Genomic DNA, 56,960 nt, shown 5'->3' with positions numbered 1-56,960 from the left:
GTCCAGGGCCTGAAGCCCCGCGGCCAGCCCGTAGAGGACGAAGGTGTCCATCTTTTTCTGATCTTTCGTCGGGACGTAATCATTGGCCTCGAAATCCCGAACGGCGCCGGAGATCTTCACCGGCATGTCCGAGGCATCGAAGACATCGATGGGGGAAATGCCGCTCTTGCCGGCCTTGATGTTGCTCCAGGCCTTGTCGATAGTGGATCCGACCGGGGAAACAATCCCCAGCCCGGTAATCACGACACGTCGCTTAGCCAATGATGTTCTCCTCGAAAGACTGAAATACGCGTTCAGCGAAACGACGAAGGGCCGCCCTGCGCGCAGGAAGGCCCGTTCGCGTCGTCCTGACCGGCGCCCGGAGGCGTCGGATCAGTCCTTCATGTGCTCGTTGATATAGTCGATCGCCTGCTGCACGGTGGTGATCTTTTCCGCCTGCTCGTCGGGGATCTCGGTCTCGAATTCTTCTTCGAGCGCCATCACCAGTTCCACCGTGTCCAGCGAGTCCGCACCCAGGTCGTCAACGAAAGCGGCGGCGTTGGTCACGTCCTCTTCCTTGACTCCCAGTTGCTCGACAACGATCTTCTTGACGCGTTCTTCAATGCTACTCATGGTTCAGAAATCCCCTTCGGTGTGAGGCGGCTTCGTTGAAAGGTCCGCCATTCTAGAGAAAAGCCCCGCCGCGATCTAGCGATCCGTGCAGCGAGCCATGCGGGCGGCACGCGGCCTGCCCGCCGTGATCAATGCATGAACATCCCGCCGTTCACGTGCAGGGTCTCGCCGGTGATGTAACCGGCCTCCTCGGACGCGAGGAAACCCACCGCCGCGGCGATCTCCTCCGGCGCGCCGAGGCGCCCCAGCGGGATCTGGCCCAGCAGGGCCGCTTTCGTGTCATCGCCCAGCTCGCGGGTCATGTCGGTATCGATGAACCCGGGGGCGACCGTGTTCACCGTGATACTGCGGCTGCCGACCTCGCGCGCCAGCGACCGGGCAAACCCGGCCAGGCCCGCCTTGGCCGCCGCATAGTTGGTCTGTCCCGCGTTGCCGGTGGAGCCGACCACCGACCCGATCAGGATGATACGGCCGCGGCGCAGCTTCATCATGCCCTTCAGCAGGCGCTGGGTCAGGCGCACGGCGGCGGAAAGGTTGGTGTCGATGATCGCATCCCACTCCTCGTCCTTCATGCGCATGAAAAGGTTGTCGCGGGTAATGCCGGCGTTGTTCACCAGCACCTCGATCGGGCCTTCCTGCGCCTGGATCGCCTGCAGGCCGGCGGCGACGGAATCGGCGTCGGTGACGTCCATGGCGATGCCGCGGCCGCCCCATTCCTTCAGGGCCTCGGTGATCCGCTCGGCGCCGGCGTCACTGGTGGCGGTGCCTACCACCTGCAGGCCCTGCTCGGCCAGACGCCGGGCGATGGCGGCGCCAATGCCGCGGCTGGCGCCGGTTACCAGGGCTACACGTTTGCTGTCAGACATGGTTGTGCCTTTGCTTCATGTGAGAGGGAGTCGCGAACCGCGGCGGCGCGAGCGCGCTCAGGATGCGTCCGACCCCAGGCGTTCCAGGGTGGCGTTCAGCGTGTCGCGATCGGCGACATCGAACAATTCCAGATCGCGGTCGATGCGCTTGGCCAGTCCGGTCAGCACGCGCCCGGGCCCGCACTCGACCTGCACCGCCACGCCCTGCTCGCGCAGACCGCGAATGGTCTCGACCCAGCGCACGGGCCGGTACAGCTGCGCGGCCAGGTTGTCCTTGATGGTCTCCGCCGAATCCGCCGGCGCGGCCGTCACATTCTGCCAGACCGGGATGCTCGGCGAGCTGAAGCGGGTGCTGTCCAGCGCGGCCTGCAGGCGCTCGGCCGCCGGCTGCATCAGGGCGCAGTGCGAGGGAACCGAGACCGGAAGCTTCAGGGCGCGCTTGGCGCCGGCGTCCTTCGCCGCCCCCACCGCACGGTCCACCGCCGCGGCATTACCCGCGATGACCACCTGGCCCGGGGCGTTCAGATTGACCGCCTCCAGCACCTCGCCACCCGCATGCTCGCTGCAAAGGGCCTGCACCGCGGCATCGTCGAGCCCGAGGATCGCGGCCATCGCGCCCTCGCCTTCCGGGACCGCCGCCTGCATCGCCCGGGCGCGTTCCGCGACCAGCCGTACCGCATCGGGGAAGCGCAGCACGCCCGCGGCCACCAGGGCGCTGTACTCGCCGAGACTGTGACCGGCAACCGCCTGCGGGCGCGCGGTGGTCTGCTCGCTCAGCAGTCGCCAGGCGGCAACCCCCGCGGCCAGCATCACCGGCTGGGTCCATTCGGTCTGGTTCAGCTGCTCGACCGGGCCGTGCTGGCACAGGCTCCAGAGATCGGCGTCGAGGCAGTCCGACGCCTCCTGAAAGGTGTCACGGACAATGGCATGGTCGTCGCCCAGATCGGCCAGCATGCCGGTGGACTGGGACCCCTGGCCGGGAAAAACGGCTGCCCAAGAAGTTGTCATTCGCAATGGTCTCGCGCGTGAAAGCGCGCGTAGTGTAGGCGGTCAGGGAAATCGCGGCAAACGCGGCGGCCGGCTCGTTCCACACGCGCGCCGCGGCCCTCGCCCCGTCGATCCACGCCGTGGACCGGCCCTGCGAGGCGCGCCATGACTTGTGTTCCGCTGGTGCATCCGGATAATGTCGCCACCTTGATTCAATACGAGAGGAACTGTATGGCGAAGGAAGACGAAATCGAGCTGGAGGGTACCGTCGTCGAGACGCTCCCGAACACCACCTTCCGGGTGGAGCTCGAAAATGGGCACACGATCACGGCGCACATCTCCGGCAAGATGCGCAAGCATTACATCCGGATCCTGCGCGGCGACAAGGTGATCGTGCAGATGACGCCCTATGACCTGACCAAGGGTCGCATCGTCTACCGCAACAAGTAAGTTCGCCTCTCCAACGAAGAAGCCCCGGCAGGACCGGGGCTTCTTCATTTGCGGGCCCTTGCGCGGGCCCGGTTCTGCCAGCACGCCGCATCAGGACGACACGGCCGTCTCCTGGATATCCAGCTCCAGCCCGGACTCGCCCAGTCGGACCACCACCTCGCCGCCGTGCGCCAGACGGCCGAACAGCAGCTCGTCGGCCAGCGGCTTCTTGATGTGTTCCTGCAGGGTGCGGGCCATCGGTCGCGCACCCATCTTGACGTCGTAGCCATGCTCGGCCAGCCAGGCCCGGGCGTCCGGCTCCACCGTCAGGTGGACCTTCTTCTCGTCGAGCTGGGCCTGCAGCTGAGTCAGGAACTTGTCGACCACATTGAGGATGGTCGCCTCGTCCAGCGGCCCGAACTGGATGGTCGCATCCAGCCGATTGCGGAACTCCGGCGTAAAGGTGCGCTTGATCGCCTCCATCGCATCGCTGGAGTGGTCCTGCTGGGTAAAGCCCACCGACGGGCGGCTGGCCTGCTCGGCACCGGCGTTGGTGGTCATCACCAGGATCACATTGCGGAAGTCCACCTCGCGTCCGTTGGCATCCGTCAGCGTGCCGTGGTCCATGACCTGCAGCAGCACATTGAAGACGTCCGGGTGCGCCTTCTCGATCTCGTCCAGCAGCAGCACGGAATGCGGATGCTTCAGGATGGCGTCAGTGAGCAGCCCGCCCTCGTCATACCCCACATAGCCGGGCGGTGCCCCGATCAGGCGGGAGACCGTGTGGCGCTCCATATACTCGGACATGTCGAACCGCGCCAGGTGGATGCCCATCTGCTGCGCCAGCTGACGGGTGACCTCGGTCTTGCCGACCCCCGTCGGCCCGGCAAACAGGAACGAGCCGATCGGCTTGTCCATGTCGCCCAGACCGGAGCGTGCCATCTTGATGGCTGTCGCCAGGGTGCCGATCGCCTCGTCCTGGCCAAACACGGTCATCTTCAGGTTGCGATCGAGGTTGCGCAGGGTCTCCTTGTCGGAGCTGGAGACCGACTTCGGCGGGATGCGCGCGATCTTCGCCACGATACTCTCGATATCCTGCACCCCGATGGTCTTCTTGCGCTGGCTGGCCGGCTGCAGCTGGCGGCTGGCCCCGGCCTCGTCGATCAGGTCGATCGCCTTGTCCGGCAGGAAGCGGTCGGTGATGTAACGGTCGGCCAGCTCCGCCGCCGCCCGCAGCGCCGGCTTGGTGAACCGTACGTTGTGGTGCAGCTCGAAACGGGACTTCAGGCCGCGCAGGATCTGCTCGGTCTCGTCGACCGTCGGCTCGGGCACCTCGATCTTCTGGAAACGCCGCGCCAGGGCGCGATCCTTCTCGAAGATGCCACGGTATTCCTGGTAGGTCGTGGAACCGATGCACTTCAGCTCGCCCGAGGCGAGCATCGGCTTGATCAGGTTGGAGGCGTCCATCACCCCGCCGGAGGCCGCACCGGCCCCAATGATGGTGTGGATCTCGTCGATGAACAGCACCGCACCCGGCTCCTTCTTGAGCTGGGCCAGAACGCCCTTCAGGCGCTTCTCGAAGTCGCCGCGGTATTTGGTCCCGGCGACCAACGCCCCCAGGTCCAGGGCATAGACGGTCGCGGATTCGATCGCCTCGGGCACCTGCTCGTCGACGATGCGCCGCGCCAGACCCTCGGCAATGGCGGTCTTGCCGACCCCGGCCTCACCGACCAGCAGCGGGTTGTTCTTCCGCCGGCGGCAGAGGATCTGGATGGTGCGTTCGATCTCGTGATCGCGCCCGATCAGCGGGTCGATCTCGTCCTTGCGCGCCTTGTCGTTGAGGTTGGTGGCGTAGAGCTGCAGCGCGTTGGTCTTTTCCTCGCGCTCGCCCTCCACCGGTTCGGCCTGGGACTCGTTCGGGTTCGGCTGCGCCCCGAGTTCGTCCTCACCTACCTTGGAGATCCCGTGCGAGATGAAGTTGACGACATCCAGGCGCGAGATGTTCTGCTGCCCCAGCACGTACAGCGCCTGGCTGTCCTGTTCGCCGAACAGGGCCACCAGAACGTTGGCCCCGGAGACCTCCTTGCGTCCGCTGGACTGCACATGGAACACGGCCCGCTGCAGCACCCGCTGGAAGCCCAGCGTCGGCTGCGTCTCGCGCGAATCGTTCGGCGGGATGCGCGGCGTGTTCTCGTCGATATAGGCCTCCAGCTCGTCGCGGATGCGATCGAGATCGCCCCCGCAGGCCCGCAGCACCGTGGCCGCGCTGGGATTCTGCGCCAGCGCCATCAGCAGATGCTCAACGGTCACGAACTCGTGACGTTTTTCGCGGGCCTCCTTGAAGACCATGTTCAGGCTGAATTCGAGTTCCTTGTCGAGCATGGGAGTCAGGCCTCCTCCATCGAGCAAAGCAGTGGGTGCTGATGGCTGCGGGCGTAGTCGTTCACCTGCGCCACCTTGGTCTCGGCCACATCCCGGGTAAAGATGCCGCATACTCCCTTGCCGCGCGTGTGCACGTGCAGCATCACCCGGGTGGCCTTTTCGCGATCCATGCTGAAGAAGGTCTCCAGTACCTCGATCACGAACTCCATGGGCGTGAAATCGTCGTTGAGCAGGACCACCTTGTACTGTCGCGGTGGCTTGAGCTCCGGCCTCGATTCTTCGACCGTTACCGAGTCGTCTCGATCGGGGTTTTGGGGCTTGTCATCACTCATCGGTCGAACTCGCGCCTTCAGCGGTTACTCGTTTGGGTCGTCTCCATCCTCGAATGGTTCCGGGCCGAGGCCAAGTGCCCTTACGGACACTCCGACCACCGACCCGTCCCGTCACATGTGCTTGATCATCGCCTCGCCAAAGGCCGAGCAGGCAATCGGCTCGACGTTATCCATCAGCCGCGCGAAGTCGTAGGTCACCTCGCCGGCGCTGATCGCGCCGCCCATGCCCTTGACCACCAGGTCCGCCGCCTCGGGCCAGCCCAGATGCCGCAGCATCATCTCGGCAGACAGGATCAGCGAGCCGGGGTTCACCTTGTCCTGGCCGGCATACTTCGGCGCCGTGCCGTGGGTGGCCTCGAACATCGCGGTGGTGTCGGACAGGTTCGCACCCGGAGCGATGCCGATGCCACCCACCTGGGCGGCCAGCGCATCCGAGATGTAGTCGCCGTTCAGGTTCAGCGTGGCGATCACCGAGTAGTCCTCCGGGCGCAGCAGGATCTGCTGCAGGAAGGCATCCGCGATCACGTCCTTGATCACGATGTCGCGGCCGGTCTTCGGGTTCTTGAAGGTCTGCCACGGGCCGCCGTCCAGGTCCTTCGCACCGAACTCCTCGCGGGCCAGCTCGTAGCCCCAGGCCTTGAAGGAGCCCTCGGTGAATTTCATGATGTTGCCCTTGTGCACCAGCGTCACCGACGGGCGGTCGTTGTCGATCGCGTACTCGATCGCCTTGCGCACCAGGCGCTTGGTGCCCTCGCTGGAGACCGGCTTCACGCCGATGCCGGCGGTATCCGGGAAGCGGATCTGGGTCACGCCCATCTCGTTTTGCAGGAAGTCGATGACCTTCTTCGCCTCCGGCGTGCCGGACTCGAATTCGATGCCGGCGTAGATGTCCTCCGAGTTCTCCCGGAAGATCACCATATCGGTCTTCTCCGGCGCCTTCAGCGGGCTCGGGGTGCCGTCGTAGTAGCGCACCGGGCGCAGGCAGACAAACAGATCCAGCTTCTGGCGCAGCGCCACGTTCAGGGAGCGGAAGCCGCCACCGACCGGCGTGGTCAGCGGGCCCTTGATGGACACGCGGTAATCCTTCACCGCCTCCAGGGTCTCGTCGGGAAGGCCCGAGTCATCGTCGTAGACCCTGGTCGCCTTCTCGCCGGCATAGACCTCCATCCACTCGATCGCCTTCTTCCCGCCGTAGGCCTTCTCCACGGCCGCATCGGTCACCCGGCGCATCACCGGGGTGATATCGACCCCGATGCCGTCACCCTCGATATAGGGGATCACCGGATGATCCGGCACCTGCAGCTTCCCCTGCTCGTCGACGGTGATGCGTTCGCCCTTCTCCGGGACCTGAATGTGCTGATAGGCCATGCCAACTCCTTGTACGGAAATCGAGATCAATGGATCGGTCAATCGGGTATGCCTCGATTATACATGCCCAACCGCCATCTCCGGGGGCCCGGAGCGAGTGAAATCGACGTTCCGTCATGGTCGTGTGCGCCTGTGCCTGCGTTATCATCCGCCGCATGACCGAACGCCTCCCCTGTCACATCACCGTGGCCGCCGTGATCGAGCGCGAAGGCCGGTTCCTGTTCGTCGAGGAGACCGACGGCGGGCGCCGGGTCCTGAACCAGCCGGCCGGGCACCTGGATGCCCGCGAAGACCTCATCGAGGCGGTCGTGCGCGAGGTCCGCGAGGAGACCTCCCTCGCGTTCACCCCCGAGGCCACCCTCGGCTGCGACCTCCTGGAACTGGCCAGCGGCGCCGTCATCCTGCGCACCAGCTTCTGTGGCTCGACCACGCCCCTGCCTTCGCCCGGCCCGCGAGACCCGGCGATCCATGCCCTGCACTGGCTGACACCCGAGGCGGCCGAACGCGACTGGCCCCTGCGCAGCCCCCTGGTGATGCGCAGCATCCATCGCTACCAGGCTGGCCCGCGCCTCCCGCTCGCGGCGGTCGGCGGGCTGGTTCGGGCGGTCGCGCCATGAGCGGCGGCGAGCGCGTCATCATCGGCCTCTCCGGGGGCGTCGACTCCGCCGTCGCCGCCAGCCGCCTGCTGGAGGCCGGCTATCGCGTCGAAGGCCTGTTCATGAAGAACTGGGAGGATGACGACGACGCCGAATACTGCGCCGCCGAGGCCGACTACGCGATGGCCCGCGAGGTCGCGGATTGTCTCGAGATCCCCCTGCACAAGGCGAACTTCGCCGAGGACTACCGCCAGCGGGTGTTCGCCCAGTTCCTCCACGAATACGAGGCCGGGCGCACCCCCAACCCGGACATCCTCTGCAACCGCGAGATCAAGTTCCGTTCCTTCCTCGACCACGCGCGCGAGCTGGGCGCCCGCTGGATCGCCACCGGTCACTACGCGCGGGTCCGCCATCATGCGGACTTCAGCGAGCTGTGCATGGCGGCCGACTCGAACAAGGACCAGACCTACTTCCTGCATACCCTGACTCAGGAGCAGTTGCGCCCGGCCCTGTTCCCGCTGGGGGATATCCCGAAGGACCAGGTCCGGGTGCGGGCCCGCGAACTGGGTCTGCCGAACCACGCCCGCAAGGACTCCACGGGGATCTGCTTTATTGGCGAGCGGCGCTTCCGCGACTTCCTCGCGCAGTACCTGAACGCCGCCGAGGGCGAGATGCGCACCCCGGAGGGTCAGGTCGTCGGCCGCCACCAGGGCCTGATGTTCTACACCCTCGGCCAGCGCCAGGGTCTCGGCATTGGCGGGGTCGACGGTTTCGCCGAGGCCCCGTGGTATGTGGTCGACAAGGATCTCGAGCACAACGCCCTGGTCGTCGCCCAGGACCCGCAGCATCCGCGACTGATGAGCCCGACGCTTGTCACCGAGCCGGTCCACTGGATCCACGACGTGCCCGCCCCGGGCGAGCCGCTCCGGGCCCGACTGCGCCATCGCCAGCCCCTGCAGGACTGCCGCATCGAGACGCTTGCGCAGGCGGGTGCCACGGTGGCGTTCGACAGCCCGCAACGCGCCGCCACCCCCGGGCAGTCCATCGCCTTCTACCGCGGCGATGTCTGCCTGGGCGGCGCGGTGATCGCGACCCGGACCACGCTGGACCACCACGCAGGCGCCATTCAATCCGCGTCTCCCTGAGTGAGTCCGCCGGGTCACTTCCGGTATAGTGAGCCCTGCCTGGCGCCCCGCCCCCGACCCACCAAGGAATGAACTGGCTTGGACCGCTCCGATCACAACCGCACGCTGGCGCTTGCCGCCCTCTTCCAGTGCGCCAGCCTGGTCAAGGATCTGGCCTGGCGCGGCAGCTGCGACGAATACGAGTTCGAGGTCCTGATCGGCAGCCTGTTTGCCTTCGATGCCGAGACACCGGAGGCGGTCTACCGCGAGGCCGTCAGCCTGAAGAGCGGCCTGGAACGCATCGAGAGCCAGCTGCAAAACGGCAGCAAGCCGCCGGACATGGAGATCACCCGCTACGCGATCGGCTTGATCTTCCTCGAGCGCAAGCTGCAAAAACGCGACGATATGCTGCAGACGCTGACCGACGGTCTGCAGGGCGCGCAACGCCAGATCGACTACTTTCACATCACCCACGAGAGCGTGATCGCGCGGCTCGCCGAGATCTACAAGGAGACCATCTCCGAACTCGGCCCGCGCATCATCGTGCAGGGGGAACAGAACAACCTCTCCAACCCGGAGACCGCCGCGCGCATTCGTGCGTTGCTGCTGGCCGGAATCCGGGCCGCGGTCCTCTGGCGCCAGGCCGGCGGATCGCGCTGGAAACTGCTTTTTGGCCGCAAGCGGCTGATTCGCGAAGCGAACCACATCCTCAATCGACTCAATACCTGAACGCGGAAGACGCATCATGAGCCACGCCGACCCGAAGAACACCCAGACCCTGTCCGCTGGCGGCCTCGACTGCCGTTACGTGCCGATCACCGACGACGCCCGCGCGAAGGATCTGCCCTTTGCCCTCAAGGTGCTGCTGGAAAACCTGCTGCGCTTCGAGGACGAGCGCACCGTCCGGCGTGCCGACATCGAGGCCCTGCTGGATTGGGACCCGAAGGCCGAGCCGGCCCAGGAGATCGCCTTCCGACCGGCCCGCGTGCTGCTGCAGGACTTCACCGGCGTGCCGGCGGTGGTCGACCTCGCCGCGATGCGCGACGCGATGGAGGCCCTTGGCGGCGATCCGAAAAAGATCACACCGCTGCAGCCGGCGGAGCTGGTGATCGACCACTCGGTCCAGGTGGATGCCCACGGCAACGCCAACGCGATGAACCTGAACGCGGAGCTGGAATACTCTCGCAACCGCGAGCGCTACAGCTTCCTCAAGTGGGGCCAGCAGGCCTTTGATACCTTCAAGGTCGTGCCGCCGGACACCGGCATCGTCCACCAGGTGAACCTCGAATATCTGGCCCGTACGGTGTTCGTGGACGACCAGGCCGAGGGGGGCTGCATGGCCTACCCGGATACCCTGGTCGGCACCGACTCCCACACCACCATGATCAACGGCCTCGGCGTACTCGGCTGGGGCGTGGGCGGCATCGAGGCCGAGGCCGCGATGCTCGGCCAGCCGATCTCCATGCTGATCCCGCAGGTGGTGGGCTTCCGCCTGACCGGCAAGCTGGCCGAGGGCGCCACCGCAACCGACCTGGTGCTGGTGATCGTCGAGATGCTGCGCAAGAAGGGCGTGGTCGGGAAGTTCGTCGAGTTCTTTGGCGACGGCCTCGCCGATCTGCCCCTCGCCGACCGCGCGACCATTGCCAACATGGCACCGGAATACGGCGCCACCTGCGGCATCTTCCCGATCGACGACGAGACCCTGAACTACCTGCGCCTGACCGGGCGTGACGCCGGCCATATCGAATTCATCGAGGCCTATGCCAAGGCCCAGGGGCTGTGGCGTGACGACAGCGCCCCGATCGCCCGCTACAGCGACATGCTGGAGCTGGACCTGTCCACGGTCGAACCCAGCCTCGCCGGGCCCAAGCGCCCGCAGGACCGCATCCCGCTGAGCCAGGCCGGCGCCACCATCAGCCGCCATCTGGACACCATGCTGAAGGAGCGCGAGAGCGGCGCCGACGAACCGGCCGAGGCCGAGCGCTTCGCGGCCGAGGGCGGGCATACCGCCGTGGGCGTGGAACACCAGGCGGAGGAACCCCATCACACCGCCATCGAGATGGACGGGGAGACCTTCACGCTGGATCACGGCGACATCGTGATCGCGGCGATCACCTCCTGCACCAACACCTCCAACCCGTCGGTGATGCTGGGTGCCGGCCTGGTCGCGCGCAAGGCGCGCGAGGCGGGGCTGCAGGTCAAGCCCTGGGTGAAGACCTCGCTGGCCCCCGGCTCGCGCGTGGTCACCGACTACCTGGAGAAGTCCGGCCTGCTGACCGATCTGGAGGCCCTTGGCTTTCACGTGGTCGGCTATGGCTGCACCACCTGCATCGGCAACTCGGGCCCGCTGCCGGAGCCGATCTCCGAGGCCATCATCAAGGACGACCTGATCGTCAGCTCGGTGCTCTCCGGCAACCGCAACTTCGAGGGGCGCATCCATTCCGAGGTGCAGATGAACTTCCTCGCCTCGCCGCCCCTGGTGGTCGCCTACGCCCTGGCCGGGCGCAGCAATATCGACCTGTACAACGATCCCATCGGCGAGAACGCCGAGGGCGCGCCGGTCTACCTGAAGGACATCTGGCCGACCACCGACGAGGTGCGCGAGGCCGTCGCCAGCCACGTCGGCGCCGGCAGCTTTACCAGTGCCTACGGGGATCTCTACTCCGGCGAGGAGCGCTGGCGCAACCTGGAGGCCCCCAAGGGCGAGCGTTTCGAGTGGCAGGAGGACTCCACCTACGTCCGCAATCCGCCCTACTTCAAAGGCATGGGCATGACCCCGATGCCCTGGCACGACATCCAGGGTGCGCGCGTGCTGGCCCTGCTGGGCGACTCGGTCACCACCGACCACATCTCCCCGGCCGGATCGATCGCCAAGGACAGCCCCGCCGGGAAGTACCTGGAATCCAAGGGCGTAAAGCCCGCGGACTTCAATTCCTATGGCTCGCGGCGCGGCAACCACGAGGTGATGATGCGCGGCACCTTCGCCAACGTGCGCTTGCGCAACCTGCTGGCCCCGGGCACCCAGGGCGGCGTCACACAGCACCTGCCGGACGGCGAGCAGATGTCCATCTACGACGCGGCCATGCGCTACCAGGAAGAGGACACCCCGCTGATCGTGATCGCCGGTCAGGAATACGGGACCGGCTCCTCGCGCGACTGGGCCGCCAAGGGGACCCTGCTGCTGGGGGTCAAGGCGGTGATCGTCGAGAGCTTCGAGCGCATCCACCGCTCCAACCTGGTGGGCATGGGTGTCCTCCCGCTGCAGTTCCTGCCCGGCGAGAACGCGGCCAGCCACGGACTGACGGGGCGCGAGACCTACAGCATCACCGGCGTGGAGAACGGCGAGGCCCGCGAGGCGACGGTGACCGCGGTGGACGACGACGGTCAGCGCACCACCTTCACCGTGCGTGTACGCCTGGATACCCCGCAGGAGGTGGACTACTTCCGCCACGGCGGCATCCTGCCCTACGTGTTGCGCCAGCTCGCGGGTTCCGCATAAGGTTTCGGCATGGGAAGGCGGATCTCCACGGAGGCAATCCAATCCGGTCAGACACTGGCGACCGCCGTGCATGACCGCTCCGGCCGTCTCCTGATCCCCGCCGGCATGGTGCTGCAGGACAAGCAGATCCGCGTGCTGCTGTCCTGGGGCATCAGCACGGTCGAGGTGGTCGAGGACGAGCAGGCAGCGGCCAATGACGGTCAGGACGAGCCTGTGGAGCTCCCACCCGAAACCCGGCCCACGCCGGAGATGGAGGAACAGGCCGATACCATCCTGTCCGAGCGCTTCCGCCACTGTGACGTGAACGCCCACCCCATGGACGGGTTCCACCAGCTCGCCCGCGAGCAGTTGCTGGATGAGCTGATGCGCCGCGGGCACCGGTCCCGAGGTGCATGATGACCGTCGCCGAGTTCCTCGAGCAGGACGACTCGCTGTGCAGCTTTTCCGGCAGTTACAACACGATCTTCACCCGCCTTAGCGATCCCACGGCCAACGTCGCCGGGATCACCGAGGCAGTGGAGCTGGACCCCACCATTGCCGCGAAGACGCTGCGCATGGCGAACTCCTCGCTGTACGGCTTTCCCGAGCCCATCGACACCCTGCACCGCGCGGTCTCCATCATCGGCCTGCAGCAGATGCGCCAGATCGTGCTGTCGACAATCGTCATCGAGCATTTCCGTGGATTGCCGGTCATCGGTGTCGACATGGAGTCGTTCTGGCGACACAGCATTGCGGTCGGCGTGCTCAGCCGCTCCATCGCACGGTTCCGCCGCGAGGCCAACATCGAACGGCTGTACCTCTACGGCATCATGCACGACCTGGGGCGGCTGCTGCTGTTCCTGCGCCTGGGCAGCCGCACCGAGGAACTGATCAATATCCGCGAACGCGAGCAGTGCCTGCTGTTCGAGGCCGAACGCGAGCTGCTCGGCTTCGATCATGCCGCCATCGGCTCCGCCCTGCTGGAGGAATGGGGCATGGCCCCGGCCCAGGTGGAGGCCACGCGCTACCACCATGCCCCGGAGGAGGCACGCGCCTTCCCGGTGGAAACCGCGATCGTGCACGTCGCCGACAGCATCGCGAATTCGCTGCGCCTGGGATCGTCCGGCGAGCGCTTCGTGCCCCCGGTAAGCCCCGAGACCTTCGACCGGATCGGCCTGGAGATGCCGGTCTACGAAGACATCATCGGCCACGCCCGCAAGCATCTGGACCAGATGCAGGCGATCCTCCTCGACTGAGCCCGTATGCAGGCAAAGGACGCTGTTGCATGAGCCCATCGTATCGCACGCCCGAGGAGGTCAATGCCCTCCATGAGCGCATCCGTTTCCTCGAGGAGGCCCTGGAGGCCAACGCCTACGCGATGGACGTGCTCGCCTCGACCACGGCGATCTTTGGCGACACCGACCGCAACCGCAGCCCCGAGCTGATCATCCAGAACAGCATCGAGTCCATCCGCCGGCTCCTCCCGGCACAGGACATGGCGGTCTACGTGCTGGACAACGACTGCTCCTTCAATCTCGCCTACCAGGAGCGCCCGGAGGAGCTGGAGCCGGACCTCGCGGACACCGTGGAACAGCTGATCCGCGACGGGCAGTTCTCCTGGGCGCTGCATCAGAATCACCCGGTCTGCCTCCCCTCGCCGGTCGACGGCGAGAGCGTCATGCTCCACGTGATCTCCACGCGCACCCGGATTCGGGGGATGTTCGTCGCCCGCTTCCGCCAGTCGGAGCTGCAGCGGTACGAGATGATCCTGTCGACCCTGACCATGGTGCTCTTCAATACCGCCTATGCCCTCGAGAGCGCCGACCTGTTCCAGATGATGGATCGGCGCCAGAAGGCCCTGCAGCGGATCACCGAACGCCAGTCGCGCGAACTGCTGCACCACATGTCGCACGACTCGCTGACCAACCTGCCCAATCGCATGCTGTTCAGCGACCGCCTGTCACAGGCCATGGAGCGCCATGCCGGCGCCGCCGGTCACGTGGCCCTGATCCTGCTGGACCTCGACAATTTCAAGCGCACCAATGACTCCCTCGGCCATCGCGCCGGCGACGAACTGATCCGCAAGGTCGCGCAGGACCTCTCCGAACTGCTGGACCATGCGCGCGAGCGTTCCGGCCGCCACCTGCGCACCACCCTGTCGCGCCTGGGCGGCGACGAGTTCGGCATCCTCGTGGAGGACAGCCAGGGGCTGGAGGGTATCGTCCGCCTGGTCACCGACGTCGTCCGCAAGACGGCAACCGAGCGCCAGATCTTCGATCAGCCGGTGGTCAGCAGCGTGTCCTGCGGTATCGCGGTGTACCCCTACGACGGCGAGGACGCGGACACCCTTCTGGGCAACGCGGATGCCGCGATGTACGAGGCCAAGCAGCGCGGGCGCAACGGGTTCCGGTTCTATACCCAGGACCTCAACGCCCGCACCTTCCGTCACTTCGAGCTGGAGAACGAGCTGGGCCAGGCCATTGCCAACGAGCAACTGGTGCTGCACTACCAGCCCAAGGTGGAGCTCGCGACCGGCCGCGTCATCGGCGCCGAGGCCCTGATCCGCTGGCAGCACCCGAAGTTGGGCCTGCTGCCGCCCGGCCACTTCATCGAACTGGCCGAGGACATGACCCTGATCGAGGAGATCGGGGAATGGGTGCTGCGTCAGGTCTGCCGCGACCTGCAATCCCTGCGCATGGGGGAGGACGAGCTCCCGCGGGTCGCGATCAATGTCTCCGCCCGCCAGCTGCGCCAGCCGGATCTGGCCGGCGGCTTCCATCGCATCATCCGCGAGGCCGGCATCCCCACCCGCTGCATCGAGCTGGAGCTCACCGAGACCAGCATCATGGATGACCCCAAGGGTGCCGCGCGCGTCTTCCAGCGCCTGCGCCAGGTCGGCATGTCCCTGGCCGTCGACGACTTTGGCACCGGCCACGCCTCTCTGATGCAGCTCAAGCAGTTGCCGGCCGACACCCTGAAGATCGACCGTTCCTTCGTGAAGGATCTCGACCACGGCGAGGAGCATGCACAGATCGTGCGCGCGATCGTGTTGATGGCCCGCACCCTGGGGCTCGACGTGATCGCCGAAGGCGTGGAGACCGAGCGCCAGGCGCAGATCCTGCAGGACCTCGACTGCCATACGGCCCAGGGCTACTTCTACTCGCACCCCGTCCCGTTTGCCGACTTCCGCGGGCTGCTCCAGCCAGGCGTGGCGCTCCCGCTCGCGACCGCCTGACGCCTCGTCCTCCTGCGCCCCGCGACGCTTCTATTCTGACGGGCCGGTCAGGTTCGCGGGGTCCAGCAGGGCCTGCAGGCGCTCGCGCGGGATGTCGGTCTGTTCCGCCGCCACCTCGACGATGGGTCGCCCGGTCGCATAGGCCTCCTTGGCGATACGCGCACCGGCCTCGTAGCCAATCTCCGCGTTCAGCGCCGTCACCAGGATGGGGTTGCGGTCCAGGGCGGCGCGCACGACCGCCTCGTTCACGGTGAACCCCGCGATGGCGCGATCCGCCAGATGCCTCGCCGCACGCGCCAGCAGGCCCGTCTGATTCAGCAGATTGTCGGCGATCAGCGGCAATCCCACGTTCAACTGGAAATTGCCGCCCTGCCCGGCGGCCGCGATCGCCGCATCCAGACCGATCACCTGCTGCGCGGCCATGATGACGGCCTCCGGGATCACCGGATTCACCTTGCCCGGCATGATCGAGCTCCCCGGTTGCAGGGCCGGCAGCGCGATCTCGCCCAGCCCCGCCAGCGGACCGGAGTTCATCCAGCGCAGGTCGTTGGCAATCTTGATCAGGCTGGTGGCCGTGGTGCGCAGCTGCCCCGACAGTTCCACCGCCGTGTCCTGGCTGGCGAGCCCCGCGAACCCGTTGGATTCGCGCTCGAAGGCAATGCCGGTGCGTTCCGCCAGGCGCTGTGCCACACGCTCGCCGAACGCAGCCGGGGCATTGATCCCCGTACCCACCGCGGTGCCACCGATCGCCAGCCGGTTTACCCGGTCGCGGGTCGCGCGCAGGCGTTCGACGTCCAGCTCCAGCTGCGTGCGCCAGCCGGACAGCTCCTGGCTCATGCGCACCGGCATCGCGTCCATCAGGTGGGTGCGCCCGGTCTTCACGATCGCGGTCAGTTCGCCCTCGCGCCGCGCGATGGTGGCGATCAGGTGACGCAGCGCCGGGATCAGTTCCTGTTCCAGCTGGGTCGATGCCGCCACGTGCAACGCGGTCGGGATCACGTCGTTCGAGCTCTGGGAACGGTTCACGTGGTCATTGGGGTGGATCGGCAGGGCCTCGCTGGAGGCCAGGCGCGCGATCACCTCGTTCATGTTCATGTTGGTACTGGTGCCCGATCCGGTCTGGTAGACATCCACCGGGAAGGCATCCGCATGTTCGCCACTGGCGATGGTCTCGGCGGCCGCGACAATGACCCCGGCCACCTCCGCCGGCAGCTGCTCCAGGGCCTGATTGGCTTCGGCACAGGCCGCCTTGGTTTGCGCCAGGGCACGAATGAAGGCCGCCGGGAGGGGGCGTCCGGCGATCTGGAAGTTGTCCACCGCACGCTGGGTCTGGGCGCCCCACAGGGCCTGCTCCGGGACCGCCACCGGTCCGAGACTGTCCTGTTCCTGACGCATTGCGGGCTTCGACATGCCGTTCTCCTGGTTGGGTCCGCGCCGGTAACCGGGGTCTCCCCGGCGCGATGCTGTATTGCAACTGAACGCCTTAGTATACTGCGCCGCCTGACTCGAACCCGACCCCGGAATGCCCATGTCCCCGAGCCCCCTGACTGCGATCAGCCCTGTCGACGGCCGCTACGCGCGCCATACCCGCGACCTGGCGCCCTACTTCTCCGAACAGGGCCTGATGCAGGCCCGCGTGCGCGTGGAGATCGCCTGGCTCAAGGCCCTGGCCGCCGAGCCGGCTATCCCCGAGGTGCCGGCCTTGACCGACGCGGCGGGTGCCTTCCTCGATGAGATCGCCTTCGGCTTCGACGAGGTCGCGGGCGCCCGGGTGAAGGAGATCGAGGCGACCACCAACCACGACGTGAAGGCGATCGAGTACTACATCAAGGAACAGATGGCGGACCGCGCCGACCTGCAGAGCCAGATCGAGTTCGTGCACTTCGCCTGCACCTCCGAGGACATCAACAACCTCGCCTACGGCGTGATGGTCCGCGAGGCCCGCGACCAGGTGATGCTGCCGGCCCTGGACAGCGTGCTCGCCCCCCTGCGCACGCTTGCCGAACGCTTCGCCGAACAACCGATGCTCGCGCGCACCCACGGCCAGCCGGCCTCCCCCACCACCATGGGCAAGGAACTGGCCAACGTGGTCGCGCGTCTGGAGCGCCAGCGCGACGAGATCGCCGCCGTCGCCTGCCGCGGCAAGATCAACGGCGCGGTCGGCAACTTCAATGCCCACAGCGTGGCCTACCCGGAGGTCGACTGGCCGGCCCTGTCGCGGCGAATGATCGAGGGCCTGGGGCTGGAACCGAATACCCACACCACCCAGATCGAGCCGCATGACTTCCTCGCCGAGCTGTTCCACGGCTTCATGCGCGCGAACACCATCCTGCTGGATGCGTCGCGTGACATCTGGGGCTATATCTCGCTGGGCTACTTCAAGCAGAAGGTCGTGGCCGGCGAAGTCGGCTCCTCGACCATGCCGCACAAGGTCAACCCGATCGACTTCGAGAACGCCGAGGGTAACCTCGGCCTGGCCAATGCCCTGTTCGATCACCTCGCGGGCAAGCTGCCGGTGTCGCGCTTCCAGCGCGATCTGACCGACTCCACCGTGCTGCGCAATATCGGCCTGGCGTTCGCCTGGTCGCTGATCGCCTACAAGGCCTTCGATCGCGGCCTCGGGAAGCTGGAGATCGAGCCCGGCCGCCTGGCGGAAGACCTGGACCAGAACTGGGAGGTCCTGGGCGAGGCGGTCCAGACGGTGATGCGCCGCTACGGCATCGAGTCGCCCTACGAGAAGCTCAAGGAACTGACCCGCGGGCAGCGCATTACGCCCGAGGCCCTGGCGGCCTTCATCGACGGCCTCGAGATCCCGGAAGAGGCCCGCGCGCGCCTGCGCGAGCTGACGCCGGGGACCTACACCGGCATCGCCGAGAAGCTCGCGCGCGACCTCTGAGATCCCGCGCGGCATGGCGGCCCCGGATCCGAACCAACCGCTGGTCCTGCTCGGCGGGCTCACGCCCGCCGAGTTCCTGCGCGACTACTGGCAGCAACGCCCGCTGCTCGTGCGCAATGCGGTCCCGGGCTTCGAGAACCCCATCGACCCCGACGATCTGGCCGGCCTGGCGACCGATCCGGATGCCGCCAGCCGCATCGTCCGCGGGCATGTCGACCGCCAGGACTGGGACGTGGAGTACGGCCCCTTCGACGCCGAGCACCTGGGGCAGCTGCCCGCGCAAGACTGGACCCTGCTGGTCACCGACGTGGAACGCTTCTGGCCCGGCGGGTCGGACTTCCTCGCCCGTTTCGACTTTATCCCGCGCTGGCGCCGGGACGACCTGATGATCTCCTATGCCCCGCCCGGGGGCTCCGTCGGGCCGCATGTGGATCAATACGACGTGTTCCTGTTCCAGGCGGCAGGACGCCGCCGCTGGCAGATCCAGGACCCACCGGGATCACTGGATTGCCACGACGACCTACCGCTCGCCATCCTGCGCGAGTTCCACCCGAGCGAGACCTGGGAGCTGGGCCCCGGCGACCTGCTCTATCTGCCGCCCGGTCTGCCGCATTACGGCCTGTCGCTGGAAGCGCAGTGCATGACTTGGTCGGTCGGTTTTCGCGCCCCGACCATCCTCGACGTCCTGACCGGCTTTCTCGAGGAGCGCGCCAACGTGATCGGCGACCAGGCGCGTTTCGAGGATCCGGGGCGTCACCCGGCTGCCTGCCCCGCCGAACTCCCCGCCGCGGATCGCAGGGAACTGCGCGAGGCCCTGCGCGCGCTGCTCGCCGCGGAGGACCAGGACCTGGACGCCTATCTCGGCCGGTTCCTGACCCGCCCCGCCGGGAACATCGAGCTCGCTCCGGAAGACCCCGGGATCGCAGCCCGTGCCGGGGTTGCGGAACGCTTTGTCCTCCACCCCGGTATCCGCCGCGCGTGGTTCCAGGGCCCCGACGGCCCGGTCCTGTGCGTCGGTGGCAATGACTATCCCGCACAGCACGTCGCGCCTGAGGTCCTGGAGACGTTCTGCCGCGCGGAGACGCTCAGCGTCGCCGAATGGGAGGAGGCGATCCCCGCGATCCGCCAGATCCTGGCGGACGGGCTCGAGGCGGGCTGGATCGCCCCGGAGACGCCCGCCGAGTAGCCGCCTGTACGGTGTGAGGCGTCAGGCCGCCCGGGGCAGACAAGCCCGGGCGGCGCGCTCGATCAGCTCCGGGCCGGCGCCGGGTTGATGGGCCCCCTCGGTCAGGACACGCCGCCACTGCCGGGCCCCGGGCTCCCCGTGGAACAGCCCCAGAATGTGCCGGGTCAGGCGTGCCAGCGGCACGCCGTCTCGCCGCATCCCCTCGGCCAGCTCCAGGAGCCCCTCCAGCACCCCCTCGCGTGTCGGATCCTGGTCCGCACCGAAATACAGCCGGTCCACCACGGACAGGCTCCAGGGCTCGTGGTAGGCCTTGCGTCCGAACATCACGCCATCCACCTGCTGCAGATGGGCCCGGGCACCCGGTACATCGTCGAGCCCGCCGTTCAGCACGATGGTCAGCTGGGGAAACTCCGCCTTCAGGCGGTACACGCGGGCGTAGTCCAGCGGCGGGACATCGCGGTTGTCCTTGGGGCTCAACCCCTGCAGCCAGGCCTTGCGCGCGTGCACCACGAACACCCGGCAGCCGGCCGCGGCGACCTGTTCCACGAAGGCATGCAGGTCGGCCTCGGAGTCCTGGTCGTCGATGCCGATGCGGTGCTTGACGGTTACCGGGACCTCCACCGCGTCGCGCATCGCCGCCACACAGTCGGCCACCAGCCCCGGATCCGCCATCAGGCAGGCGCCGAACGCGCCGGACTGGACGCGGTCGGAGGGACAACCCACATTCAGGTTAATCTCGTCGAAGCCGCGATCGGCCGCGATGCGTGCCGCCTGCGCCAGCGTGGCCGGGTCCGACCCGCCCAGCTGCAACGCGATCGGGTGTTCCTCCGCGGCAAAGCCGAGCAGGCGGTCGCGATCGCCATGGATCACCGCGTTGGCATGCACCATCTCGGTATACAACAATGCCCGCCGGGTCAGCAGCCGATGGAACCGGCGACACCAGGTGTCCGTCCAGTCCATCATCGGTGCAACCGAGAACCGCGGGTCGGGAAAGTGGCCCGCGTCACCCATACGCGAAGCCCCCGTGCCGCGCAGGCCGCCTCGCAAAGCCATAAAGGATTGCCGTCATGTCGGAAAGCGAAGTCCCTGAAACCTTTCTTGATAGTGTCTCACACATGGTCGACCGGGCCATGGCCTACCTCGAACTCCCCGAGGGGGCGCGCGAGGCCCTGAAGTCCTGCGACTCGGTGATTCAGGTCAGCTTTCCGATCCGCTTTCGCGACCGCATCGAAGTATTCAAGGGCTGGCGCGCGGTGCACTCCGCGCATCGCCTGCCATCCAAGGGCGGTCTGCGCTTCTCCCCGACCATGGATCAGCAGCACGCCGAGGCCCTGGCGGCCCTGATGACCTACAAATGCGCCATCGTGGACATCCCCTTCGGGGGCTCCAAGGGCGGGCTTCGGATCGATCCGCAGAAATACGACGAGTGGGAGATGGAGCGCATCACCCGACGCTTCGCCCACGAACTGATCCAGCGTGACTACATCAGCCCCGCGCAAAACGTGCCGGCCCCCGATGTGGGGACCTCCCAGCGCGAGATGGCCTGGATCATGGAGACCTACCGCGAACGGCATCCGGAAGATCTCGATCACGCCGCCTCGGTGACCGGAAAGCCCGTGGAGCTGGGGGGCATCGTCGGGCGTCTCGAGGCCACCGGACGCGGTGTGCAGTACGCGCTACAGGCGTTCTTTCGCGAGGGCTCGGCCGCCCGCGAGGCCGGGTTCGAAGGTGGCCTGGGCGAACAGCGAATCATCATTCAGGGCTTCGGCAACGTCGGCTACTATGCCGCGCGCTTCCTGCAGCAGGACGATCACGCGAAGATCGTCGGCGTCATCAAGAGCGATGGCGGCGTGTACTCCGAAGACGGTATCGACGTCGAGGCGCTGCACGACTACGTCCGCCGCAGCGGCACCATGGAGGGCTTTGCCGGCGTCGAGTTCGAGCGCGACGGCAACCGCATCCTGGAACGCGAATGCGACATCCTGATCCCGGCGGCGCTGGAAGGCGCGATCCATCGCGGCAACGCCGACCGCATCCAGGCCCGGCTGATCGCCGAGGCCGCCAACGGGCCCTGCACCTGGGAGGCCGACCAGGCACTGCGGGCCCGCGGGATCACGATCCTGCCGGACGTCTACGTCAATGCCGGTGGTGTCGTCGTGTCCTACTTCGAATGGGTGCGCAACCTGTCGCACATGCGCTTCGGGCGCCTGGAGCGGCGCTACGACCAGTCCCAAGGCCAGCACATCGTGACGGCCATCGAGATGATGACCAACGAGAGCATCCCGGAATGGATTCGCGACGCGGTGGTTCGCGGTGCCGAGGAGATCGATCTGGTTCGTTCCGGCCTCGAGGACACCATGCGCGAGGCGTTCCGCGAGATGCACGAGGTCCGCGAGGTGGAAAGCAACGGCGAGGTACTCGACTACCGCACCGCCGCCTATCTGATCGCCCTGCGCAAGATCATCCGCGCCCGCAGCGACCTCAAGCTCATCTGACCCACACGCTCCGCGAACGCAGGGGATCCGGGGAATTCCCTCCCCTGCCCATGCCCCTAACCCGCCGGCCCGTACCGCGACTCCAGCGCCGCGAACAGGGCACGCAGGCCCATCGCCTCGCCGCCCTTGGGCCGGCCCGGCCGAGCCCGATCGTTGAAGGCCATGATGTCGAAGTGCAGCCAGGTCGTGTCCTCGGGGACGAATTCCTTCAGGAAGAGCCCCGCAGTGATCGCACCGGCGTAACCGCTGCTGGAACTGTTCACGATGTCGGCCACGTCGCTGTCCAGCATGTAGCGATACGGGGTATGCAGGGGCAACTGGCACACCGGATCGTCCCATTCCCGAGCCGGCTCGACCAGCGCCCGGGCCCAGCCTTCGTCCTCGGTGAAACAGGCGCTGATCTCGGTCCCCACGGCCACGCGCGCGGCACCGGTCAGCGTGGCGAAATCCACCAGCAGGTCGGGGTGGAACGATCCCGCCCGATCCAGCAGGTCGGCCAGCACCAGCCGCCCCTCGGCATCGGTGTTGTCGATCTCGATGCGCTTGCCGTTGCGCGCGGTCAGGACATCGCCCGGGCGGAACGCCCCGGCACCAATGGCATTCTCGACCGCGCCGATCAGCACGGTCAGGCGCACAGGCAACGCCTGCGCCATGATCAGGCGGGCCAGACCCAGCGCGATGGCCGCCCCGCCCATGTCCTTTTTCATCTGACGCATGGAATTCCCGGGCTTCAGGTTCAGCCCGCCCGAATCGAAGCACACGCCCTTGCCCACCAGCACCAGCGACGGGGCGTCCGGCGGCCCCCAGGTCAGCTCGATCACCCGCGCGCCGTGGTCACTGGCCGCACCCACCGCGTGGATGCAGGGGAAGTCCTGTTCCAGCTTGTCGCTGTCACTCACGACATGCAGGCTGCAACCGAAGGCCTCAGCCAGATCCCGGGCCTGCAGGGCCAGGTTGGCCGGCATCATGTCGGCGGCGGGGGTGTTGATCAGGTCGCGGGTCAGGCCGATCGATTCGACAAAGGCCTGAACCCGGGCCGGGTCGGCGTCTTCCGGCCAGACCAGCCGTGGCGTGCGTTCCTGCGGTTCGCGGTAGCGGTCAAAGCGGTAGCGCCCCAGGCCCCAGCCGATGGCGGCGAGGTTCTGGACGTCGGCGTTGAGAAAGTCCGTCTCCAGACGATAGTCGCCGCTGCCCAGTGTCTCCGCCGCCGCGGCCAGCATCCAGATCGGCGTCTCGGCGTCGAACCCGGCCAGAACTGCCGCCAGCCCGCCGTCCGCGTCGGGAATACGCAGGATCGCGCCCGGCTCCGCCTCGAAGCCGGAGGCCTCGACCCACTTGCGCCAGCTCTCCGGCGCGGCCTCCAAGCGGACCGGGAGTGACTCGCGGCTGACCGGGATCAGCGGGACAGCGGTTTCGGACGACGCAACAAAGACAGAATCCACGCGGCTTTCCTCGAAATCGATCCAAAACGGCCATAATACGCATCTTGTCGATCCCCCGGGATCGTACCCACTCAGCCGGTGCGCGGTTCCGTGTGCCGGGGCCCTACAGGATGTGACGATGACGCCAGCGCTGGAGATTCGCGGGCTCAAGAAGACCTACAAGAACGGATTCGAGGCCCTCAAGGGGATCGACCTCGAGGTGGCGCCCGGCAGCTTCTTTGCCCTGCTGGGCCCCAACGGGGCCGGCAAGTCCACCACCATCGGGATCATCACCTCGCTAATCAACAAGACCGCGGGCACGGTCAAGGTCTTCGGCCACGACCTGGACACCGACCTGCAGGCGGTCAAGCGCTCCATCGGGCTGGTCCCGCAGGAGTTCAACTTCAACAACTTCGAGCCGATCGGCGAGATCGTCGTCAACCAGGCGGGCTACTACGGCATCCCCCGGCGCGAGGCCTGGGAGCGCTGCGAGCACTACCTGAACGAGCTGGGCCTGTGGGAAAAGCGCAAGGACATGGCGCGTACGCTGTCCGGGGGCATGAAGCGCCGGCTGATGATTGCGCGCGCCCTCGTGCACGAACCGCGGCTGCTGATCCTGGACGAACCCACCGCCGGCGTCGATATCGAACTGCGCCGCTCCATGTGGGACTTCCTGACCCGCATCAACACCGACGGACGCAGCATCATCCTGACCACGCACTATCTCGAGGAGGCGGAGACGCTCTGCCGCAACATCGCGATCATCGATGACGGCGGCATCATCGAGAACACCACGATGAAGCAGCTCCTCGCCAAGCTCGAGACGGAGACCATGGTCCTGGATCTCAGCGAACCGCCCCCGGGCCTCCCCGAGGATGCGCCGGTGGCCCTGCGCCAGGTCGACGAGCTCACGCTGGAGGCCGACATCCGCCGCGGCCAGCACCTGAATGACCTGTTCCGGGTCCTGGACCGGGCCGGGATCCGCGTTCAGAGCATGCGCAACAAGGCCAACCGCCTGGAGGAACTGTTCATCCGCATGACCCGCAACGGCCAGAGCCCCAGTCACCTCACGCCGGGTGCCAGTGGCGCCAGCGAGCAGCCGGAGAACCAGGCATGAGCAGCACCCACCTGCGTCACTACTGGACCGCCTTCCGCACCATCGTCACCAAGGAGGTGCTGCGCTTCGCCCGCATCTGGGTGCAGACCGTCCTGCCACCGGTGATCACTACGGCTCTGTACTTCATCATCTTCGGTGGCCTGATCGGCGAGCGCATCGGCGAGATGGAAGGCTATCGCTACATGGACTTCATCGTGCCCGGCCTGATCATGCTGGCGGTGATCACCAACAGCTATTCCAATGTGGTTTCGTCCTTCTTCGGTTCCAAGTTCCAGCGCCATATCGAGGAGTTGCTGGTCTCGCCGATCCCCAACAGCGTGATCATCCTCGGCTTCGTCTTCGGCGGCGTGGCCCGCGGCCTGGCGGTGGGTGTGGCCGTCCTGCTGGTGTCGCTGTTCTTCAGTCCGCTCAGCGTGCACAACGCCCCGGTCATGCTGGTTATCGTGCTGATGACGTCGATCCTGTTCGCCCTTGCCGGGCTGATCAATGGTGTCTTCGCCCGCACCTTCGACGATATCGCGATCGTCCCGACCTTCGTGCTCACGCCGCTGACGTACCTGGGCGGGGTGTTCTACTCGATCAGCCTGCTGCCGGAGTTCTGGCAGGGCGTGTCGATGCTCAACCCCATCCTGTACATGGTGGACGCCTTCCGCTACGGCAGTCTCGGCCACAGCGACTTTCCCGTAGCCATGTCCTTCGCCATCATCGCGGGCTTCATCGCCGTCCTTTACTCCGTGGCACTGATCCTGCTCAATCGCGGCGTCGGAATCCGATCCTGACGCCCAGCCCCGGCGAAACCGCCGGAAAGCGGCTTCCGACGGTGTTTATTGCCCGAAAAAACGTGGTATAAAGCGGAAACTCTCCGGGGCAAGGGCCATATGGGTTACAACAGAAAGACATCGCATTTCTTTCTGGCGGGCACCGCCGGACTCGCCATCCTGGTGGGTACCAGCCTCCTGCTCGCCTCCCAGCCCGCCGAGACCTCCCAGCCGCTCCAGATCGGTGCCGGCAACCCGCTCCCCGTCGCCAAGCTGTCCCTCGCACGCCCGGACCACCCGGCCGGAGGCGCGTCGATCAGCCCGGCACCGTCGGCGTCGTTCGATACGGGCGCGCAGACCGTCGCCTTTGCCACCGACATGCTGGACGACCCGAGCACCGGCTACCACGACGACCCCATCGACCCGGACGCGGAGGCGCCCACCTCATACGAAACCTTCGACCTCGACGGTGAGGGCGATAGCGCCGTCGAGGCGGACGCGACCGAGGACGAATGGCACAGCCATACGCTGAAGGATGGCGAGCGCCTGACCGGGCTCTGGGAACGCGAATGGGAGCTTCCCCTCGCGACGCTCTATCGGCTGCTGGATGATGACGAGAACGCCTCCATCCTGAACCGTGTGCGTCCCGGCCAGGAGATCGAGTGGCAGGTGGACGACGAGGGCTATCTGACCCGCATGCGCCTTTGGACCTCCCGCGCCAGCGGGCACGAGTGGATCCGCGAGTCCGAGGGCTGGGACTTCGAACGCGGCGAGGTCGAGAATGGCCGCGAGGTCAGCCACCTGATCATCAGCGCCGAGATCGACGGGAACATCGCGTCCGCGCTGAGCGAACGCGCGGATATCTCCCCGGGGGCGGCCAACGCCCTGGCCGTACTGCTCGACCGCTACCTGCCCGTGCGTACCCATGCCCGTACCGGTGACCAGTTCACCCTGCTGGTGGAACAGGAGACGCTGGTCGGCGACGACACCCCGCACAACCTCCGCCTGCTCGCCTTCGACTACGAAGGCGAACGCATCGAGATCCGCGCCGCCCGCAACGTCAACGGCCGGTTCTACACGCCCGAGGGCGAGAGCCTGCTGCCGCCATTCGATCGTCGCCCGTTTGCGGGCAATTACCGCATCAGTTCCAGTTTCAATCCCCGCCGCCGCCATCCGGTCACCGGCCGTGTGGCCCCCCACCACGGTACGGACTTCGCCATGCCGGTGGGCACGCCCATCCTCGCGCCGGCCGACGGCCGCGTGACCCGCGTGGAGAATCACCCCTACGCCGGGCGCTTCATCGTCATCGAGCACGGCCAGGGATACTCCACGCGCTACCTCCATCTGCAGCGACAGCTGGTACGCCCCGGGCAGACCGTGGAGCGCGGTGACCGTATCGCCCTGTCCGGCAACACCGGCCGCAGCACCGGGCCCCACCTGCATTACGAGATCCACGTGAACAACCGGCCGCAGAACCCGATGCGCGTGGAGCTCCCGGAGAGCGATGCCCTGGAAGGCGACGAACTCGACCGCTTCAAGTCCATCAGCCAGACACTGCTGGCCCAGCTGGACAACGGGGTGCGCAACCAGCAGGTCGCCTTCACCTCGTTCGAAGAGCTGACCCGTTGAGGGATTGATCCGAGGGTCCCGGCGGTGCGCGCCTCGCGTTCATCGCCGGGGTCCTGATTGCGTGGTGGCCTCCTCTCCCTTGTCTCCCCTGCTCGACTGGGCGCGTCTTGACTGGCGCGACGGCATGCCCTTTGCTGTCGACTACGGCGACGGCTATTTCGGATCGAGCCAGCCACGCGCAGAGGCGCAAGAGGTCTTCCTCGAGGCCAACAGCCTGCCGGAGCGGTTCTCCGGCTGCCGCCACTTCGCGATCGGCGAAACCGGCTTCGGGACCGGGCTGAACCTGCTGCTGGCGCTGGAGCAATGGCGCCGGCACGCCCCGCCCGATGCCTTCCTCTCGCTGCTCAGCCTGGAGGCACACCCCCTTTCGCCGGAGGACCTCGCCACCCTGCACCAACACCTCGGGCTCGACGATGCCGACAGCCGCGCCCTGCGCGCGCAGTACCCGCCCCCGGTGCCGGGACTGCACCGGATCGAATTCCCCGGGGCGCGCGCCACCCTGACCCTGGGCCTGGGCGACGCCGCGCCAATGCTCGCGGGCGTGCGCGGCCGGATCGATGCCTGGTTCCTGGACGGCTTCGCGCCGCGCAGCAATCCCGCGTTGTGGAACACCGGCGTTTTTCGCCAGATCGCCCGGCTGTCCGCGCCCGGCGCCACGTTCGGCACCTACACCGCCGCGGGCCAGGTCCGTCGCGATCTGGAGGGTGTCGGATTCACGGTCCGGCGGGTCCCGGGCCACGGACGCAAGCGCGAGCGCCTGACCGGGGCTCTCCGCGCGCCGTCCGCCGAACCGGCGCCGTCGGCACCGCGGGCGCCCCGCCACGTGGCCGTCGTCGGGGCCGGACTGGCCGGGCTGGCCAGCGCGCACGCGCTGGAACGTCGCGGCATCCTCACCACTCTGTTCGACCCCGCCGGGGTCGCCGGCGGTGCGTCCGGCAACCCGGCCGCCGTGCTGCTGCCCAACCTGCACCCGCGCGATGCCGACCTGAACCGCCTGGCCCTGGCCGGGATGCGCAGGACCCGGACCCTGATCAACGAACTGGAGGCCCATACGGGGGAAGTATTGCAGCTGGCCTCCGGCGTCGCCTTCCACGGCATCAGCGCCCACGGGAAGAAACGGGTGACCCGTCTGCTCAAAGCCGGCAGCGAAGCGACCGGGCTGCTCTTTGATCCGGCGGGCCCGGGATGCACCGACGCCCCGCATCTGTACTACCCCGAGGGCCTGGCGGTGGATATGGCCGCTCTTTGTCGTGCCCTTGCCAGCAGCCTGCCGGCGCCCCGCGCAGAGGCTGTCACGCACATCCACCTGACTCCGGGCCAGGAGGCGGTCCAACTGGAGACGGAGTACGGCCGGGAGTCATTCGACGCCGTTGTGCTGGCCAATGGCGCCGGTCAGGGGGCGCCCCTGAGCCCCGAACACGGGGCGGTCTCGACGGTCACCGGCCAGATGACCCGAGTGGCGGCCACCCTGCCCGACTGGGGCGGGTTCGTCGCCACCGGACAGGGCTACTGCATCCCGTCCCCCGACCAAACAGCATGGATCGGCGCGACCTACCGGCGCACGGAAGGCCCCGGCATCCGTCAGGCCGACACCCTCCTGGCTACGGACGACGCGGCAAACCTTCGCCACCTGGCCTGGGTGCCCGGCCTGGACGATCCCGCCACCCAGGTCCTGGACCACTGGGCCGGCGAACGGGCGGTGGTCCGCGATCGCCTGCCCCTGGTCGGGCCCAGCCGAATGGACGCGCGCGGCCGCGTCCAGCTCAACCTCGCGCATGGCTCACGCGGCCTGCTGTACGCACCCCTGGCCGCCGAGTGGCTGGTCGACCATTGGCTGGGCCTCATCGAACCTCTGGAGACCACTACCGCCGCGCGGCTGGACCCCGCCCGACACGCGGGTCAGGCCCCGGGAGCCTCCGACGAGGCGTAGGCCACATCGTTGCGGCCCGCCGCCTTCACCCGGTACATCGCATGATCCGCGGCCATCATCAGGTCGGCGAGCCGCTGTCCGTCACCCGGATAGAAGGCGACGCCGATGCTGCATGACAGGCTCACCTCCACGGTATCCATATGCCCGGGGTGCAGCTCAAAGGGCTCACGGAAGGCCTCTTGCAGCCGCTCGACCAGCCGCGTTGCCTCCTCCGCGTGGTGCAGCGGGGCACTCAATACGATGAACTCGTCCCCGCCCAGGCGAACCAGCAGGTCATCCGTGCGCAGGCTGCCGGCCAGACGCCTGGCGAGCAGCCGCAGCAACTCGTCGCCCACCGCGTGGCCATACTGATCGTTCACCGGCTTGAAGCGATCCAGGTCGATGAACAGCAGCGCCAGCTGACCCTCCTTGCGGTCGGCCCGGGCTGCCAGGCGGGGAAACGCGCGGTCCAGCGCGGCCCGGTTCGCGGTGCCGGTCAGCGGGTCCTCCCACGCGAGCGCCTGCATGCGCTCCTCCAGCTGCTTGCGCTCGGTCACGTCCAGGGCGTGCCAGACCACGGCCGCGGAACCCTCGAACGGCGTGTGAATCGGTCGGACCCGCGCCTCGTACCAGCGCGTCTCGTCCGCTGCCACTCCCGGCTCGGCCGCATGGAACGCACTGGCCTGCAGACGGTACTCGAGTTCCTGCATCGCCCCCTCGCGCAGGGCCCTTTGCACGATATCGGAGAACCGCTCCGCCATCTCGGGGGGTAACAACTCGGCCAGGGTATGCCCCACGGCGGTGGTGTGCGGGTCGCGGCCATGGCGCGCCTCGCCGAACACCCGCCGCACCAGCCCGGACGCATCAATCACCAGGGCATCGCCGGGCATGGCCTCGAACAGGGCGTCCTGGAGGTCCCGCGCCTCGCTCAGGGCATTGAACAGCATGCGATTCTCGTGCACGTCGACGAAGCTCAGCAGACAGGCCCGCTGCCCGTCCCAGTCGATCGGCACCCAGCGCAACAGATGAAAACGCTGATCCCCGTCCGCGGCCTTCACCCGGATCTCGCGCCCCCGGGGCTCCTCCGGCACCGCGGCGCGGGTGAAATCGAGATCGGGGGGCAGACGCGGACGATCCGCCGGATGGATCACATCCAGCGTGGCGAGTGCCTGCCCGGGGTTCGGCGACACCCCGGTCATGCGCGCGAAGGCCGGGTTGGCCCACAGAACGCGCCGCCCGGCCACGACCAGCGTCGCGTCCTCCAGGCGGTTGACCAGGGCCTGGTAGCGGCTCAGAGCCTCGCGGCGCTGCCGCATCCCCTGGCCAATGCGGAAGGTATATCCGCTGACCGCCATCAGGCCCACTGCGCCCAGGACCCACCAGGCGGCGGGGCGGGCCGTGGCGGACGGGCTGGGGACCGGCTTTGCCAGCAGCCGCCACTGCCCCCCGGCAAACGTCACATCGAGCTGTAATGGCGCCGATTCGACGTCGAGCGCCTGCGGGTTGTAGAACACCTCGCCCTCGGCACCGGTCCCGTCGCGGCCGCGCAGGGCCAGCTTCAGGCGCTCCGAGCCGGGTACCAACCCGGCCTGCCGCAGCAGGGTGTCGAAATCGAGCGCGATGCTCGACAGGCTCCACGGGTTGGCGGCACCCGACACGTCCTCGTCCTCAGCTTCGGTCAGGACCGGCGCCCGCACCAGCAGCCCGCGGCCGCCCTGGGCCAGCGGCCAGGGCCCGGCGACCACGGTCTCGCGGCTCTCCAGCACGCGATGGAAGGACGCGGACTGCTGGGGATGCTCGGCCAGGTTGAGCCCAATCGCGCCCTCGTTACCGGCCCGTGGGTAGACCAGCTCCAGCACCTCGCCGCGTGCCAGCGTCAGCGACCGGATCAGATCGGGTTGCCCCCGGTAAAGCCGTTCCGCGGCGCGGGCGAACTCCTCCTCGTTCAACTCCGGATGGACGTAGGCGTAGGCCGCCAGCCCGATGGTGGCGTGCACCGACGCATTCAGCACGCTCTCCAGGCGGGAGCGCAGGCTGTTCGCCTCGGTCGCGAGCGACTGCTCATAACGATCGGCCATCTGCTGCTTCCAGCCCTGATCGATGGCCAGAAAAAGCAGGGCGAACAGCAGCGCCGCGAACAGCGCGGCCACCATCGGGCCCCGCACATACGGTTCGGTGGTGCGGGCCCGCGACGACGAAGCGCTGTCACGGGCGGCGTTTTGGGCATCGGAAGCTTCCGAGGTGTCCGGTGGTGGGCTCATGCCGGGTCTTTTGCGGGCGCACAGGGTTCTACTATGCGCCAACGGAGGGCAAACCGAAACGGCTCCGGAAATGCCCCGCTGACGCCCCGCTCACACGGGAGACCCGGCACCCCGCATGGAGCAGGCGGTAGCGCCCGGACGGGGACGGACTGGCAGCCGTCCCGGCGACCACTGCCCGCTCGGCACCGAGGCCAAGGGGCCCGCCGAGCGAAACAATCTGGAATTGGTGGGGACGGCCGGAATCGAACCGGCACGGCCTTGCGGCCAGCGGATTTTAAGTCCGATGCGTCTACCAGTTCCGCCACGCCCCCGGAGCCGCCGCATCATACCGTGCGTGTGGCGATGCCGCACCCGTGCCCGGCGGGGCCTACTCCGCTTCCGCGGCCGGCATCTCCGCGACTGGCAACGGCACGTGCAGGGACGCCGCGATCGCCCGGAGGAGCTCGACCTCGGCGATCACCGTCTGCCCGCCATGGGTGATGGTGGCGAGCATTGCCGTGACCAGCCTTTGCTTGTCGGCCGGACGCAGTGCGTCCAGCGCCTCCAGGGCGCGATCGAGCTCATCGGCCCAGGCCGCCGCGTCGGCAGCGGCCCCCAGGGCCGTATCCATCACGTCCTTCGCCGGATCTGCGATGCCCAGGGCGACATGGCCCGCTCGTAGCGCCTCTCGCGCCCCCTCGGAGTCCTCCGGATGACCGTGATGGGCGAGCACGGCCAGCACACTTCGCACATGGCGTTCGTGGCGTTCCAGGCGATCCCGTCCACCCGGGCGGGCGCGGGCCGGCTGATCGAGGTCGCGCAGCTGACGCCGCAGGAGCCGCCCGGTGGCGTATTCGAAGACCGACACCCGGCCGTCAGCCCGGACCAGTTCGTCGATCAGCGTCTCCAGCGCCTGGCGCTCCTCCGACGGACGATGGCGCACGGCCGGGAAGCTCATCTCCAGCAGCGGGATCCGCAGATCCGGCCGCAGGTCCGGCGCAGCGTCCAGCAAGGTACGCACACGCGACTCGCTCTCTCCGCCCCGCTTCGCGGCGATCCGCAGCAATTGGTGATCCCGCACCTCGGGGTCGGCGCTGATCAGCAGATAGAGCAACACCTCCACGGCCCAGGCATCTGAATGCGCGGCGCGCTCCAGTGGTCCCGGCATCGCCGCGACCAACAGTCCGGCGCCCAGGATCTGTGCCAGGCCCGGATCCCCGATGTTCTCCATCAGGCGTTCCGGATTCAGCAGCATATTGCCCGACTCGCGCGGCTGTTCGCGCTCGCGCGCCTCCGCCTCGGCCTGCGCCTCCTGTTCCCTGCGACGGGTTTGCGCATCCCGCTCCATCTGTTCGCGGATGGTCTCCAGTTCTTCCGGCTGGAACCCGGGCTCGATGGCCTGGATGCGCCGCACCAGCGGCGGATGGGTCGCGAACATCTGGCCCAGGGCGCCGGAGGCGAACAGCATGTGCCCCACCTCCTCGGTATCGGCTCGCAACGCAGTGTGCCCGGCCCCGATCTTCTTCAGGGCACCGGCAATGCCGGACGGCTGACGCGTGAACTGCACCGCCGAGGCATCGGCCAGGTACTCCCGCTGGCGCGAGACCGAGGCGCGAATCCAGCGCCCGAAAAACAGCCCGATATATCCCACCACCATCAACGCCAGACCCGCCGCAACAATGCCCCCGGCGTTGCGGTTGTTGCGCGACAGGCGCATGGCCAGCAGCACGCGCTGCCCGATGAGCGCCATCACCAGGATCCCGAACAGCATCCCCATCAGGCGGATATTCAGGCGCATATCGCCGTTCAGGACATGCCCGAATTCGTGCGCCACCACCCCCTGCAGTTCGTCGCGATCCAGCTGTTCCAGGGCCCCGCGCGTGACGGCAATGGCCGCGTCGTCCGGCGAGTACCCCGCGGCAAACGCGTTGATACCGGCCTCCTGCTCCAGCACATAGACCTCCGGCACGGGCACGCCGGAGGCGATCGCGATCTCCTCGACCACATTCATCAGGCGCCGCCGCAACGGGTCGCGGGTATCGCCGTCCACCCGGGTGCCACCCAGCTCGCGGGCCACGGCCCCGCCGCCATCGCGCAGCCCCAGGGTGCGATAGAGGCTGCCGACCCCGATCAGCCCGATCGTCAGCACGCTGGTCCAGACCATCACCTCGACGTTGCGCGCCAGAAATTCCCGGGTCAGCCAGGGTTCCCCCGCCGCCACCGGCTCGGCCTGCCCGAAAAGCACGAGCACAATGGCGTTCATCACCAGCACAATCGCCAGCACCGCCAGTCCGAACAGGAACAGCAACCAGCGGGTGCGTCGCTGGGCCCGGTCCTGATGCTCGAAGAAGTTCATATCGCCCGGGCCATCAGGAGAAGTTCACCTGCACCGCCTCGCGCTTCTGCGGATCCTCGATCTCCAGAAGCTGCGCCGGACGGAAGCCCAGATTGTTGGCAATCAGGCTGTTCGGGAACATCTCGCGCAGGATGTTGTACTGCATGACCGCGTCATTGAAGGCCTGACGGGCATAGGCCACTCGGTTCTCGGTACTGGTGAGCTCCTCCGACAGCTGCATCATGTTCTGGTTGGCCTTCAGATCCGGATAGGCCTCCGACAGCGCAAACAGCCGCCCCAGGGCGCCGGACAGCCCCTGCTCCGAACTGGACAGCTTGCGCACGGCCTCCGCGTTGGTCGGGTCGCCGGCCACCTCCTGCAGGCTCTGCTGGGCCTGATTCCGGGCCTGGATGACCGCCTCCAGGGTATCCCGCTCGTGGCTCATGTAGCGCTCGGCGACCTTCACCAGATTGGGGATCAGGTCGTAGCGCCGGGTCAGCTGCACATCGATCTGGGCAAACGCGTTCTTGTACCGGTTGCGCGATGTGACCAGCCGGTTGTACGTCCATACCCCCCAGACCACCAGCAGGACCAGAATCGCCAGCACCACCCACTTCGTATCCATCGTGCAAAGCTCCTTTGCGGTTTACCCGGCCGAGTGTACGCGGCGGACGGGTCCCCCGCGAGCGGATTCTCGGGCGCAGACGGCAACCGCCACCGTGCATTATCCTTGCGCCAGGCCATCCTCGGAACCTCGCATGAATCTCTCCACCCTGCTCGGCATCCTCGGCAGCCTGCTGGTGTTCGGCAGTGTCATCGCGTTCTCCTCCCAGGACCTCGACGCCTTCCTGAACCTGCCGGGACTAGGGATCGTGGTGGGCGGCACCATCGCGGCCACTCTGATGAGCTACCCCTTCCACGAGGTCATGCGCGTCTTCCGCGCCGGGGCCAACGCGGTCCGCGAGGAACGCTACGACGCCAGCCAGGACCTCGAGGAAATCGTGCAGGTCTCGCGCTACTGGTTCTCCCAAAACCTGCAGCGCATCCAGGACCGCCTGGACCAGATCCGCAACCCGTTCCTGCGCACCGGCATCCAGCTGGTCATCGACGACACCCCGATGGACGACGTCTCCGACCTGCTGAACTGGCGCATGGCCCGCCTGCGCGCCCGCGAACAGGCCGACGCCCAGATGTTCCGGACCATGGCCACCTATGCCCCGGCCTTTGGCATGCTCGGCACCCTGATCGGGCTGATCAACCTGCTCCTGACGACCGAGAGCGACGATTTTACCGTGATCGCGGTCAACCTCGGCATCGCGCTGATCACCACCTTCTACGGCATCCTCCTGGCCAACCTGGTGTTTCGCCCCATCGCCATCAAGCTGGAGCGACGGACCGAGGAACGCGTGGTCCTCATGACCATGGTGCTGGAAGGCATCATGCTCATGCGCAAGGGCCGTTCGCCCGGATACATCCGCGAGACCCTGCGCTCGTTCATGGAGAACCACAGCGACGAAATCCGCCAGGCCGCCCCCACCAACGGGGACGAAGAACCCGCCGCGGACCCACGGGACCCGGACCCGTCGAACGAGCGTCGCTGAACCATGCCCGGCCCCGCCTACTCCACCTCGGAGCGCGCCGCGCTGCAGGCCGAAATGGACGCCCACGCGGCGACCCGCCCGGAACAGGCATTTCTCGCCTCCTACCCCGGCGAACGCCAGCGCGACGACGAACACGCCTGGATCCTCACCTACCTCGACGTGCTGACCCTGGTCATCGTCGTCTTCGTCATCCTGCTGACCTTCATGGACCCGCGCGACGACGATCCCCGCGCGGTGTCCGCCAGCCCCGTCGCGCTGGCCCATCCCGACCGCAGCGCGCTGGTCGAGCCCCTGGTCCACCCCACGCTGCTCGGTCTTGCCGACCTCGACGACAGCGTCGCCGAGGACCCGGCGCCCCCCGAAACGTCCGCCGAAACAACCGGAACCGGCGCCGATGCCGATCAACTGCGGGATCGGGCCCCGGAGGGGGTCGATATCGTCGAGCAACCCGGCCGTCTGGAACTGCGCATCCGCGACGAGATCCTGTTCGCCACCGCCCAGGCCGATCTGCGTTCGGACGGCGCAACGCTCCTGGAAGGACTGCTGACCATCCTGGCGGACCACCCGGGCCTCATCACCGTAGAGGGGCACACCGACAACGTCCCCATCGCGACCGAGCGCTTCCCCTCCAACTGGGAACTGTCCGCGGCGCGCGCCAGCAGCGTCGTGCGGCACCTGGTCGCGCAGGGGCTGGAGCCCTCGCGGCTGCGCGCGGTCGGGCGCGCCGACACGCTGCCGGTAGCCGGCAACGAGACACCGGGTGGGCGCGCCGAGAATCGTCGCGTGTCACTGATCCTGGAGGCCGAAGCGAACTGATACCCGACGCCCCACCCGCATTCCGCGAGCCCGCAGGGCCACTTGACGCCCGCGCGACCCCCATAGAAGATGCGCAACACTTGCACTTTAAGGAGGCTGGTGTGCGTACCGGACGCGGGTCCCTGCTGGGCGACTTCCTCGACACCACCAATCACTGGGACAAGCTCATTGCCCTGATGGGAGGGATGATCGGCCTTTACCTGTCGCTGGAGGTCGCCGCCTCGGTAACCGACAACGGCATCAACGGTCTGATCCTCGCCTCCCTCGGGGCCACCGCCGTCCTGCTGTTCGCCGCGCCGCATGCCGCCCTCTCGCAACCCTGGAACGTGCTCGGTGGCCATGGCGTTGCCGCCATCGTAGGGATATTTGTACGCGACCTGCTGCCCCACCCCCTGCTGGCCGCCGCCGTCGCCGTGGGCCTCGCCATCTGGCTGATGCACTACCTGCGCTGCCTGCATCCCCCTGGCGGCGCCACGGCGCTCTATGCGGTCGTGGGCGGCGACTCGGTCACGGCCCTGGGACCATGGTTCCTGCTGCACCCTGTGCTGACCAGTGTCGGGGTCATGCTGGTGGTGGCCGTCATCATCAACTACCCGTTCCCCTGGCGCCGCTATCCCGCGAGCCTGACCCCGTCCCCCGAAAGCCCGGAACAAAGCCCGCTGGCGGCCCTGGAGCGGGCCGGTCTCGGCCGCGAGGATCTCGAGCACGCCATGCGCGAGATGAACCTGTATCTGGATCTGACCGAGGACGATCTGGCACGCCTGTACCTGCTGGCCCGCCGCCATCACCAGCACCCCGACCCGATCACCCCGGAGGCCATCCAGCCCGGGGCCTGCTTCAGCAACGGCGGAACAGACGCCGACTGGGCGGTTCGCCGCGTGCTCCGGCGCGACGGGGCGCAGGTGATCTACCGCCACCTGGCGGGCCCCGAGGCCCCGGGTGAAGACCGCGCCAATCTGGACGACTTCCTCGCCTGGGCCCATCACCGGCTGGAGCCGGAATACGGCCCGGACGAGTAAGTGCGTTTGGGCCTCTACCTACCCGGCGCTTATACTCTCGCGCCAGGCGTAAGTCGGGTTAGGGTGATCGTCACGAGCGTGGCGGGATCGCGAAGCCCAGTCCGACAAGTTGCCAGGTCTCCGTAGCTCAGCTGGACAGAGCAGCCCCCTCCTAAGGGGCAGGTCGCAGGTTCGAATCCTGCCGGGGACACCATTTCTCTCGCAGGCCGTCGGGATTCCCCCTAGCGCCGCGACCGCAACGGTCGTAAGGTAGGCCAATGGCCATGCTGACCACCGAACAGTCCAGCCGCATGATCGATCGCCTCGCCCCGCTGATCGGGATCCAGGGCGAAGTGGATGGCTGCATGGTGGAACTGGTCGAGGTCCTCGACGAAGGCCCGCGCGGGCTGCCCGGCGTGGCCCTGATGAGCATGGGCTCCCAGCGCAGCATTCAGGCCAACCAGTACGGCAACCCGCTCTGCCGGCACTCGGAGGTCCGCACCCTTTCCCTGCTGTCCGAGGTCGAGCGCGACCTGCATCCCGTCCTGCGGCAACTGCTTCCGGAGAACGTTGTGGAGGAGTTGCGGGCGCTACTGGCGGACTGAGCGAACCCCCGGGCTTTACCCGGCCACGTGGTCATCGCGTGGCGGCTTGCGCGCCTCGGCGTCCTCCACCATGGGTTTAAGGCGTGGCCACACGGCATCCAGCAGGTGCGGCTGCGCCGCCTCGCTGGGGTGAATGCCGTCATCCATCAGCATTCCGTCCTCCAGCAGCACGTCCTCGAGAAAGAATGGCTCGAAGGCCAGATCCCGAGCAGCCGCCAGGTCGGTAAAGACCGCCTCGAAACGTTCGGTGTAGCGCCGCCCGTAGTTGGGCGGGATGCGGATGCCCAGCAGCAGGGTCTCGGCCCCTGCGGCGTCGATCGCGTCCACCATCGCCTCCAGGTTCTCGCGCATGGCCGATGGTGCCAGACCCCGCAGGCCGTCATTGCCCCCGAGGGCCAGGATCACCAGGGCGGGGTCCATGCGCTCCAGTACCTCTGGCAGACGCGCCCGGCCGCCGGCTGTCGTGTCACCGCTGATGGAGACGTTGTCCACCACCCATTCCCGCTCGCGCTCGGCCAGGCGCTCTTCCAGAAGGGCCGGCCACCCGGCAGACTCCGGCATGCCATAGGCCGAACTCAACGAATCCCCGAACACCAGGATTCGCAGCGGCTCGGCGGAGTGATTTTCGTCTTCCGGGGAATTCCCGGGCGCGACAGGACTCCATAGCAACGCGATCAAGCCCATCACGACCAACGGAATACGCAACATGGATGCATCCTCGTCTTATGTACTGGAGGCCCGGGACATCGAACAGCGGATCAACGGACCCAGCGGGCCGCTGGACATCCTGCGCGGCATATCGCTGGCGGTCCAGGCTGGCGAGACGGTCGCGATCCTCGGCGCCTCCGGATCGGGCAAGTCCACCCTGCTCGGGCTCCTTGCAGGTCTGGACGCCCCGAGCGCGGGAGAAGTTCGCCTGCTGGGCCGGACCATCAGCGAACTGGACGAGGATGGCCGCGCCGCGTTGCGCGCCGGACGGGTCGGGTTCGTGTTCCAGTCCTTCCAGTTGCTCCCGGCGCTGACGGCCCTGGAGAACGCCCTGCTGCCGCTGGAGCTGAACCCGGCCCATGCCGGCGAAGATCAGGCCACCCTGAACCGCTGGGCCAGCCAGGCCCTGGAGCGCGTGGGCCTTGGCGAACGCGCCGCGCATTACCCGCACCAGCTTTCGGGGGGCGAGCAGCAACGGGTGGCCATTGCCCGCGCCATTGTCGACCACCCGGCGGTCCTGTTCGCCGACGAGCCCACCGGGAATCTCGACGGCAAGACCGGGCAGCGCATCATCGAGCTGCTGTTCGGCCTGGCCCGGCATCCGGACGGCGACGGGCCCGCCACCGCACTGGTGCTGGTGACCCATGATCCGGAACTGGCGGCGCAGTGCGACCGCATCATCTCCATTCAGGATGGCGTGCTGGCATGACGGCAAGCCACATCCTTACCCGGGGTCAGGGCCGCAATCCCCTGCGCGCGCTGCTGCGCGGCACCTGGCGGGAATGGCGCTCCGCCGAACTGCGGGTACTGGCCGCGGCGCTGGTCGTCGCGGTCGCCGCGGTCGCCGCCGTCGGCTTCTTTACCGATCGCGTGGATCGCGGGATGGCCCAGCAGGCCACCGCCCTCCTCGGCGGTGATCTTGCGGTGGTCAGTGACAACCCGCTGCCGGCGGGCTGGCCCGACGAAGCCGCGAACCGCGGGCTGGACACGGCGCGCACCGCCTCGCTGCCCAGCGTGGTCTTCGGCAAGGACGACCAGTCGCGCCTGGCGGCCCTGCGCGCGGTCGAGCCCAGCTGGCCGTTGAAAGGCGAGGCCCGCACCCGCTCGGGACTGGACGGCGAGGAACAACCGCGCGAACGCGGGCCGCAACCCGGTACCGCCTGGCTGGAATCCACCCTGCTCGAGGCCCTGGGGCTTCAGGTGGGCGACCGGGTCGAGGTCGGTGACCTGGATCTGGAGGTCACCGGCATCCTCGCGCACGAACCCGACCGTGGCAGCAACCTGCTGGACATCGCGCCGCGCCTGATGCTCGCCTTCGACGACCTGGACGCCAGTGGACTGATCGGCCCCGGCAGCCGGGTGCGCTACGAGTTCTTTGCCGCCGGACCGAGTGCGGAGGTTGCCGCCTTCCGCGCCTGGCTGGGGGACGAACTGGAGGCCGGGGAACGCCTCCTGGGCCTGGACGATGCGAACCCGGAGCTGCGCACGGCCATCGAGCGCGCCGAGCGCTTCCTCGGGCTCGCTTCGCTGATGGCGGTGCTACTGGCCGGGGCCGCGATTGCCGTGGCGGCCCATCACTTCGCCCAGCGCCGCGCCGATCCGGCGGCCGTGATGCGCGCCCTGGGCGCCAGGGGCCGCCGGGTCCTGCTGACCTACTTCGGCCGGGTGGTGCTGGTCGCCCTGCTGGCCAGCGCTGTCGGGCTCGCCATCGGCTTCGCCGCGCAGTTCGTCCTCGCGTCCCTGCTCGGCGGCTGGCTTGACGGGGATCTCCCTCCTCCGGGGGCGCGGCCACTGGTCGCCGGCCTGGGCGTGGGACTGATTACCGCCGTTGGCTTCGCCCTCCCCGCGCTGTTGCGCATTGGCCAGGTCTCGCCGCTGCGCGTCCTGCGCCGCGATCTGGGCCTGCCGCCCACCTCGGTATGGCTCTCCGGCGCCCTCGCACTGCTCGCCTTCGGCGGCCTACTCTACTGGCAGGCCGCCGACCCGCAACTCGCCGCCTGGGTCCTGATCGGCACCGCGGTGGCCATCGCGTTGCTGGCCGTCCTCGGGATGGGGCTGGTGCTCGCCCTGAGGCCTCTGCGCAACCGCGGCGGCATGGCCCTGCGCTTCGGGCTGGCCAACCTGTCCCGGCGCGGCGGCCTCAGCGCGGTGCAACTGGTGGCCTTCAGTGTCGGGATCCTGGCCCTGCTGCTGCTGGCGATCGTGCGCGTCGACCTGCTGGAGGCCTGGGATGCCAGCATCCCGGAGGACGCCCCCAACCAGTTCTTCATCAACATCCAGCCGGGCCAGGAGCAGGCCTTCGCCGACCGGGTCGAGGCGGCCGGCCTCGAACGCCCGCAACTCGACCCGATGATCCGCGGCCGCCTGATCGAGATCAACGACGAACGCGTTCATCCGCAGGATTTTGACGATGATCGCGACCGAAGACTGGTGGATCGCGAATTCAACCTGTCGTATGCGCACACCCCGCCGGCGCACAATCGCATCGTCGACGGACACTGGTTCGGCGAGGCCGGGCAGGATCCCGACCGGGGCTGGTCGGTGGAGGCCGGACTCATGGAACGCTTCGACCTGGCACTGGGCGACTACCTGACGTTCCGGGTCGGGGGGCAGCCCATCCGCAGTCCGATCACCAGCGTCCGCGAGGTCGACTGGGACAGCTTCCAGGTGAATTTCTTCGTCATCGGCCCGCCTCCGCTGCTGGACCAGCAGCCCCGGACCTTCATCACGGCCATGCACGTGCCCGAAGACCAGCGCAGCGCCCAGAACCAGTGGTTGCGGGAGTTCCCCGCCGTATCGGCCATCGACGTCAGCGCCATCCTCGCGCAGGTCCGCGATGTGATGGACCAGGCCACGCGGGCGGTCGAATACGTCTTCCTGTTCACCCTGATCGCCGGGCTGACCGTGCTCTACGCCGCGGTCCAGGCCACCCGCGACGTCCGACGACGGGAGGCCGCCCTGCTGCGCACCCTCGGGGCACGTCGCGACCACATTCGCAACGGCTTGCTGGCGGAGTTCGGGACCCTGGGCCTGCTGGCCGGGCTGCTCGCGGCCGTGATCGCCACGGCAGTGGGCGCCCTGCTCGCCTGGCAGGTTTTCGAGTTCGACTACAGCGTCAATCCCCTGACCTTCGTCTACGGGATCGGGGGCGGTACGCTGGGGATCGCCCTGGCCGGCTGGCTGGGGACGCGCCGGGTGCTGGACCAGGCCCCGCTGGCGGTGCTGCGCGGCCCGGAATAAGCCGAGCCGGGGTACTCGCGTGCCCCGATCAGTGGCCGTACATGATGTCCACGTCGAGGAAACCGAACAGGACCAGTAGCGCCAGCGCCCAGAGGTAGAAGGAGAAGACCTTCAGGTTGGCGCGGTACAGGAAGAACAACACCATCTTCAGCGACACAATCCCGACCAGCGCGGATACCACAAAGCCCACCGCCAGGGCCGTCCAGTTCAGGTCCCCAAGGCCGTTGCCGTTCAGGACGTCCAGCGACTGCACGGCGGTCGCCGCCAGGATCGTGGGAATCGCGAGGAAAAAGCTGTACTCCGCCGCCCAGCGCCGCTTGAGCCCGGTGAAGAGCGCGAAGACGATCGTCATACCGCTGCGCGAGAGCCCGGGAATCAGCGCGAAACCCTGCGCCACGCCGATGATCGCCGCGATCTTCGGGCTCAATTGGCGCAGGCCCAGCGGGCGCCGCTGCAACCGGTCCGTCCACCACAGCAGCACGCCGGTGAGGCTGAGCGTCCCGGCGATCAGCGTCGGGTGGGCAAACACCTGCTCGAACCCGGCCTTCAGGGTAAAACCCACGACGGCGGTCGCGAACACCGACAGCCCGCACAGCAGCGCCAGGCGCAGGAACAGCATCTCGCGCCCCGCGGAGCCCCGGGCGGAGGCCCACTGCCAGCTCTCGCGGGCGATCCCGCCGCTCAGCCGCAGCAGGCTCTTGCGGAAGACAAAGACAATCGATACCAGCGTGCCGACGTGCACCACCAGATCGAACAGGATCATCTCCGGGCTTTCCGGGGGCGGCAGTGGCTCACCCTGACGAATCAGCCAGTGCTGGGTCAGAACCAAGTGGGCGGTCGAGCTGACCGGAAGAAACATGAAGATGCCCTGCACGATCCCGAGCAGGGTGGCGACCCAGACTGTCATGACAGGTGCGACTCCGTGATCCCGAGGCGGGCCGCAGTATACGCAAACCACCCACCAGGCGTCGGTACCGGCGTCGCACCGCCGGCAAAAGCCCGGCTACACTCGGAACTGCGTCGTCAGACCTCGCAACTGCTCGATGCGCGCCACCAGGGCATCGGTCTCGCTGGCGGTGGCCTCGGCATTGGCCGCTGTCACCTGGGCCCCCTGACTGACCTCCGTGAGGGTGCCATCGACCTCGCGCGCGACCTCCGCCTGCTGTGACACGGCACCGGAGATCTCGTTGTTGAGATGCCGGATCCGCTCGACCGCCGAGCGGATCGACTGCAGGGCCTCGCCGGCACCGGCGGCCTCGTCCACGCCCGTTTCGCCCTTCTCCCGACTGCGCTCCATCGCACCGGCCGCCGAGCGCGCACCCGCCTGCAGCCGCTCGATCATGGCCTGGATCTCGGTCGTGGACTCCTGCGTCCGGGTCGCGAGCGTCCGGACCTCGTCGGCGACCACGGCAAACCCCCGACCCTGCTCGCCCGCGCGGGCCGCCTCGATGGCCGCATTCAGTGCCAGCAGGTTGGTCTGCTCGGCGATCCCGCGTATCACATCGAGAACCGACCCGATCTGGTCCGACTCGGCCTGAAGACGCGCCACCTGTTCGTTGGCGGTGCCGATCTCGCTCGCCAGCTCGCGCATGGTGCGCACGGTTGTGTCGACCACGCCGGAGCCGGTCCGGGTCTCGGTCTCGGCCTGGTCGGCCGCCTCGGAGGCCGTGCGCGCGTTGCGGGCGATCTCCTCGGCCGAGGCCGTCATCTGGTTCATGGCCGTCGCCACCTGGCCCAGCCGCGCCTGTTGCTGCTGCACCTCCTGATTCGTCTCCTCCGCCACGCGGTGCAGGGTGCCAACCGACTCCCCCAGCTCCCGTGCATGCTCCACCATCTCGGAGACCATGCGCTGCAGACGCTCGATGAAGGCGTTGAACAGACGAGCCAGGCGGTCGATGCCGTCGTTGCGCGGGGCCTCGATGCGCTGGCGCAGGTCCCCCTCACCCTCCGAGACCGCACGGAAGCGCCCGGCCAGTCCAGCCAGGCGGCGACGGATCATGAACACGAACAGGAAGTACACCACCACGATCACGCCAATCGCCACGCCCAGCATCATCGCGTTGACCTGCCAGGCCGCGACATCCAGCAGCCGGTCCACCGCAGCGGCCACTTCGGCCTCCAGGGCCGGCGTGGTCGCGTGCTCCTGCATGACCTGCTCCAGGGTGGCCTCCATCCCGCCCTTCAGCGTGGCCGTATGCCAGAACACCGCCGCGGCGGCGATCAGGAAGAACACCCCAACGATCGCACTCAATGCGAGCGAGAAACGTCCCGCCAGCGAAAGGCGACTCAGCCACCCACTCTCCTGCTCCATTGCTGCCCCCTGATGCCGGTACACTCCGGCTTTTGTTATCGCTGTAACGACCCACCGGCCCGAAGCTGTAGGCCGATGTGCACCTGTGCTTCACGCGAACGCAACGCATGCGCTTGTGACGCAGGTCCGGACCGATTAAGGTTCTATGAAATATACGTTCAAGCATATCCTCGATCACCGCGAACCGACGAAACCCTCCTATGCAGCTCACCCGCTATACCGATTTTTCCCTTCGCGTCCTGATGTACCTCACCGTGCAGCCGCGCGAGCAGCGCGTAACCGTCAGCGACATCTCCGAGCAGTTCGCCATCCCCCGCAACCACCTGGTCAAGATCGTGCACCAGCTCGGCCAGAAGGGCTACATCATCACCCGGCGCGGCAAGGGGGGCGGGATCTCGCTCGCCTGCGAACCCGCGGAGATCAACGTCGGCAGCGTAATCCGCGACATGGAGCCGAACCTGAACGTGGTGGACTGCGAGAACCCCGTCTGCCCGATCCTACCCGCCTGCCAGTTGCGCGGTGTTCTCAACGACGCACGCGACGCCTTCCTCGCCGTGCTCGACCGCTACACCATTGCCGATGTGACCCAGGCGCCCGACTACCTCTACGAGCTCCTGCATCCCGGCAAGAGTGCCTGAACGCCGGTATCCTTCGGCCATGGAACGGCCCGACCCGGCACCCCGAAAACGAACCGCCCTCCACGCGCACACCGGCGCCCGCTGGCTGGCCGTGGCCGTTCCGTGCCTGCTGGCGCTTGCGAGCGCCGACGCACGCCAGGCCTGTCCCGATCCCGGGACCACACCCACCCCCCTCGCCGAACTGCGCGCGGGGACCCTCCCCGAAGGAACGGAGGTGGTCGCGGAAGGCACCGTAACCGGCGTCTTCATGGACACGGACCAACTGGGGGGCTTCTACCTGCAACAGGGCTCGGCCACCGGGGCCACGGGCCTGTTCGTCTACGCCCCACGAAGGGACCCGGTCGCGGCCGGGCAGCGCCTGCAGGTGCATGGCGCCTTCACCCGCCATCGAGGCCGCCCCCAACTCTCGCAACTGGACGCGGTGGTGACCTGCGCCGACGGCGAACCGCCCGCCCCCGTCGACCTGCGCCTGCCCGACGCGGCCGACCGGCTGGGCGACTTTATCGACCAGCCGGTCCGTTTCCCGCAGCGCCTGACGGTCACCGACAACCGGGACCTCGGCCGCTACGGAAGCATGACGCTGGCCGCCGACGGGCGCCTGACGCACCCGGGCCAGACCGCCCCCGCGGACAGCCCGGGGCGCCAGGACATAGATCGGCGGATCGAACTGGACGACGGGAGCTATCGCGCGAACCCCGACCCGATCCCGTACCTCGACGACCAGGGGACCCGCCGCGCGGGAAGCTCGGTGGAAGGCCTCACCGGCATCCTCACCCACGCCTTCGGCGCGTACCGGATCCACCCCACCGAGCCCGTAGACTGGACCGGCGGCCAGCGTCCCGACCCGGTGCCAACCGCGGATGCGGGTGACCTGCGCATTGCCACCGCGAACATGGAGAATGACTTCGTCACGCTGGGCGAGCGTGGTGCGCAGACCCCGGCCGAGCGCCAACGCCAGACCGCCAAGCTGGATGCCCTGCTGCAGGGCCTGGATGCGGACCTGCTGGGTGCGGTCGAACTGGAAAACGCCGCGGCTGCGCGCGAGACCCTGGTGGCGCGCCTGAACGCCCGCCCCGGGGAGCGTGGCGAATATGCGGCCATCGTTCACCCGGCACCGGGGGACGACGCGATCAAGGTCGGCCTGCTCTACCGACCGGAACGGCTGCGTTTGGTCGACACGGCCGCCGACCGCGATACCGTCCACCACCGCCCCCCGCTGCTGGGCTGGTTCGAAGCGGGCGCTACCGGCGAACATCTCGGTGCAGTGGTCGTACATTTCAAGGCCAAGAGCGGCTGCCCCGACAGCGGCGATATCGACCGTGGCCAGGGCTGCTGGAACCAGCGCCGTACCGCGCAGGCCGAACGCCTCGTCGCCTGGATACGCGAACAGCAAACCGGCGAGTTCGCGGATGCTCCCGTCGTGGTCCTGGGCGATCTCAACGCCTATGCCGCCGAGGACCCCCTGCACGTCCTCCATGCCGCAGGAAAACACGATCTCGTGCACGACGACCCAAGTACCGCCCATACCTACGTCTTTCGCGGCCAGGCCGGGCAGCTGGACTACCTGCTGGGGCCCGACACGCTGCGTGAACGAGTCCGGGACGGCGCCACCTGGGCGGTCAACGCCGACGAGCCGGAATTCCTCGGATTTGATGGCCGCGCCCCGGCCGACGGGCCCTGGCGCGCCTCGGATCACGATCCGGTCTGGGCCGACCTGTACCTGGACTAGTCGGTGACTGCGGCCACTCAGTCGCGGGCGTCCGGTTCCGCAGGCACGGCGGCCTCCGCCTCGGCCGCCGACACGTTGTCGACAATCCGTACCGGCAACGGCCCGCCCAGGCTGCCCAGGGTCCTCTGCGGAAACGGGATGTCGATACCGGCCTCGTCCAGTGCCGCCTTCACCCCCTCGTGCATGGAGTTACGCAGGTCCAGGAATTTCTCCCGCCGCGCCCAGACCGAGAGCTGGATCTTCAGCGCGGAGTCGCCGTACTCGAGGAAGATGAACAGCGGCTTGGGCTCCTCCAGACAGACCGGGTTGCCCTCGGCGACCCCCATCAGCACATCGCGCAACTGCTTGAGATCGGTGTGATAGGCGACCCCGATCTGCATGTCGAGCCGACGGATCGGGAACCGACTGAGGTTGGTCAGCTGGGACTTCACCAGGCTCTCGTTGGGCACCCGGACCATCAGGTTGTCGAAGGTCCGCAGCTTCACCGACAGCGGATCGATGGACAGTACCTCTCCGGTGGCATCCCCCACCTTGATCACATCCCCGACAGAGAACGGCCGCTCACCGATCAGGAACAGCCCGGAGATCAGGTTGGAGGCGGAGGTCTGCGAGGCAAAGCCCAGCGCCACCGTGAGGATCCCGGCCGCACCCAGCAGCACGGTGAGGTCGAAGCCCAGCTCGCGCAGGGCCGAGGCCAGCACCAGGAGCACGATTACATAGAAGCTGATGCGCCGGGTCAGCATCACCTGCTGGGCATCGAGCTTGTCTTCCAGCACCCGCGCCAGCCCGCGCGACACCAGACGCGCGACCAGCAGACCCACCAGCAGATAAACCGCCGCGCGGACGGCCGCGAGGAACGCCTCGCTGGTGACGAAGGCCTGCGCGGCCTGTAGCCATTCATTCATCGTGTGCGTCGCCCCCTACTGAAACAGGGCGCTGAACGCCCGCACCATCAAATGCCGTCCGCCGGCCTCGCGGGGCTCAGCGATACGCTGCGCCCCCGTCGCGGCCCCGGGCGGCCCCGGGTCGATCTTCATCGCCGCCATGTCACGGTCCTCCTCGCGCTCCATGCGCACGGCCGGGGTCCACAGCCGATGGTGGCGATCGGCATACACCGGCAGTCGCGGCACCGGCAGGTTCACGCGCTCCAGGAACAGGGCATCGTCCGCCTTGTTGGCGATGGTCAGCGGCGTCACCACACGATGCGGCCGTTCCGGCACATCGGCCAGGTCCAGGCGCGCCTGGGTCCGGGTCGCGTAGCACAGCTCGCCATTCACGGTATTGGGGCCGAACCAGGTATCGGAAGGCGTATACACCGGGAATTCCTGCACCCGCGCCGCCCCCAGGTGCAGCTGCACCCAGGCCGGCGAACTGAGGTACAGGGTGACCTGCCCATGGGCCGGCACGTAGAACGGATTCTGCGGGCGGCTCACCATCGGACGATCGGCCAGGGCCACGCGCAGCTCCGGCTCGGCATCGGCCGGGGCCCCGGCAAACCGCAGCAGGTCCCGGGCACCGGCGGGAAAGGGTTCACTGCAGGGGACGTCGATCGCCAGGGTCGCGTCCGCCGCGTCGCGCGGTCGTTCCAGCACCATCTGCCATTCCTGCGCCCCATGCAGGAGCCACAGGTCCAGCGGACCGATGGACCAGCGACCGTGCGCGCCCGAGGCCAGCGGCCGGCGCCCCCACCAGGTCGCGGGATCGGTACGCGTTGTCGAGGTCTCCGCCATCATCCCGTCCTTGCCATGCATAGCCTCACTGTAAACCAGAAACGGACGCCCGGGAGACGGCGCCGCGCGTTCCCCGCTCAGAAAAGGTCCAGCTGCCCCTCCTCGCGTCTCCGCCGCGGGCGTGCCGGCTGCACGAACTGGCTGCAGTCCAGCTCCACCAAGCGGCCACCCAGGCCCGCCCGCCGCCGGGCCAGCCGGAAGCGCTGGCGCAGCAGCTCGGCATACGCCCCCGCCCCGCGCATGCGGTGCCCGAAGGTCGCGTCATACAGCTTGCCACCATGGGCCTCACGCAGGCGCTGCAGCACATGGTCTGCCTTGAGCGGGTGGTGATGGCGCAACCAGTCCTCGAACAGCGGCGCCACCTCGCGTGGCAGACGCAGCAGCACATAGCCGGCAGCCACCGCCCCGGCGGCCGCACCCGCCTCCAGCAAAGACTCCACCTCGCCATCCGTCAGCACCGGGATCAGGGGCGCCACCAGAAGGCTCACGGGCACGCCCGCCGCGCTCAGCCGTTGGATGGTCCGGAAACGCCGTTGCGGAGCCGCGGCGCGCGGCTCCAGGTGCCGCGACAGGTTGCGGTCCAGCGTCGTCACCGATACGGCGACCTGGACCAGCCCGCGCTCGGCCATCGGGCCCAGCAGATCCAGATCGCGCTCCACCAGGGCCGACTTGGTCACGATCGACACCGGATGCCCGGTCTCCGCCAGGACCTCCAGCAGCTGCCGCGTAATCCGCCAGTCCCGTTCCACGGGTTGATAGGCATCGGTGTTGATACCCAGCGCAAGGGGCGTCACACGGTGGGACGGGCGGGCCAGCTCGCGCCGCAGGCATTCGGCCGCGCCCACCTTGGCAAACAGCCGGCTCTCGAAGTCGAGGCCCGGGGACAACCCGACGTAGGCATGCGCCGGGCGGGCGAAGCAGTAGGCACAGCCGTGTTCACAGCCCCGATACGGGTTCAGCGAAAGCTCGAAGGGCACATCCGGCGACTGGTTCCATGACAACACGCGGCGTGGATGCTCGACGGTCACCTCCGTACGCAGGGGCGGCGGCGCCTCGCCATCGCCTTCCCAGCCATCATCGAAGGGTTCGCTCCGGGTGGGCTCGAAGCGGGCATGCGGGTCTAGGGAGACGCTGATTGAATCGCACGTCCGCGTTGGCGCCCCCTGTTTTCCGAGACAAGGCGCGTCGTGCAGCGGGTAGTGGTTCTACCCGCAAGCGGTGCAACGCAGGATCGGGGAACAGGGGGCACCAACCCCACAAGCCATTGAAAGCAGGGGCTCGGCCGCTTTTGCGCGCGCACGGCGTTGCGGCTCCCTTGTGCAGAACGACTGCACGGCGGTCACCGCGCCTTGTTCGCACGCAAAAGCGACTTGAGCGCGGACGCGCGATTCAATCAGCGTCTCCCTAGGGTCGCCCCGCGCCCCCGTGCAGGACCCCTCGTGGGACCGCAGCGCTCGGTCATCGGGCCGACCCGTCCATGCGCTCGCACAGCTGGCGAAAGTAGCCGGACTCCGACACCATCGCCCGGCCTTCGCCGCTCTGGTTCAGCCGGTCCAGCAGGAGCCGCAGGCGCCGCGCGGCGTGCTGCCGGGAGGCCTCGTCATCCGCCGCCTGCAGCAGGGCCTCCGCCGATGCGATCGCGCCCCGGATCCGCACCGCCTCCGGCACATAGCCGGCATTCTTCAGCACGCGATAGGCCATGCGCAGCTCTTCCGGCACCGCGCGGTCATCGTCCAGCTCCAGCGGCCGGCCAGCCCCCGGGAGGTCGTCGAACGCCCCGCGACGCGCCGCATCCGCCAGTTTCGCCTCGATTTGTGCCTCATTAAGCAGCATCGCTCGCCCCGTCAACCGCATCCGTTATGCCGGCCGAACCCGCCCTGTTGAGGACCGAACGGGTTTACCGTAAGGTCCGCCGCACCCGCACAACACGACCAGCGCACGGACCCCGATGGCAGCCACTTCGCGAGACAACCCGTCGGCGTCCGCCGTGCGTTCCCTCGCGCCGGCCCGCGAGGCCCTGCGCGCGGACCCGCGGTTCGACACCTACCTGACTCGGCAGATCCCGGTGCTGGTGGCATTATCGCTGCTGCCCGGGCTCGGGTATATCCTGCTGGGCGCCCTGCACGATGCGCTTGTCGCGGCCGCCTCCTGGTACGCAGTCATGTTTGCCGCCTCGCTCTGGGGAGTCCAGCTTTTCTGGCGGTACCACCGATCGCCGCTGTCACCGGAGCAGCGCAGCCGCTGGCGCCTGCGGCTGACGCTCTTTCTTTATCTCTACCTGGCGCTGTGGACCTGGATCTTTCTGGTCTTCGTGCGCCTCGACGCCCAGAACCTGCACTACATCGCCATCTTCACGCAGATCGGCGCCACCACGGTCGTCGCGGCCCTGCTCTACCCGGCCCCGTGGGTCTTCCGCCCGTTGATCCCGGCCATGATGGTGCCGCTGGCCGGCTACTTCCTGCTGATCGGTGACTGGTATGGCTACGTGCTGGCCGCCTTCTCCGCGACCCTGGCCCTGGTGCTGTACTACGCCGCCAGCAGCAGCTTCGGGCTTCTGCGCGACAGCCTGTATCAGGCCTCGCACGACGCCCTCACCGGGCTCAACAACCGCGCCGCCTTCATCGAGCACCTCGAGCAGAGCCTCGAGGTGCTGCAGCATCATCGCCAGCATTCGTTTCTGCTGCTGATCGACCTGGATCATTTCAAGACGGTCAACGACCTTCTGGGCCACGACATCGGCGACGAGTTGCTGAAGTCCGTGACCCGCGACTTCGCCAACACCCTGCCGCCGGGCCACCATCTCGCCCGTCTGGGCGGCGACGAGTTCGTGATCGTCGCCCCCGGAAAGGAAGACCGGCATACCTGCGAACGGGCGGCCCGGCGCCTGGCGCACTCGCTGCTGCGGGTGGTCAAGACGCCCTACATCATCCGCAATCATCATCTGCATGTCAGTGCCAGTATTGGCATCCGCCTGATCGAGCCGCACGCGGGGATCGACTCGCACCAGCTGGTCCGCGAGGCCGACATCGCCATGTACGAGGTGAAGGACCGCGGGCGCGACGGCGTGGTGGTGTTCAGCGACGAACTGTCGCGGGCGGTGGAACGGCACCTGCAGATCGAGCGCTGCCTGCATTTCGCGCTGCAGAACCGGGAGATCGAGGTGCTCTTCCAGCCGCAGCTCGACCGCGACGGCCGCATCCGCAGCGCCGAAAGCCTGATCCGCTGGAACAGCGCCGAACTGGGCCCGGTTTCCCCCGCGGAATTCATCCCGATCGCCGAGCAGACCGGCTTCATCAGCGAACTGGGCGACACCGTGATCGCGCGGGCCTTCCAGACCCTGCGCGACTGGGATCGCGCCGGCTTCCACCTGGAACAGCTCGCGATCAACATCAGCCCGCGCCAGCTGGTGCACCTGAATTTCGTGCAGCGCATGCAGGAGCTGATCGCGCGCCACCTGGGCCGTGAACACGCGCATCGCATCACACTGGAGATTACCGAACACGTCGTCGCCGAGGATACCGACCGCGTCGTGTACATCATGCAGGCCCTGCGCGACATGGGCCTGCGTTTCTCGATGGACGACTTCGGCACCGGGTTCTCGTCACTGAGCTACCTGAAGCGCCTGCCCTTCGACGAACTCAAGATCGATCGCAGCTTCGTGCGCCAGGTCGACCACGACCCCGGTGATCAGGCGATGGTGCGGACCATCTGCGACATCGCCCGGCAGTTCGAGCTGGAAGTCGTCGCGGAGGGGGTCGAGACCGAGGCCCAGTACCAGTGGCTGGCCACGCACGGGAACCTGCGCTTCCAGGGCTACCTGTTCGCCCGCCCCATGGAGGCCGGCGCCTTTCTCGACTATTGCCAGGGAATCCCGGCACCGAGCCGTGCGGTGGCGCCGTCGACCGGAGGGTAGCGGCCCGGGATCAGGCGCCGCCGGTCGCGGCCGGCACCACCCAGAGCGTGAGCGACAGCAGGATCGCCGTCAGGCTTACCCCGATGATCGGCAGCATCATCACCCCGGCCAGCGCCTCGCGCCGAAACAGGCGCACGGCCATCCCGCCCAGCGTCAGCGTCCACCCGATCGCGACAAAGAACGCCAGGGCGTTGAGCTCCGCGCGCCACAGCAGGATGAGCGCCACCGGCAGCCCGAGATTCAGGATCACGACCCCCATCTCCTGGCTCCCCGCCGCCCGTCCGGCGGACAGGGCATAGGCGTACGCGGCCCAGACCATCAGCAGGCCGAAGCCGAGCGCACCCGCCGCGGGCGAACTGAGCGGGGCCCGCAGGATGGCCGCCCCGGCCGGTTCCAGCCCGACCCCCAGCGCAATGATCAGCAGCGCCACCCCCAGGCTGATGGCCAGCCAGAACCACAGGGTTCCGCGTTGCACATTCGGTTCCGTCATATCCTGGTCCTCGTCCTGTCGGTGGCTGCCTGACCTGCTGACCGCGCGCGTCCTTCAGGGTTCGCGTTGTCCGATCGCACCCTGGTTACGGCCCGGCCCCTGATTACCGGGCCAGCTGCCAGGCAATGGTCTCGCCCGCGCGCAGCGGTACACCCGGGTCATGGCCGAAGAGTACTGCCTCGGGCACGGTCCAGGGTGAGCGTTCCAGCGTCAGGGTGTCGGTGTTGCGCGGCAGTTTGTAGAAATCGGGCCCGAAATGGCTGGCGAATCCCTCCAGACGATCCAGCGCATCCGCGGCGGCAAAGGCCTCCGCATACAGCTCGATGGCCGCATGCGCGGAATAGATTCCGGCGCAGCCACAGGCCGACTCCTTCGCGTGGCGCGGATGCGGCGCGCTGTCCGTGCCCAGGAAAAAGCGCGGATGGCCGCTGGTCGCGGCCGCCATCAGTGCCTTGCGATGGCGTTCGCGCTTGAGGATCGGCAGACAGAAGTGATGCGGGCGCATCCCGCCGGCAAACAGCGCATTGCGGTTGTAGAGCAGATGCTGGGGCGTGATGGTGGACGCGACATTGGCGGGCCCGTCCTGGATGAACTGTACGGCCGACTCGGTCGTGATGTGTTCCAGCACCACCCGCAGCTCCGGAAAATCCCGGATCAAGGGCTCCAGATGGCGCTCGATGAACACCGCCTCGCGATCGAAGATGTCCACGTCCGGATCCGTCACCTCGCCGTGGATCAACAGCGGCAGATCCACCCGCTGCATGGCCTCGAACACCGGATAGCAGCGGCGGATATCCGTCACCCCGCTGGCCGCGTTGGTCGTGGCCCCGGCCGGGTACAGCTTCACCCCGTGCACAAAGCCGGAGGCCTTTGCCGCGTCGATCATGCCCGGGGTCGTGCCCTCGGTCAGATAGAGCGTCATCAGGGGCTCGAAATCGGCCTCCTCCGGCAACGCCGCCAGGATGCGGTCGCGGTACTCCGCCGCGGCCTCCAGCGTGGTCACCGGCGGCTTCAGGTTGGGCATGATGATCGCGCGCCGGAAGCGGCGCGCGGTATCCGGCAGCACCGACGCCAGCACATCGCCATCCCGCAGGTGCAGGTGCCAGTCGTCCGGTCGGGTCAGGGTCAGGCGGTTCATCCGTAGTTCCCTTCGCAGGGGCCCGCACGGTACGGGCCCGTCACAGTCATCAGTTATCAGGATAGCGCGGAGCGCAAGTCGGTCTCGGACCAGCCCTCCACCAGTAACGTCTTGTTACGCGAGTTCGCGCCTGCCACCACCCGCACAGCCGACTTCGGGCATGCCAGTTTCGCTGCCAGCAGCTCGATCACGGCCGCATTGGCGCGGCCCTTCTCCGGAGGCGCCTGGACCTGCAGCTTGAGGGTCTCCCCCATCCAGCCGGCCACCGCGTTGCGCTTGCTGCCCGGAGCGACCTTCACCTTCAGCCGCGCCATGCGAAACACTGAGCCATGTATACGCTCTACTCGGCGGGCCGCGTCGCCATGTAGGCACTGAACACGCCCAACTGCACATCCCGCTGCACGTCCTCGAACCCGACCGCGCGCAGGGTGTCCTGGATCTCTTCCGGCGGCACGCACTGGTCGATGGTGTCCCAGAAATAGCGCATCAACAGGTGGCCGTCGGGATCGCGGGTCAACACCTTGCCGACGAACGGCACGAAGTCCCGGAAATAGAAACGCGCCAACGCGAACTGGCGCCGGGTCCGTGGCCGCGAGACCTCCAGGATGGTGCAGCGACCGCCCGGCTTGAGCACGCGGAAATACTCGCTGAACAGTTCATGCAGATCCCGCACATGGCGCAGCCCGTAACCCATGTACAGGCGGTCGAACTGGCGGTCCGGCAGCGGCATCTGCTCGCCGAGGCTCTGGACGAAGGTCGCGTCCATCTTGGTGCGGGCGATGTCCATCATGCCCCGGCTCGGATCCACGCAGGTCAGATGGTCGTCGCCCACCACCTTCCGGATCTCCTGCGCGACCGGCCCCGTCCCGGTCGCCACATCCAGGACGTTCATCCCGGCCTTCAGGCCGGACTTCTTCAGCACGAAGCGGCGATAGGCCTGCCCCGTCCCGAAAAAACCGACCCGCAGGATGCGGTCATAGTACGGGGCCGTCCGGTCGAACAGGTCGTCGACGTAGGCGCGGCGGCTGCCCTCGTCCCCGTAGTAGTCCTTCAGGACCGGGTGCGGCTTCTTGGTCGTTGGCTGCATTGCGTATTCTCCCAGGCAGGGGACCGGGGGCCGACCAGACACGGCGGCCGACCCGATCCGGCGTCAGTTCGTCATGGCATTGCGAGCGCCTCGCACAGGCGCTCCGAGTACTGTCCCTCGATCTCCACCAGCAATTCCTCGCGACAGATGTCGCCATGCAGCAGAAGCCAGGGGATGTGGTGACCCAGGCGCGCACGCAGGTGGTTCTCCGCGGCGGGCGCATCCTCGGCGTGGCGCAGATAGACCTTGAGCAGCGAGAGCGCCTGCGGCGTTTCCGCTCGCACCGGGTGGTGGGTGGAGGCCTGCTCCAGCAAAGCCCCGATATTGTGCAGGCTCTCGTCAATCTGCGCCTCGAGATCCCCCACATGGCGGCTTTCATGGCCCACGATGCTGGCCGTGCCCGAAATGAACAGCTCGGCGGCCTGCGGGCCCGGCTGCCAGAGGCTGGCGCGGGCAAACGAGGGGCTGCGCGGCCCGTACTGCCGGGGGTAGCGGTAGGCACTGACCTGGCGCGGATTCTCGATGCGCGCCGCGGGCTCGCGCGTCGCAATGAAGTAGATCAGCAGGCCGTCGGAGTGCGTGCCGATCGCCGTGGCCGCCGGCAGGATCCGCTCGTACTCCGGCAACGCCTCGAAGACCTGCGCCCGTCCGCTGCAGAACCCGCGATAGCGCTCCTGCCCGTCGACCGGATCATTGATGGCCGGGAGGTAGTTCCAGACCCGTACCAGGTGGTCAAAGCCCAGCGCCCGACAACCGGACAGGATCTCGCGGTAGGCGCATTCCGTCAGCGGTTCCGGGTCCGCGCGGGCATCCAGCGGCGCGTGCCAGCAACCCACAAGGCAGTCGCGGCCGCGCAGGTAGGTCAGCGAGCCGTCTGCCCCTGTCTCCCCGCGTACGCCGTCCGGCAGCGACCAGCACTCCACCCAGTCCGTATCGCGGCCCAGCGGCTCCAGCCCCACGTGGATCTCCAGGCGTCCGGGCTTGCGCTCGACACCACAGGTGCGACCAAAACGAATCACCACGGACGCCGAGGCGCCGTCCGGATCCTGTGCTCGACGGTAGGTGACCGTCAGCGGGGCTTTGTCAGCGGATTCCATCATTCGGTGGGAGCGGGAGGCGCATCGCCTCTCCATCGGCATCCATTCCGGCCAGAACAGCGGCGCAGTCTACCAATCTCCCGCGCTGGAGACACGGCCGCCCGGCGGCCCGGGATGCGGCGAGTGTCTGTAGGGCTGCCGTCAGGGATCGTCAAGCCCGAAACCCGCATCGTTCAGGAATGCCCGCAGGCCGTCGATGTAGGCATCTCCGGTGGCCAGAAAGGCGTCGTTATGGCCGCCTTCCATTTCCAGCAGTCGGGCCTGCCCGGCGGCCACGTGCAGCCGTTCGGCGTGCTCGAATGGCACGATCTCGTCGTCCGGGCTGTGGGCCAGCAGCAGCGGCGCGGTGATGGCCTCGATGCGGCCCAGGGTGTCGTATTCGTGGCGCAACAGGGCCCGCACCGGCAGCCACGGATAGTGGCGCGCTCCGAGATCCGCGGCCGAGGTAAAGGCCGATTCCAGGATCACCGCGCCCGGCTCCACCCCGGTGGCCAGATCCGCCGCTACCGCCGCCCCCAGGGAGCGCCCGAACACCACGACCGAGTCGGGGGCGATCGAGCGCTCCTCCGTCAGGTACTCCCAGGCGGCGCGGGCATCCGCGTAGGTGCCCGCCTCGTCCGGGCGGCCCGCGCTGCGGCCATAGCCGCGGTAGTCGATGATCAGGACGGCAAGCCCCAGTTCATGGAAGAGCTGCAGGGAGTGCAGTCGATGGCTGACATTGCCGGCATTGCCATGCAGAAACAGCAAGACCGGCGACTCCTCGCCCTGCGGCGACGGCACGAACCAGCCATGCAGCCGCACCCCGTCGGCAGTCACCAGTTCGACGTCTTCGTAGTCCAGTCCAATGCGTTCCGGCGTGCCGGTCAGGTTGCTGGAAGGCAAGTAGACCAGACGGTCCTGGGTCACGAAGATCAACCCGGTCATCAGGGTGTATCCGAGCCCTGCGAGCACCAGGATCTTGAACAGATTGGCCATACCCCGATCCTGACCGCCCAGTCGCCCCTGTGCAAGGCAAACACCGAACGTGTGAAGCGCTCTCGCCCGTGCGCCCGGACCGGTACAATGCCCGCGAACGATCTGGCTGAAACGACCCTACCCCATGCGCCATTCGCTGCTTACCAATACGGATCTGCAGGGCCTCGACCGCGATGCGCTGCTGCGCCACTTCGCGGGCAGCCAGCCGCTGGATGATTCCACCGGCCAGCAACTGGGCGAGGCACTGGACCTCGCGCTGGAGGCGGTCGAGGCCGCCGGGCTCGAATCCCACCCCCTGGATGTGGCCGAGATCCTGCGCCACCTCAACGTGGACCGCCAGACGCTGATCGCAACCCTGCTGGTACCCGTCTATCTGGCCTCCCGGATCACCCCGGCCCGGATCGAAACGGACTTTGGTGCGGCCATCGCGCGTCTCACCACCAACGTCGCGGCCCTGGTGCGGCGCCGTTTCGAGGCGCCGGCGGGCCG

At 67.8% G+C, this 56,960-nt stretch carries 51 protein-coding genes and 2 tRNA genes (2 of these 53 only partly in view); 26 read left to right on the top strand and 27 right to left on the bottom strand.

Translation table 11 applies throughout. The features are described 5' to 3' along the window. The 4 genes from fabF to fabD form a co-directional block, all read right to left on the bottom strand. Window positions 1-243: the 5' portion of a beta-ketoacyl-ACP synthase II gene (gene fabF, locus D107_RS0101790; protein ID WP_018866326.1), read on the bottom strand. Its footprint begins 978 nt before the window's first position; 243 of the gene's 1,221 nt are visible here — the first part of the coding sequence; the start codon lies at window positions 241-243; the stop codon falls past the left edge of the window. Between the two features lie 129 nt (window positions 244-372). Beyond that, window positions 373-612, bottom strand: a complete 240-nt coding sequence (gene acpP / locus D107_RS0101785; RefSeq protein WP_017941560.1) for an acyl carrier protein — start codon at window positions 610-612, stop codon at window positions 373-375. Between the two features lie 128 nt (window positions 613-740). Then, on the bottom strand, window positions 741-1,478 hold the full coding sequence (fabG, locus tag D107_RS0101780) for a 3-oxoacyl-ACP reductase FabG (protein ID WP_018866327.1): 738 nt from the start codon (window positions 1,476-1,478) through the stop codon (window positions 741-743). A 57-nt stretch (window positions 1,479-1,535) separates the two neighbouring features. Next, on the bottom strand, window positions 1,536-2,486 hold the full coding sequence (fabD, locus tag D107_RS0101775) for an ACP S-malonyltransferase (RefSeq protein ID WP_081618670.1): 951 nt from the start codon (window positions 2,484-2,486) through the stop codon (window positions 1,536-1,538). A 210-nt stretch (window positions 2,487-2,696) separates the two neighbouring features. On the opposite strand from fabD, the gene infA reads away from it, so the two are divergent. Continuing rightward, a complete protein-coding gene (gene infA, locus D107_RS0101770) occupies window positions 2,697-2,915 on the top strand; it encodes a translation initiation factor IF-1 (RefSeq protein WP_012982660.1) in 219 nt (72 codons plus the stop codon). A 90-nt stretch (window positions 2,916-3,005) separates the two neighbouring features. Here the strand turns inward: infA and clpA are convergent, their stop codons facing one another. The 3 genes from clpA to icd all read right to left on the bottom strand — a co-directional run bounded on the left by clpA (window position 3,006) and on the right by icd (window position 6,976). Next, a complete protein-coding gene (gene clpA / locus D107_RS0101765; protein WP_018866329.1) occupies window positions 3,006-5,276 on the bottom strand; it encodes an ATP-dependent Clp protease ATP-binding subunit ClpA in 2,271 nt (756 codons plus the stop codon). A 5-nt stretch (window positions 5,277-5,281) separates the two neighbouring features. Further along, on the bottom strand, window positions 5,282-5,608 hold the full coding sequence (clpS, locus tag D107_RS0101760; protein WP_018140091.1) for an ATP-dependent Clp protease adapter ClpS: 327 nt from the start codon (window positions 5,606-5,608) through the stop codon (window positions 5,282-5,284). A 111-nt stretch (window positions 5,609-5,719) separates the two neighbouring features. Beyond that, window positions 5,720-6,976: an NADP-dependent isocitrate dehydrogenase gene (gene icd / locus D107_RS0101755; RefSeq protein ID WP_018880630.1), complete on the bottom strand. Its 1,257-nt coding sequence runs from the start codon at window positions 6,974-6,976 to the stop codon at window positions 5,720-5,722. Between the two features lie 155 nt (window positions 6,977-7,131). On the opposite strand from icd, the gene D107_RS0101750 reads away from it, so the two are divergent. From D107_RS0101750 to D107_RS0101720, 7 genes are all read left to right on the top strand, one after another. After that, on the top strand, window positions 7,132-7,593 hold the full coding sequence (locus D107_RS0101750; RefSeq protein ID WP_026280220.1) for an NUDIX domain-containing protein: 462 nt from the start codon (window positions 7,132-7,134) through the stop codon (window positions 7,591-7,593). Further along, the gene (gene mnmA / locus D107_RS0101745; protein ID WP_018880629.1) at window positions 7,590-8,717 is read left to right on the top strand and encodes a tRNA 2-thiouridine(34) synthase MnmA; all 1,128 of its coding nucleotides are present in this window, start codon (window positions 7,590-7,592) and stop codon (window positions 8,715-8,717) included. The genes D107_RS0101750 and mnmA overlap by 4 nt, the downstream gene beginning before the upstream one ends. 78 nt (window positions 8,718-8,795) lie before the next feature. Then, window positions 8,796-9,425, top strand: a complete 630-nt coding sequence (gene hflD / locus D107_RS0101740) for a high frequency lysogenization protein HflD (RefSeq protein ID WP_018866334.1) — start codon at window positions 8,796-8,798, stop codon at window positions 9,423-9,425. Window positions 9,426-9,441: 16 nt separating this feature from the next. Beyond that, window positions 9,442-12,195 carry an aconitate hydratase AcnA gene (gene acnA, locus D107_RS0101735; RefSeq protein WP_018880628.1) on the top strand — a complete coding sequence of 918 codons (2,754 nt, stop codon included), beginning with the start codon at window positions 9,442-9,444 and terminating at the stop codon, window positions 12,193-12,195. 66 nt (window positions 12,196-12,261) lie between these two features. After that, the gene (locus D107_RS0101730; protein ID WP_018875491.1) at window positions 12,262-12,591 is read left to right on the top strand and encodes a hypothetical protein; all 330 of its coding nucleotides are present in this window, start codon (window positions 12,262-12,264) and stop codon (window positions 12,589-12,591) included. Next, the gene (locus tag D107_RS0101725; RefSeq protein ID WP_018880627.1) at window positions 12,591-13,430 is read left to right on the top strand and encodes an HDOD domain-containing protein; all 840 of its coding nucleotides are present in this window, start codon (window positions 12,591-12,593) and stop codon (window positions 13,428-13,430) included. The genes D107_RS0101730 and D107_RS0101725 overlap by 1 nt, the downstream gene beginning before the upstream one ends. A gap of 29 nt (window positions 13,431-13,459) precedes the next feature. Continuing rightward, window positions 13,460-15,409 carry a bifunctional diguanylate cyclase/phosphodiesterase gene (locus D107_RS0101720; RefSeq protein ID WP_018880626.1) on the top strand — a complete coding sequence of 650 codons (1,950 nt, stop codon included), beginning with the start codon at window positions 13,460-13,462 and terminating at the stop codon, window positions 15,407-15,409. Window positions 15,410-15,439: 30 nt separating this feature from the next. Here D107_RS0101720 and D107_RS0101715 read toward each other — a convergent pair whose 3' ends face one another. Further along, on the bottom strand, window positions 15,440-16,819 hold the full coding sequence (locus D107_RS0101715) for a lyase family protein (RefSeq protein WP_026280714.1): 1,380 nt from the start codon (window positions 16,817-16,819) through the stop codon (window positions 15,440-15,442). Between the two features lie 118 nt (window positions 16,820-16,937). Between D107_RS0101715 and purB the strand changes: the two genes are divergently transcribed. Both purB and D107_RS0101705 read left to right on the top strand, forming a co-directional pair. Then, entirely contained in the window at window positions 16,938-18,305 is a 1,368-nt protein-coding gene (gene purB, locus D107_RS0101710) for an adenylosuccinate lyase (RefSeq protein ID WP_018880624.1), read from the top strand. Between the two features lie 13 nt (window positions 18,306-18,318). Next, a complete protein-coding gene (locus D107_RS0101705) occupies window positions 18,319-19,491 on the top strand; it encodes a cupin domain-containing protein (RefSeq protein ID WP_018880623.1) in 1,173 nt (390 codons plus the stop codon). Between the two features lie 21 nt (window positions 19,492-19,512). On the opposite strand, the gene dusA is transcribed toward D107_RS0101705, so the two are convergent. Continuing rightward, complete coding sequence (gene dusA / locus D107_RS0101700; protein WP_018880622.1) at window positions 19,513-20,502, bottom strand: tRNA dihydrouridine(20/20a) synthase DusA; 990 nt, start codon at window positions 20,500-20,502, stop codon at window positions 19,513-19,515. Between the two features lie 56 nt (window positions 20,503-20,558). Between dusA and D107_RS0101695 the strand changes: the two genes are divergently transcribed. Further along, window positions 20,559-21,986, top strand: coding sequence for a Glu/Leu/Phe/Val dehydrogenase (locus D107_RS0101695; RefSeq protein WP_026280222.1), 1,428 nt, complete (start codon window positions 20,559-20,561; stop codon window positions 21,984-21,986). A gap of 56 nt (window positions 21,987-22,042) precedes the next feature. Here D107_RS0101695 and D107_RS0101690 read toward each other — a convergent pair whose 3' ends face one another. Next, window positions 22,043-23,428 carry a M17 family metallopeptidase gene (locus D107_RS0101690; RefSeq protein ID WP_018866344.1) on the bottom strand — a complete coding sequence of 462 codons (1,386 nt, stop codon included), beginning with the start codon at window positions 23,426-23,428 and terminating at the stop codon, window positions 22,043-22,045. Between the two features lie 118 nt (window positions 23,429-23,546). On the opposite strand from D107_RS0101690, the gene D107_RS0101685 reads away from it, so the two are divergent. The 4 genes from D107_RS0101685 to mnmD all read left to right on the top strand — a co-directional run bounded on the left by D107_RS0101685 (window position 23,547) and on the right by mnmD (window position 28,841). Next, window positions 23,547-24,524, top strand: a complete 978-nt coding sequence (locus D107_RS0101685) for an ABC transporter ATP-binding protein (protein WP_018879127.1) — start codon at window positions 23,547-23,549, stop codon at window positions 24,522-24,524. Next, window positions 24,521-25,303: an ABC transporter permease gene (locus D107_RS0101680; protein ID WP_018866346.1), complete on the top strand. Its 783-nt coding sequence runs from the start codon at window positions 24,521-24,523 to the stop codon at window positions 25,301-25,303. The genes D107_RS0101685 and D107_RS0101680 overlap by 4 nt, the downstream gene beginning before the upstream one ends. A gap of 99 nt (window positions 25,304-25,402) precedes the next feature. Further along, a complete protein-coding gene (locus D107_RS0101675) occupies window positions 25,403-26,911 on the top strand; it encodes a peptidoglycan DD-metalloendopeptidase family protein (protein WP_018880621.1) in 1,509 nt (502 codons plus the stop codon). Between the two features lie 124 nt (window positions 26,912-27,035). Next, a complete protein-coding gene (gene mnmD / locus D107_RS0101670; protein WP_018880620.1) occupies window positions 27,036-28,841 on the top strand; it encodes a tRNA (5-methylaminomethyl-2-thiouridine)(34)-methyltransferase MnmD in 1,806 nt (601 codons plus the stop codon). Here mnmD and D107_RS0101665 read toward each other — a convergent pair. From D107_RS0101665 to D107_RS0101650, 4 genes are all read right to left on the bottom strand, one after another. Then, the gene (locus tag D107_RS0101665; protein WP_018880619.1) at window positions 28,811-30,973 is read right to left on the bottom strand and encodes a diguanylate cyclase; all 2,163 of its coding nucleotides are present in this window, start codon (window positions 30,971-30,973) and stop codon (window positions 28,811-28,813) included. The genes mnmD and D107_RS0101665 overlap by 31 nt on opposite strands. Before the next feature lie 332 nt (window positions 30,974-31,305). Then, window positions 31,306-31,392 (bottom strand) — tRNA-Leu (locus D107_RS0101660). 56 nt (window positions 31,393-31,448) lie between these two features. Next, window positions 31,449-33,416, bottom strand: a complete 1,968-nt coding sequence (locus D107_RS0101655; RefSeq protein ID WP_018880618.1) for a M48 family metallopeptidase — start codon at window positions 33,414-33,416, stop codon at window positions 31,449-31,451. A 13-nt stretch (window positions 33,417-33,429) separates the two neighbouring features. Continuing rightward, on the bottom strand, window positions 33,430-34,020 hold the full coding sequence (locus D107_RS0101650; protein WP_018875505.1) for a LemA family protein: 591 nt from the start codon (window positions 34,018-34,020) through the stop codon (window positions 33,430-33,432). Between the two features lie 133 nt (window positions 34,021-34,153). Here D107_RS0101650 and D107_RS0101645 point away from each other — a divergent pair, with 133 nt between their 5' ends. The 5 genes from D107_RS0101645 to D107_RS0101625 all read left to right on the top strand — a co-directional run bounded on the left by D107_RS0101645 (window position 34,154) and on the right by D107_RS0101625 (window position 37,415). Beyond that, complete coding sequence (locus D107_RS0101645) at window positions 34,154-34,996, top strand: motility protein A (RefSeq protein WP_018880617.1); 843 nt, start codon at window positions 34,154-34,156, stop codon at window positions 34,994-34,996. 3 nt (window positions 34,997-34,999) lie between these two features. After that, the gene (locus D107_RS0101640; protein WP_018866353.1) at window positions 35,000-35,812 is read left to right on the top strand and encodes an OmpA family protein; all 813 of its coding nucleotides are present in this window, start codon (window positions 35,000-35,002) and stop codon (window positions 35,810-35,812) included. A gap of 101 nt (window positions 35,813-35,913) precedes the next feature. Next, window positions 35,914-36,831 (top strand): HPP family protein, encoded by a 918-nt coding sequence (locus D107_RS0101635; protein ID WP_018880616.1) that lies wholly within the window; start codon window positions 35,914-35,916, stop codon window positions 36,829-36,831. Window positions 36,832-36,947: 116 nt separating this feature from the next. After that, a tRNA-Arg gene (locus D107_RS0101630) sits at window positions 36,948-37,024 on the top strand. 64 nt (window positions 37,025-37,088) lie between these two features. Then, on the top strand, window positions 37,089-37,415 hold the full coding sequence (locus D107_RS0101625) for a hypothetical protein (protein WP_018880615.1): 327 nt from the start codon (window positions 37,089-37,091) through the stop codon (window positions 37,413-37,415). Between the two features lie 15 nt (window positions 37,416-37,430). Here D107_RS0101625 and D107_RS0101620 read toward each other — a convergent pair whose 3' ends face one another. After that, window positions 37,431-38,123 (bottom strand): arylesterase, encoded by a 693-nt coding sequence (locus tag D107_RS0101620; protein WP_018880614.1) that lies wholly within the window; start codon window positions 38,121-38,123, stop codon window positions 37,431-37,433. Here D107_RS0101620 and D107_RS0101615 point away from each other — a divergent pair. Then, the gene (locus tag D107_RS0101615; protein ID WP_018875510.1) at window positions 38,122-38,832 is read left to right on the top strand and encodes an ABC transporter ATP-binding protein; all 711 of its coding nucleotides are present in this window, start codon (window positions 38,122-38,124) and stop codon (window positions 38,830-38,832) included. The genes D107_RS0101620 and D107_RS0101615 overlap by 2 nt on opposite strands. Continuing rightward, window positions 38,829-41,363, top strand: coding sequence for an ABC transporter permease (locus tag D107_RS0101610; RefSeq protein WP_018880613.1), 2,535 nt, complete (start codon window positions 38,829-38,831; stop codon window positions 41,361-41,363). Before D107_RS0101615 ends, D107_RS0101610 begins: the two co-directional genes overlap by 4 nt. Window positions 41,364-41,391: 28 nt before the next feature. On the opposite strand, the gene D107_RS0101605 is transcribed toward D107_RS0101610, so the two are convergent. Together D107_RS0101605 and D107_RS0101600 are read right to left on the bottom strand one after the other, a co-directional pair. Beyond that, window positions 41,392-42,270 (bottom strand): undecaprenyl-diphosphate phosphatase, encoded by an 879-nt coding sequence (locus D107_RS0101605; RefSeq protein ID WP_018866359.1) that lies wholly within the window; start codon window positions 42,268-42,270, stop codon window positions 41,392-41,394. A gap of 96 nt (window positions 42,271-42,366) precedes the next feature. Further along, entirely contained in the window at window positions 42,367-43,674 is a 1,308-nt protein-coding gene (locus D107_RS0101600; protein WP_018875513.1) for a methyl-accepting chemotaxis protein, read from the bottom strand. Between the two features lie 200 nt (window positions 43,675-43,874). On the opposite strand from D107_RS0101600, the gene D107_RS0101595 reads away from it, so the two are divergent. Beyond that, window positions 43,875-44,312, top strand: a complete 438-nt coding sequence (locus D107_RS0101595; protein ID WP_018875514.1) for an Rrf2 family transcriptional regulator — start codon at window positions 43,875-43,877, stop codon at window positions 44,310-44,312. Between the two features lie 19 nt (window positions 44,313-44,331). Next, window positions 44,332-46,041 (top strand): ExeM/NucH family extracellular endonuclease, encoded by a 1,710-nt coding sequence (locus tag D107_RS0101590; protein ID WP_018880612.1) that lies wholly within the window; start codon window positions 44,332-44,334, stop codon window positions 46,039-46,041. Between the two features lie 17 nt (window positions 46,042-46,058). On the opposite strand, the gene D107_RS0101585 is transcribed toward D107_RS0101590, so the two are convergent. The 4 genes from D107_RS0101585 to D107_RS0101570 form a co-directional block, all read right to left on the bottom strand. Next, window positions 46,059-46,946 carry a mechanosensitive ion channel family protein gene (locus D107_RS0101585; RefSeq protein ID WP_018866363.1) on the bottom strand — a complete coding sequence of 296 codons (888 nt, stop codon included), beginning with the start codon at window positions 46,944-46,946 and terminating at the stop codon, window positions 46,059-46,061. Window positions 46,947-46,961: 15 nt separating this feature from the next. Beyond that, on the bottom strand, window positions 46,962-47,771 hold the full coding sequence (locus D107_RS0101580) for a hypothetical protein (protein WP_026280713.1): 810 nt from the start codon (window positions 47,769-47,771) through the stop codon (window positions 46,962-46,964). Between the two features lie 77 nt (window positions 47,772-47,848). Further along, window positions 47,849-48,907 carry a PA0069 family radical SAM protein gene (locus tag D107_RS0101575; protein WP_026280712.1) on the bottom strand — a complete coding sequence of 353 codons (1,059 nt, stop codon included), beginning with the start codon at window positions 48,905-48,907 and terminating at the stop codon, window positions 47,849-47,851. A gap of 322 nt (window positions 48,908-49,229) precedes the next feature. Then, window positions 49,230-49,604 carry a DUF1992 domain-containing protein gene (locus D107_RS0101570; RefSeq protein ID WP_018880608.1) on the bottom strand — a complete coding sequence of 125 codons (375 nt, stop codon included), beginning with the start codon at window positions 49,602-49,604 and terminating at the stop codon, window positions 49,230-49,232. 115 nt (window positions 49,605-49,719) lie between these two features. Between D107_RS0101570 and D107_RS0101565 the strand changes: the two genes are divergently transcribed. Next, complete coding sequence (locus D107_RS0101565) at window positions 49,720-51,684, top strand: bifunctional diguanylate cyclase/phosphodiesterase (protein WP_018880607.1); 1,965 nt, start codon at window positions 49,720-49,722, stop codon at window positions 51,682-51,684. A gap of 10 nt (window positions 51,685-51,694) precedes the next feature. Here the strand turns inward: D107_RS0101565 and D107_RS0101560 are convergent, their stop codons facing one another. The 6 genes from D107_RS0101560 to D107_RS0101535 form a co-directional block, all read right to left on the bottom strand. After that, window positions 51,695-52,174, bottom strand: coding sequence for a hypothetical protein (locus D107_RS0101560; RefSeq protein ID WP_018866368.1), 480 nt, complete (start codon window positions 52,172-52,174; stop codon window positions 51,695-51,697). A gap of 103 nt (window positions 52,175-52,277) precedes the next feature. Continuing rightward, window positions 52,278-53,312 (bottom strand): dihydroorotase, encoded by a 1,035-nt coding sequence (gene pyrC / locus D107_RS0101555; RefSeq protein WP_018880606.1) that lies wholly within the window; start codon window positions 53,310-53,312, stop codon window positions 52,278-52,280. Between the two features lie 56 nt (window positions 53,313-53,368). Further along, entirely contained in the window at window positions 53,369-53,626 is a 258-nt protein-coding gene (locus D107_RS0101550; RefSeq protein ID WP_018875521.1) for a DUF167 domain-containing protein, read from the bottom strand. A 26-nt stretch (window positions 53,627-53,652) separates the two neighbouring features. Next, complete coding sequence (locus D107_RS0101545) at window positions 53,653-54,399, bottom strand: class I SAM-dependent methyltransferase (protein ID WP_018866371.1); 747 nt, start codon at window positions 54,397-54,399, stop codon at window positions 53,653-53,655. 71 nt (window positions 54,400-54,470) lie between these two features. Next, on the bottom strand, window positions 54,471-55,499 hold the full coding sequence (locus D107_RS0101540) for a hypothetical protein (protein ID WP_018880605.1): 1,029 nt from the start codon (window positions 55,497-55,499) through the stop codon (window positions 54,471-54,473). Window positions 55,500-55,637: 138 nt separating this feature from the next. Continuing rightward, complete coding sequence (locus D107_RS0101535; RefSeq protein WP_018880604.1) at window positions 55,638-56,471, bottom strand: alpha/beta hydrolase; 834 nt, start codon at window positions 56,469-56,471, stop codon at window positions 55,638-55,640. A gap of 124 nt (window positions 56,472-56,595) precedes the next feature. Between D107_RS0101535 and D107_RS0101530 the strand changes: the two genes are divergently transcribed. Continuing rightward, window positions 56,596-56,960: the beginning of a bifunctional (p)ppGpp synthetase/guanosine-3',5'-bis(diphosphate) 3'-pyrophosphohydrolase gene (locus tag D107_RS0101530; protein ID WP_018880603.1), read on the top strand. The gene runs 1,834 nt beyond the window's last position; the window shows 365 of its 2,199 coding nt (coding positions 1-365); it begins with the start codon at window positions 56,596-56,598; its stop codon lies beyond the right edge, outside the window.

Origin of the sequence: Thioalkalivibrio sp. ALE30 (genome assembly GCF_000377465.1) — a bacterium.
Lineage (GTDB): Bacteria > Pseudomonadota > Gammaproteobacteria > Ectothiorhodospirales > Ectothiorhodospiraceae > Thioalkalivibrio.
This window is presented reverse-complemented; position numbering and strand designations above follow the sequence as displayed.

Coding starts and splice junctions, on each gene's coding strand:
- acpP (WP_017941560.1), bottom strand. CDS start 612: ATGAGTAGCATTGAAGAACGCGTCAAGAAGATCGTTGTCGAGCAACTG.
- fabG (WP_018866327.1), bottom strand. CDS start 1,478: ATGTCTGACAGCAAACGTGTAGCCCTGGTAACCGGCGCCAGCCGCGGC.
- fabD (WP_081618670.1), bottom strand. CDS start 2,486: ATGACAACTTCTTGGGCAGCCGTTTTTCCCGGCCAGGGGTCCCAGTCC.
- infA (WP_012982660.1), top strand. CDS start 2,697: ATGGCGAAGGAAGACGAAATCGAGCTGGAGGGTACCGTCGTCGAGACG.
- clpA (WP_018866329.1), bottom strand. CDS start 5,276: ATGCTCGACAAGGAACTCGAATTCAGCCTGAACATGGTCTTCAAGGAG.
- clpS (WP_018140091.1), bottom strand. CDS start 5,608: ATGAGTGATGACAAGCCCCAAAACCCCGATCGAGACGACTCGGTAACG.
- icd (WP_018880630.1), bottom strand. CDS start 6,976: ATGGCCTATCAGCACATTCAGGTCCCGGAGAAGGGCGAACGCATCACC.
- D107_RS0101750 (WP_026280220.1), top strand. CDS start 7,132: ATGACCGAACGCCTCCCCTGTCACATCACCGTGGCCGCCGTGATCGAG.
- mnmA (WP_018880629.1), top strand. CDS start 7,590: ATGAGCGGCGGCGAGCGCGTCATCATCGGCCTCTCCGGGGGCGTCGAC.
- acnA (WP_018880628.1), top strand. CDS start 9,442: ATGAGCCACGCCGACCCGAAGAACACCCAGACCCTGTCCGCTGGCGGC.
- D107_RS0101725 (WP_018880627.1), top strand. CDS start 12,591: ATGACCGTCGCCGAGTTCCTCGAGCAGGACGACTCGCTGTGCAGCTTT.
- D107_RS0101720 (WP_018880626.1), top strand. CDS start 13,460: ATGAGCCCATCGTATCGCACGCCCGAGGAGGTCAATGCCCTCCATGAG.
- D107_RS0101715 (WP_026280714.1), bottom strand. CDS start 16,819: ATGTCGAAGCCCGCAATGCGTCAGGAACAGGACAGTCTCGGACCGGTG.
- purB (WP_018880624.1), top strand. CDS start 16,938: ATGTCCCCGAGCCCCCTGACTGCGATCAGCCCTGTCGACGGCCGCTAC.
- D107_RS0101705 (WP_018880623.1), top strand. CDS start 18,319: ATGGCGGCCCCGGATCCGAACCAACCGCTGGTCCTGCTCGGCGGGCTC.
- dusA (WP_018880622.1), bottom strand. CDS start 20,502: ATGGGTGACGCGGGCCACTTTCCCGACCCGCGGTTCTCGGTTGCACCG.
- D107_RS0101695 (WP_026280222.1), top strand. CDS start 20,559: ATGTCGGAAAGCGAAGTCCCTGAAACCTTTCTTGATAGTGTCTCACAC.
- D107_RS0101685 (WP_018879127.1), top strand. CDS start 23,547: ATGACGCCAGCGCTGGAGATTCGCGGGCTCAAGAAGACCTACAAGAAC.
- D107_RS0101680 (WP_018866346.1), top strand. CDS start 24,521: ATGAGCAGCACCCACCTGCGTCACTACTGGACCGCCTTCCGCACCATC.
- D107_RS0101675 (WP_018880621.1), top strand. CDS start 25,403: ATGGGTTACAACAGAAAGACATCGCATTTCTTTCTGGCGGGCACCGCC.
- mnmD (WP_018880620.1), top strand. CDS start 27,036: ATGCCCTTTGCTGTCGACTACGGCGACGGCTATTTCGGATCGAGCCAG.
- D107_RS0101665 (WP_018880619.1), bottom strand. CDS start 30,973: ATGGTGGCCGCGCTGTTCGCGGCGCTGCTGTTCGCCCTGCTTTTTCTG.
- D107_RS0101655 (WP_018880618.1), bottom strand. CDS start 33,416: ATGAACTTCTTCGAGCATCAGGACCGGGCCCAGCGACGCACCCGCTGG.
- D107_RS0101650 (WP_018875505.1), bottom strand. CDS start 34,020: ATGGATACGAAGTGGGTGGTGCTGGCGATTCTGGTCCTGCTGGTGGTC.
- D107_RS0101645 (WP_018880617.1), top strand. CDS start 34,154: ATGAATCTCTCCACCCTGCTCGGCATCCTCGGCAGCCTGCTGGTGTTC.
- D107_RS0101640 (WP_018866353.1), top strand. CDS start 35,000: ATGCCCGGCCCCGCCTACTCCACCTCGGAGCGCGCCGCGCTGCAGGCC.
- D107_RS0101625 (WP_018880615.1), top strand. CDS start 37,089: ATGGCCATGCTGACCACCGAACAGTCCAGCCGCATGATCGATCGCCTC.
- D107_RS0101615 (WP_018875510.1), top strand. CDS start 38,122: ATGGATGCATCCTCGTCTTATGTACTGGAGGCCCGGGACATCGAACAG.
- D107_RS0101620 (WP_018880614.1), bottom strand. CDS start 38,123: ATGTTGCGTATTCCGTTGGTCGTGATGGGCTTGATCGCGTTGCTATGG.
- D107_RS0101610 (WP_018880613.1), top strand. CDS start 38,829: ATGACGGCAAGCCACATCCTTACCCGGGGTCAGGGCCGCAATCCCCTG.
- D107_RS0101605 (WP_018866359.1), bottom strand. CDS start 42,270: ATGACAGTCTGGGTCGCCACCCTGCTCGGGATCGTGCAGGGCATCTTC.
- D107_RS0101600 (WP_018875513.1), bottom strand. CDS start 43,674: ATGGAGCAGGAGAGTGGGTGGCTGAGTCGCCTTTCGCTGGCGGGACGT.
- D107_RS0101595 (WP_018875514.1), top strand. CDS start 43,875: ATGCAGCTCACCCGCTATACCGATTTTTCCCTTCGCGTCCTGATGTAC.
- D107_RS0101590 (WP_018880612.1), top strand. CDS start 44,332: ATGGAACGGCCCGACCCGGCACCCCGAAAACGAACCGCCCTCCACGCG.
- D107_RS0101585 (WP_018866363.1), bottom strand. CDS start 46,946: ATGAATGAATGGCTACAGGCCGCGCAGGCCTTCGTCACCAGCGAGGCG.
- D107_RS0101580 (WP_026280713.1), bottom strand. CDS start 47,771: ATGGCGGAGACCTCGACAACGCGTACCGATCCCGCGACCTGGTGGGGG.
- D107_RS0101570 (WP_018880608.1), bottom strand. CDS start 49,604: ATGCTGCTTAATGAGGCACAAATCGAGGCGAAACTGGCGGATGCGGCG.
- D107_RS0101565 (WP_018880607.1), top strand. CDS start 49,720: ATGGCAGCCACTTCGCGAGACAACCCGTCGGCGTCCGCCGTGCGTTCC.
- D107_RS0101560 (WP_018866368.1), bottom strand. CDS start 52,174: ATGACGGAACCGAATGTGCAACGCGGAACCCTGTGGTTCTGGCTGGCC.
- pyrC (WP_018880606.1), bottom strand. CDS start 53,312: ATGAACCGCCTGACCCTGACCCGACCGGACGACTGGCACCTGCACCTG.
- D107_RS0101550 (WP_018875521.1), bottom strand. CDS start 53,626: ATGGCGCGGCTGAAGGTGAAGGTCGCTCCGGGCAGCAAGCGCAACGCG.
- D107_RS0101545 (WP_018866371.1), bottom strand. CDS start 54,399: ATGCAGCCAACGACCAAGAAGCCGCACCCGGTCCTGAAGGACTACTAC.
- D107_RS0101540 (WP_018880605.1), bottom strand. CDS start 55,499: ATGATGGAATCCGCTGACAAAGCCCCGCTGACGGTCACCTACCGTCGA.
- D107_RS0101535 (WP_018880604.1), bottom strand. CDS start 56,471: ATGGCCAATCTGTTCAAGATCCTGGTGCTCGCAGGGCTCGGATACACC.